This window comes from Collimonas rhizosphaerae (assembly GCF_038896935.1).
GTDB lineage: Bacteria > Pseudomonadota > Gammaproteobacteria > Burkholderiales > Burkholderiaceae_D > Collimonas > Collimonas rhizosphaerae.
In genome coordinates this window covers 1-55,599 of record NZ_JBANDC010000021.1, presented here as the reverse complement: position 1 = coordinate 55,599, position 55,599 = coordinate 1, and the positions used below count along the sequence as shown (strand labels likewise).

Annotated in this window: 55 protein-coding genes (1 of these 55 only partly in view); 19 read left to right on the top strand and 36 right to left on the bottom strand. The window is 60.4% G+C overall.

Annotated elements, in window-relative coordinates; translation table 11 throughout:
* The 8 genes from ileS to speE form a co-directional block, all read right to left on the bottom strand.
* Positions 1 to 1,497, bottom strand: partial view of an isoleucine--tRNA ligase gene (ileS, locus tag V8G57_RS22655; protein WP_342831317.1) — the 5' portion only. Its footprint begins 1,413 nt before the window's first position; only the first 1,497 of its 2,910 coding nucleotides appear in the window; its start codon is at positions 1,495 to 1,497; its stop codon lies beyond the left edge, outside the window.
* A gap of 81 nt (positions 1,498 to 1,578) precedes the next feature.
* The gene (locus V8G57_RS22650; RefSeq protein WP_092401220.1) at positions 1,579 to 2,565 is read right to left on the bottom strand and encodes a bifunctional riboflavin kinase/FAD synthetase; all 987 of its coding nucleotides are present in this window, start codon (positions 2,563 to 2,565) and stop codon (positions 1,579 to 1,581) included.
* Positions 2,566 to 2,787: 222 nt separating this feature from the next.
* Entirely contained in the window at positions 2,788 to 3,258 is a 471-nt protein-coding gene (locus V8G57_RS22645; protein WP_092401217.1) for a YidB family protein, read from the bottom strand.
* A 248-nt stretch (positions 3,259 to 3,506) separates the two neighbouring features.
* The gene (locus tag V8G57_RS22640) at positions 3,507 to 4,232 is read right to left on the bottom strand and encodes a 16S rRNA (uracil(1498)-N(3))-methyltransferase (RefSeq protein WP_092401214.1); all 726 of its coding nucleotides are present in this window, start codon (positions 4,230 to 4,232) and stop codon (positions 3,507 to 3,509) included.
* A gap of 13 nt (positions 4,233 to 4,245) precedes the next feature.
* Positions 4,246 to 4,647 carry a DUF350 domain-containing protein gene (locus V8G57_RS22635; protein ID WP_092401211.1) on the bottom strand — a complete coding sequence of 134 codons (402 nt, stop codon included), beginning with the start codon at positions 4,645 to 4,647 and terminating at the stop codon, positions 4,246 to 4,248.
* A gap of 59 nt (positions 4,648 to 4,706) precedes the next feature.
* Positions 4,707 to 5,852 (bottom strand): glutathionylspermidine synthase family protein, encoded by a 1,146-nt coding sequence (locus V8G57_RS22630; protein ID WP_342831316.1) that lies wholly within the window; start codon positions 5,850 to 5,852, stop codon positions 4,707 to 4,709.
* A 2-nt stretch (positions 5,853 to 5,854) separates the two neighbouring features.
* Entirely contained in the window at positions 5,855 to 6,271 is a 417-nt protein-coding gene (locus V8G57_RS22625; protein WP_139220165.1) for a hypothetical protein, read from the bottom strand.
* Positions 6,272 to 6,472: 201 nt separating this feature from the next.
* Entirely contained in the window at positions 6,473 to 7,732 is a 1,260-nt protein-coding gene (speE, locus tag V8G57_RS22620) for a polyamine aminopropyltransferase (protein WP_342831315.1), read from the bottom strand.
* A 261-nt stretch (positions 7,733 to 7,993) separates the two neighbouring features.
* Between speE and tkt the strand changes: the two genes are divergently transcribed.
* The 4 genes from tkt to V8G57_RS22600 all read left to right on the top strand — a co-directional run bounded on the left by tkt (position 7,994) and on the right by V8G57_RS22600 (position 12,140).
* A complete protein-coding gene (gene tkt, locus V8G57_RS22615; protein ID WP_342831314.1) occupies positions 7,994 to 9,988 on the top strand; it encodes a transketolase in 1,995 nt (664 codons plus the stop codon).
* On the top strand, positions 9,985 to 10,560 hold the full coding sequence (locus V8G57_RS22610) for a GNAT family N-acetyltransferase (RefSeq protein WP_342831313.1): 576 nt from the start codon (positions 9,985 to 9,987) through the stop codon (positions 10,558 to 10,560). Before tkt ends, V8G57_RS22610 begins: the two co-directional genes overlap by 4 nt.
* A gap of 54 nt (positions 10,561 to 10,614) precedes the next feature.
* The gene (gap, locus tag V8G57_RS22605) at positions 10,615 to 11,628 is read left to right on the top strand and encodes a type I glyceraldehyde-3-phosphate dehydrogenase (RefSeq protein WP_014007231.1); all 1,014 of its coding nucleotides are present in this window, start codon (positions 10,615 to 10,617) and stop codon (positions 11,626 to 11,628) included.
* A 164-nt stretch (positions 11,629 to 11,792) separates the two neighbouring features.
* Positions 11,793 to 12,140: a putative signal transducing protein gene (locus V8G57_RS22600; protein WP_342831311.1), complete on the top strand. Its 348-nt coding sequence runs from the start codon at positions 11,793 to 11,795 to the stop codon at positions 12,138 to 12,140.
* A gap of 17 nt (positions 12,141 to 12,157) precedes the next feature.
* Here the strand turns inward: V8G57_RS22600 and glnE are convergent, their stop codons facing one another.
* A complete protein-coding gene (glnE, locus tag V8G57_RS22595) occupies positions 12,158 to 14,914 on the bottom strand; it encodes a bifunctional [glutamate--ammonia ligase]-adenylyl-L-tyrosine phosphorylase/[glutamate--ammonia-ligase] adenylyltransferase (protein ID WP_342831310.1) in 2,757 nt (918 codons plus the stop codon).
* Positions 14,915 to 15,183: 269 nt separating this feature from the next.
* Here glnE and V8G57_RS22590 point away from each other — a divergent pair, with 269 nt between their 5' ends.
* The 4 genes from V8G57_RS22590 (at position 15,184) to V8G57_RS22575 (ending at position 22,304) form a co-directional block, all read left to right on the top strand.
* A complete protein-coding gene (locus V8G57_RS22590; protein WP_342831309.1) occupies positions 15,184 to 19,380 on the top strand; it encodes a YhdP family protein in 4,197 nt (1,398 codons plus the stop codon).
* Positions 19,381 to 19,445: 65 nt separating this feature from the next.
* Complete coding sequence (locus V8G57_RS22585) at positions 19,446 to 20,267, top strand: carbon-nitrogen hydrolase family protein (RefSeq protein ID WP_342831308.1); 822 nt, start codon at positions 19,446 to 19,448, stop codon at positions 20,265 to 20,267.
* Between the two features lie 101 nt (positions 20,268 to 20,368).
* Positions 20,369 to 21,829 (top strand): metalloprotease TldD, encoded by a 1,461-nt coding sequence (gene tldD, locus V8G57_RS22580; RefSeq protein WP_092401085.1) that lies wholly within the window; start codon positions 20,369 to 20,371, stop codon positions 21,827 to 21,829.
* 19 nt (positions 21,830 to 21,848) lie between these two features.
* The gene (locus V8G57_RS22575) at positions 21,849 to 22,304 is read left to right on the top strand and encodes a GNAT family N-acetyltransferase (RefSeq protein WP_342831307.1); all 456 of its coding nucleotides are present in this window, start codon (positions 21,849 to 21,851) and stop codon (positions 22,302 to 22,304) included.
* 113 nt (positions 22,305 to 22,417) lie between these two features.
* Here V8G57_RS22575 and V8G57_RS22570 read toward each other — a convergent pair whose 3' ends face one another.
* Both V8G57_RS22570 and V8G57_RS22565 read right to left on the bottom strand, forming a co-directional pair.
* A complete protein-coding gene (locus V8G57_RS22570; protein WP_342831306.1) occupies positions 22,418 to 22,744 on the bottom strand; it encodes a hypothetical protein in 327 nt (108 codons plus the stop codon).
* The gene (locus tag V8G57_RS22565; RefSeq protein ID WP_092401091.1) at positions 22,725 to 23,327 is read right to left on the bottom strand and encodes a nucleotidyltransferase domain-containing protein; all 603 of its coding nucleotides are present in this window, start codon (positions 23,325 to 23,327) and stop codon (positions 22,725 to 22,727) included. The genes V8G57_RS22570 and V8G57_RS22565 overlap by 20 nt, the downstream gene beginning before the upstream one ends.
* Before the next feature lie 119 nt (positions 23,328 to 23,446).
* On the opposite strand from V8G57_RS22565, the gene V8G57_RS22560 reads away from it, so the two are divergent.
* On the top strand, positions 23,447 to 24,472 hold the full coding sequence (locus V8G57_RS22560) for a cupin-like domain-containing protein (RefSeq protein WP_342831305.1): 1,026 nt from the start codon (positions 23,447 to 23,449) through the stop codon (positions 24,470 to 24,472).
* 39 nt (positions 24,473 to 24,511) lie between these two features.
* The gene (locus V8G57_RS22555; RefSeq protein WP_342831304.1) at positions 24,512 to 24,883 is read left to right on the top strand and encodes a cupin domain-containing protein; all 372 of its coding nucleotides are present in this window, start codon (positions 24,512 to 24,514) and stop codon (positions 24,881 to 24,883) included.
* Between the two features lie 21 nt (positions 24,884 to 24,904).
* Here the strand turns inward: V8G57_RS22555 and ada are convergent, their stop codons facing one another.
* The 5 genes from ada to V8G57_RS22530 form a co-directional block, all read right to left on the bottom strand.
* A complete protein-coding gene (gene ada, locus V8G57_RS22550) occupies positions 24,905 to 25,987 on the bottom strand; it encodes a bifunctional DNA-binding transcriptional regulator/O6-methylguanine-DNA methyltransferase Ada (RefSeq protein WP_342831303.1) in 1,083 nt (360 codons plus the stop codon).
* A gap of 78 nt (positions 25,988 to 26,065) precedes the next feature.
* Complete coding sequence (locus V8G57_RS22545; protein WP_342831302.1) at positions 26,066 to 26,737, bottom strand: DNA-3-methyladenine glycosylase family protein; 672 nt, start codon at positions 26,735 to 26,737, stop codon at positions 26,066 to 26,068.
* Positions 26,738 to 27,391: a DNA oxidative demethylase AlkB gene (gene alkB / locus V8G57_RS22540; protein ID WP_342831301.1), complete on the bottom strand. Its 654-nt coding sequence runs from the start codon at positions 27,389 to 27,391 to the stop codon at positions 26,738 to 26,740. It abuts the gene before it with no gap.
* 10 nt (positions 27,392 to 27,401) lie between these two features.
* The gene (locus tag V8G57_RS22535) at positions 27,402 to 28,145 is read right to left on the bottom strand and encodes a 2OG-Fe(II) oxygenase (RefSeq protein ID WP_342831300.1); all 744 of its coding nucleotides are present in this window, start codon (positions 28,143 to 28,145) and stop codon (positions 27,402 to 27,404) included.
* Positions 28,142 to 28,705: a methylated-DNA--[protein]-cysteine S-methyltransferase gene (locus V8G57_RS22530; protein ID WP_342831299.1), complete on the bottom strand. Its 564-nt coding sequence runs from the start codon at positions 28,703 to 28,705 to the stop codon at positions 28,142 to 28,144. The genes V8G57_RS22535 and V8G57_RS22530 overlap by 4 nt, the downstream gene beginning before the upstream one ends.
* Positions 28,706 to 29,081: 376 nt before the next feature.
* Here V8G57_RS22530 and V8G57_RS22525 point away from each other — a divergent pair, with 376 nt between their 5' ends.
* Positions 29,082 to 30,287: an MFS transporter gene (locus tag V8G57_RS22525; protein ID WP_342831298.1), complete on the top strand. Its 1,206-nt coding sequence runs from the start codon at positions 29,082 to 29,084 to the stop codon at positions 30,285 to 30,287.
* Between the two features lie 286 nt (positions 30,288 to 30,573).
* Positions 30,574 to 31,641, top strand: a complete 1,068-nt coding sequence (gene aroG / locus V8G57_RS22520) for a 3-deoxy-7-phosphoheptulonate synthase AroG (protein ID WP_092401117.1) — start codon at positions 30,574 to 30,576, stop codon at positions 31,639 to 31,641.
* 61 nt (positions 31,642 to 31,702) lie between these two features.
* Here the strand turns inward: aroG and V8G57_RS22515 are convergent, their stop codons facing one another.
* The gene (locus tag V8G57_RS22515) at positions 31,703 to 32,338 is read right to left on the bottom strand and encodes a retropepsin-like aspartic protease family protein (RefSeq protein ID WP_092401120.1); all 636 of its coding nucleotides are present in this window, start codon (positions 32,336 to 32,338) and stop codon (positions 31,703 to 31,705) included.
* A gap of 122 nt (positions 32,339 to 32,460) precedes the next feature.
* A complete protein-coding gene (locus tag V8G57_RS22510) occupies positions 32,461 to 32,946 on the bottom strand; it encodes a YajQ family cyclic di-GMP-binding protein (protein WP_014007212.1) in 486 nt (161 codons plus the stop codon).
* Positions 32,947 to 33,142: 196 nt separating this feature from the next.
* Here V8G57_RS22510 and murB point away from each other — a divergent pair, with 196 nt between their 5' ends.
* Positions 33,143 to 34,174 carry a UDP-N-acetylmuramate dehydrogenase gene (murB, locus tag V8G57_RS22505; protein WP_342831297.1) on the top strand — a complete coding sequence of 344 codons (1,032 nt, stop codon included), beginning with the start codon at positions 33,143 to 33,145 and terminating at the stop codon, positions 34,172 to 34,174.
* 145 nt (positions 34,175 to 34,319) lie between these two features.
* Here murB and ppnP read toward each other — a convergent pair whose 3' ends face one another.
* The gene (gene ppnP / locus V8G57_RS22500; protein WP_092401123.1) at positions 34,320 to 34,634 is read right to left on the bottom strand and encodes a pyrimidine/purine nucleoside phosphorylase; all 315 of its coding nucleotides are present in this window, start codon (positions 34,632 to 34,634) and stop codon (positions 34,320 to 34,322) included.
* 259 nt (positions 34,635 to 34,893) lie between these two features.
* Here ppnP and V8G57_RS22495 point away from each other — a divergent pair, with 259 nt between their 5' ends.
* Positions 34,894 to 35,316, top strand: a complete 423-nt coding sequence (locus V8G57_RS22495; protein WP_186450557.1) for a universal stress protein — start codon at positions 34,894 to 34,896, stop codon at positions 35,314 to 35,316.
* Between the two features lie 121 nt (positions 35,317 to 35,437).
* On the opposite strand, the gene V8G57_RS22490 is transcribed toward V8G57_RS22495, so the two are convergent.
* The 5 genes from V8G57_RS22490 to V8G57_RS22470 form a co-directional block, all read right to left on the bottom strand.
* Positions 35,438 to 36,118: an MgtC/SapB family protein gene (locus tag V8G57_RS22490; RefSeq protein WP_342831296.1), complete on the bottom strand. Its 681-nt coding sequence runs from the start codon at positions 36,116 to 36,118 to the stop codon at positions 35,438 to 35,440.
* Between the two features lie 280 nt (positions 36,119 to 36,398).
* The gene (gene argG / locus V8G57_RS22485) at positions 36,399 to 37,733 is read right to left on the bottom strand and encodes an argininosuccinate synthase (RefSeq protein ID WP_092401132.1); all 1,335 of its coding nucleotides are present in this window, start codon (positions 37,731 to 37,733) and stop codon (positions 36,399 to 36,401) included.
* Positions 37,734 to 37,781: 48 nt separating this feature from the next.
* Positions 37,782 to 38,696 (bottom strand): ornithine carbamoyltransferase, encoded by a 915-nt coding sequence (argF, locus tag V8G57_RS22480; RefSeq protein ID WP_342831295.1) that lies wholly within the window; start codon positions 38,694 to 38,696, stop codon positions 37,782 to 37,784.
* A gap of 187 nt (positions 38,697 to 38,883) precedes the next feature.
* Complete coding sequence (gene rsgA / locus V8G57_RS22475) at positions 38,884 to 39,849, bottom strand: ribosome small subunit-dependent GTPase A (protein ID WP_342831294.1); 966 nt, start codon at positions 39,847 to 39,849, stop codon at positions 38,884 to 38,886.
* Positions 39,842 to 41,125, bottom strand: a complete 1,284-nt coding sequence (locus V8G57_RS22470; RefSeq protein WP_342831293.1) for a M48 family metallopeptidase — start codon at positions 41,123 to 41,125, stop codon at positions 39,842 to 39,844. The genes rsgA and V8G57_RS22470 overlap by 8 nt, the downstream gene beginning before the upstream one ends.
* 88 nt (positions 41,126 to 41,213) lie before the next feature.
* Here V8G57_RS22470 and orn point away from each other — a divergent pair, with 88 nt between their 5' ends.
* A complete protein-coding gene (gene orn / locus V8G57_RS22465; RefSeq protein ID WP_092401144.1) occupies positions 41,214 to 41,822 on the top strand; it encodes an oligoribonuclease in 609 nt (202 codons plus the stop codon).
* Positions 41,823 to 41,877: 55 nt separating this feature from the next.
* Here orn and V8G57_RS22460 read toward each other — a convergent pair whose 3' ends face one another.
* From V8G57_RS22460 to V8G57_RS22450, 3 genes are all read right to left on the bottom strand, one after another.
* A complete protein-coding gene (locus V8G57_RS22460; protein WP_092401147.1) occupies positions 41,878 to 42,576 on the bottom strand; it encodes a UPF0149 family protein in 699 nt (232 codons plus the stop codon).
* A gap of 288 nt (positions 42,577 to 42,864) precedes the next feature.
* Complete coding sequence (locus tag V8G57_RS22455; RefSeq protein ID WP_342831343.1) at positions 42,865 to 43,734, bottom strand: DNA ligase; 870 nt, start codon at positions 43,732 to 43,734, stop codon at positions 42,865 to 42,867.
* 81 nt (positions 43,735 to 43,815) lie between these two features.
* Positions 43,816 to 44,202 carry a VOC family protein gene (locus V8G57_RS22450; protein ID WP_342831292.1) on the bottom strand — a complete coding sequence of 129 codons (387 nt, stop codon included), beginning with the start codon at positions 44,200 to 44,202 and terminating at the stop codon, positions 43,816 to 43,818.
* 86 nt (positions 44,203 to 44,288) lie between these two features.
* Between V8G57_RS22450 and V8G57_RS22445 the strand changes: the two genes are divergently transcribed.
* Positions 44,289 to 45,281, top strand: coding sequence for a serine/threonine protein kinase (locus tag V8G57_RS22445; protein ID WP_342831291.1), 993 nt, complete (start codon positions 44,289 to 44,291; stop codon positions 45,279 to 45,281).
* Positions 45,282 to 45,308: 27 nt separating this feature from the next.
* Here the strand turns inward: V8G57_RS22445 and V8G57_RS22440 are convergent, their stop codons facing one another.
* Both V8G57_RS22440 and V8G57_RS22435 read right to left on the bottom strand, forming a co-directional pair.
* Positions 45,309 to 45,638 (bottom strand): DMT family transporter, encoded by a 330-nt coding sequence (locus tag V8G57_RS22440; protein WP_092401156.1) that lies wholly within the window; start codon positions 45,636 to 45,638, stop codon positions 45,309 to 45,311.
* A gap of 39 nt (positions 45,639 to 45,677) precedes the next feature.
* Entirely contained in the window at positions 45,678 to 46,574 is an 897-nt protein-coding gene (locus V8G57_RS22435; RefSeq protein WP_342831290.1) for a LysR family transcriptional regulator, read from the bottom strand.
* Positions 46,575 to 46,708: 134 nt separating this feature from the next.
* Here V8G57_RS22435 and V8G57_RS22430 point away from each other — a divergent pair, with 134 nt between their 5' ends.
* Genes V8G57_RS22430 through fahA form a run of 3 tightly spaced genes read left to right on the top strand, consistent with a single transcriptional unit; the run spans position 46,709 to position 50,692 of the window.
* Positions 46,709 to 48,064: an MFS transporter gene (locus V8G57_RS22430; protein WP_342831289.1), complete on the top strand. Its 1,356-nt coding sequence runs from the start codon at positions 46,709 to 46,711 to the stop codon at positions 48,062 to 48,064.
* 29 nt (positions 48,065 to 48,093) lie between these two features.
* Positions 48,094 to 49,410 carry a homogentisate 1,2-dioxygenase gene (hmgA, locus tag V8G57_RS22425; RefSeq protein WP_092401165.1) on the top strand — a complete coding sequence of 439 codons (1,317 nt, stop codon included), beginning with the start codon at positions 48,094 to 48,096 and terminating at the stop codon, positions 49,408 to 49,410.
* Positions 49,411 to 49,420: 10 nt separating this feature from the next.
* The gene (gene fahA, locus V8G57_RS22420; protein ID WP_342831288.1) at positions 49,421 to 50,692 is read left to right on the top strand and encodes a fumarylacetoacetase; all 1,272 of its coding nucleotides are present in this window, start codon (positions 49,421 to 49,423) and stop codon (positions 50,690 to 50,692) included.
* Between the two features lie 66 nt (positions 50,693 to 50,758).
* On the opposite strand, the gene V8G57_RS22415 is transcribed toward fahA, so the two are convergent.
* From V8G57_RS22415 to V8G57_RS22385, 7 genes are all read right to left on the bottom strand, one after another.
* On the bottom strand, positions 50,759 to 51,250 hold the full coding sequence (locus tag V8G57_RS22415; RefSeq protein WP_092401171.1) for an Hcp family type VI secretion system effector: 492 nt from the start codon (positions 51,248 to 51,250) through the stop codon (positions 50,759 to 50,761).
* Positions 51,251 to 51,577: 327 nt separating this feature from the next.
* Positions 51,578 to 51,961: a type II toxin-antitoxin system HicB family antitoxin gene (locus V8G57_RS22410; protein WP_092401174.1), complete on the bottom strand. Its 384-nt coding sequence runs from the start codon at positions 51,959 to 51,961 to the stop codon at positions 51,578 to 51,580.
* A 7-nt stretch (positions 51,962 to 51,968) separates the two neighbouring features.
* Complete coding sequence (locus V8G57_RS22405; RefSeq protein WP_425458321.1) at positions 51,969 to 52,217, bottom strand: type II toxin-antitoxin system HicA family toxin; 249 nt, start codon at positions 52,215 to 52,217, stop codon at positions 51,969 to 51,971.
* A 182-nt stretch (positions 52,218 to 52,399) separates the two neighbouring features.
* Entirely contained in the window at positions 52,400 to 53,464 is a 1,065-nt protein-coding gene (locus tag V8G57_RS22400) for a purine-nucleoside phosphorylase (RefSeq protein ID WP_092401177.1), read from the bottom strand.
* 142 nt (positions 53,465 to 53,606) lie between these two features.
* A complete protein-coding gene (lpxO, locus tag V8G57_RS22395; protein WP_092401180.1) occupies positions 53,607 to 54,509 on the bottom strand; it encodes a lipid A hydroxylase LpxO in 903 nt (300 codons plus the stop codon).
* A gap of 33 nt (positions 54,510 to 54,542) precedes the next feature.
* Complete coding sequence (locus V8G57_RS22390; protein WP_342831287.1) at positions 54,543 to 54,791, bottom strand: hypothetical protein; 249 nt, start codon at positions 54,789 to 54,791, stop codon at positions 54,543 to 54,545.
* Between the two features lie 109 nt (positions 54,792 to 54,900).
* Positions 54,901 to 55,599: DUF2334 domain-containing protein (locus V8G57_RS22385; protein WP_342831286.1), on the bottom strand; the 699-nt coding region annotated here is incomplete at its 5' end.

Sequence of the window (55,599 nt, the reverse complement as noted above, 5' to 3'; positions counted from 1 at the left end):
CCAGTCGGGACGGTTGGCGATCATGCCGTGCAGTCGCGCCTTGCCCCAGGCCGGGAAGAAGGCAGTGTCCTCGATCGCTTGCAGGGCGGTTGCGCGCAGGCTCGGGTGGCCGTCCTTCGGCAGGTTGTCCATGCTGGCGAACCATTGCGACGTGGCGCGGTAGATGATCGGCGTCTTATGGCGCCAGCAATGCATGTAACTGTGGTCGAACATGACCAGCTTGAACAGCGCGCCGGCTTCTTCCAGCTTGGCGCAGATCGGCTTGGACGCTTCCCAGATGGTCATGCCGGCAAAGAACGGCAGCCAGGATGCAAACTTGCCATCACCCATGACCGGGCTGATGATGTCGTCATCCTTCATGCCATGCGCCTTGCAGGAGATAAAGTCTTCGATGCCATAGGCCGGCGCCGAGTGCACGATGCCGGTGCCGCTGTCGGTGGTGACGTAGTCGCCCAGGTAGACCGGCGACAGGCGGTTGTAGCCGGGATCGCTGTCGGCCAGCGGATGTTTGAAATTGATGAGCGCCAGCGCTTCGCCTTTGCAGGTGGCGATGATTTTGCCTTCGAGGCCGAACCGCTGCAGCGCGTCTTCGACCAGGTCCTGCGCCAGGATCAGCAGCAGCGCTTCGCCGTTGCGCGCGGTCTGCACCAGCGCGTAGTCGACTTCCGGATGGACGTTGAGCGCCTGGTTGGACGGGATGGTCCATGGCGTGGTGGTCCAGATCACCACGTAGCCTTTATTGGTCGGCAGCGATGGCAGACCGAAGGCCGCAGCCAGCTTTTCGGGCTCGGCGAACGGGAAGCCGACGTCGATCGACGGATCGCGCTTGTCCTGGTATTCCACTTCCGCTTCAGCCAGGGCCGAACCGCAATCGAAGCACCAGTTGACCGGTTTCAGGCCGCGGTACACATAACCTTTTTCCAGGATGGCGCCAAGGGCGCGCAGTTCGTCGGCCTCATTGCCAAAGGCCATGGTCAGATACGGGTTGTCCCATTCGCCCAGCACGCCGAGGCGGATAAAGTCTTTTCTTTGCAGGTCGATCTGTTCATTGGCGTAAGCGCGCGCTTTCGACTGCACTTCGGCCACCGGCAGGTTCTTGCCGTATTTCTTTTCGATCTGGATCTCGATCGGCATGCCGTGGCAATCCCAACCGGGCACGTAAGGCGCATCGAAGCCGGCCATGTTGCGGGCCTTGACGATCATGTCCTTGAGGATCTTGTTGACGGCGTGGCCCAGGTGGATCTCGCCGTTGGCGTAGGGCGGGCCGTCATGCAGGATGAATTTCGGGCGGCCCTTGGAAGCTTTGCGGATCCGTTCGTAGACTTTCTTTTCCTGCCACTGCTTGACCCATTGCGGCTCGCGCTTGGCGAGATCGCCGCGCATGGGGAAAGGCGTCTCGGTCATGTTGACCGGGTATTTGCTTTGCGGCTTATTTTGCGGCTTGCCTTGCTGTTTCGCCGGTTTATTGTTTTCTGGTTTGCTGGTCTGGTCGGACATAATTTTCTTCAGTGGAATTCTGTGGGGCCGGCATATATGTAGGCATAAGCGCAGGCAAGGCGCGAGGAATTGCTGACAGCGTCAAATTCGATCGGTGGCCGAAACCGCCGACAAGTCATGCTGGCCGTGCTGGCGGAAATACGCGCGTGCATTGCTGACATCGCGCGTAATCGCGGCGGTCAGGGTCGGCAAATCGACATATTTCTCTTCGTCGCGCAGTTTTTGCAAAAACTCGACCTGTATCAGCTTGCCGTAGCAATCGCCGGTAAAGTCGAGGATATAACTTTCCAGCAGCACCCGGCCGCTGTCGTCCACGGTGGGGCGGATGCCGATGCTGGCGACCGCCGGCAAAGGCCGGTCGGCCAGGCCATGGACGTTGACCACGAAGATGCCGGACAGCGCCGGCAGTTTATGGTTGACGCGCAGGTTCAGGGTCGGGAAGCCGATGGTGCGGCCGAGCTTCTTGCCATGCACCACATGGCCCGAGATGGAGTACGGATGGCCCAGCAGCGCCCGTGCGTGGCTGAAATCGCCGGCCGCCAGTGCAGCGCGCACCGCCGACGACGATACCCGTGCGCCGTCGTTCATGACAGTCGGCAGGGTCTCGACCTGGAAGCCATATTTCTTGCCGGCCTCGATCAAGGTCGCGATATTGCCGGCGCGGCGGGCGCCGAAGCAGAAATCTTCGCCGACCATCAGCCATTTCACATGCAGGCCCTCGACCAGTACTTTCTCAATGAAATCCTGGGGCGACATGGCGGCAAAGCTGGCGTTGAAATGTTCGACGATCACGCGGTCTATGCCGGCCTGGGACAGCGACTGCAGCTTGTCGCGCAGGTTGGCGACACGGGTCGGCATATTGCCCGGCTGGCCGGCGCGCTGCGCAAAAAATTCGCGTGGATGCGGCTCGAACGTCATGACCGCGGCATCCAGCCCCAGTTCAGTGGCAGCCTTGCGGACGTGCGCGAGCAGCACCTGGTGGCCGCGATGCACGCCGTCAAAGTTGCCGATAGTGAGCGCGCAAGGCGCACGCGATTCGGCGTTGGGAAGTCCGCGAAATACCTTCATTGAAGTGACCGGAATATTTATTGCCAAAACCCTGCATTATAAATGCTTTCGGCCTCTTGCCCCTGCACGGAAGTCGAACCGCAGCGGATTGCACGATTTTTAATTGATAAAACAGCCATTTTATTGAATTTTGGATACTGAATCAGGAATCCGGGATTGCCATGGCCAAAAAAAATCGCCCCGGAGGGCGATTTTTCTCAATCAGAAATAGCCTGGTTTTGCTTAGGCTGGTTTGTTGCCGCCCAGGAGACCGCCCAGCAAACTGCCGAGATCGACGCCGCCAGGAGCAGGGCTGGCTTCGCCGTGCGGCGTCAGCTTGTCCACCAGGCCAGGCAGGATCTCCGACAGGTGGCCGGCTGCTTCTGCTGGCGAAATGCCTGCCGCTTGCGCCAGTTCCTGCAGGTGGCCGCCGCCCAGCGCCTGTTGCACCTGGTCTGGCGAGATAGGCTGGTTTTGGCCGGTGCCTATCCATGACTGCACCACCGAACCCAGGCCGGCGCCTTCCAATGCACTGAGCAGGCCGCCGCCGGAACCGGCGTCCGCTCCGGCAGCCTGGCCCGCACCACCACCTTGCAGCGCTTTGAGCAGCATCGGCAATGCAGCCTGGATCAACAGGGCTTGCGTGTTATTTCCACCTGCTTGCTGTTGGCCGCCGCCACCGATTGCGCCAAGTACCGAATCCAGCAATCCCATAATATTCTCCTGAGTAAATAATGCGTCAATAATGAACGCGTGATACAACGTCAGCCGTCGAGGCAGGTTGCTGCTCTGTAAATACAAAGCAGTTGAGAAGATCGATCTTACAACGGGCTAAGGGCTTTGAGTAGTTGCGCAACTGAAAACGATTGTGTCTTGACTGCGTTTACCATTCTAGCCAGCGCTTATATTTTTGCTTAGAACAAATTGTAGGATCGATAGAGGCAAGCGCCGGGTTGACGAAACTACATCTCGCCCCAGATCGCGTTGATCGCGGCCAGCGCCGCCAGGCCGGCGGTTTCGGTGCGCAGGATCCGCGGTCCCATCGACAACATCAGCGCGCCTTGGCTGCAGGCCAGGTTTTCTTCGGCTTCCGTGAACCCGCCTTCCGGCCCGATCAGCAGCGCCAGCGCCTGCGGCGGCTGGTGGCGCGCCCAGTCCGACAGCGATTGCTCGCCGCGCGGCGACAGCAGGATGCGTTTGTGCAGGTCCTGCTGTTGGACCCAGTCGTTGAAAGGACTGAGGCTGGACAGGGTAGGCAGGCGGTTGCGGCCGCTCTGTTCGGCGGCGGCGACGATCACCGCTTGCCAGTGGTTCTGTTTCTTCTCGGCGCGCTCGCTGTTGAGGCGCACTACGCAGCGCTGCGCCGCCAGCGGCTGGATTGCCGCGACCCCGAGTTCGACGGCTTTTTCGATGATCCAGTCCAGTTTCGACGACTCCGGCAGCGCCTGGGCCAGCGTGATCGCATACGGCAGCTCCGCCTCGCGCGGCGAGAAAGTCTTGATCTCGACACCGACGCGCTTTTTTTCAATGCTGCTGATGGTGGCGGTGTATTCGCCGCCTTCACCGTTGAACAGGGTGACGGGCGCCGCCGGCCCCAGCCGCAGCACCAGCAGGTGGTGGGCGACGGCTTCCGGCAACGCCAGCTGCTGGCCGATTTCGAGCGGGGTAGGAACGTAAAAACGAGGCACGGAAAATCCTTAATCAATAAGTCATGCAGGCGGCATTCAACAAGCCCAGGCCAAGACTTACTGTACCAAGAAAGACGCCGGATGCGATCTTGTTTTCGGGAATATCGGCCAGCAGCGTCGGCAGCAGCAGCTTGACGATCAGGAAAGCCAGCAACTGCACCACCAGGGCCACCACACCCCACACCAGCATGTCGAGCAGGTTGACGCTGTTCGCTATGGCTGACGCCAAGGCCGCGATATAGCCGAGCAAGGCGCCGGCCAGGCTGGCGGCGGCTGCGTGATTGCCGGCGCGGATCAGGCGCAGTTCATGATAGGGCGTGATGAAAATATACACCACGAAAAATATCGCCACCAGCAACAGTGCGAGTCCGAAGTGAGACAGGAAGGCCGGCAGGCCGACGGGGAGAAAGTTCATAAGATCAGTGCTCCTGGTATCAAGGGGAGGGAACGTGCTTCAAATTTGCTGTTTGATCGTCAGTCGACAAAATAATGCGGCACAAAGCGGCTGGTGTCCTTGGTGATCAGCGACACGTCTTCGCGGATGCCGATGCCGGCCGGGGTGTCGCCTACCACCCAGGAACCGACCGAAGTGTAGGCTGGCGTGATGCCGTCGTCGAATTTCGGCTGCGCGGCAAATGCCTGGTAGATATAGCCCTCGGCGCCATATTGGCCCGGCTGGTGGTGGACTTCGCCGCTGGCATAGATCGTGATGTTTTCGCCCTCGCGCGAATACAGCGGCTTCTTCACAAAATCGCCGCTGATGTGCCAGGCGTCGAAGAACGCCGGCAGCAGGTTGGGGTGGCCGGGAAACAGTTCCCACAGCACCGGCAGGATGGCCTTGTTGGACAGCACCATCTTCCAGGCCGGTTCGATCAGGCGCAGCGGCCGCGCCAGCAGGTGTTCGGCAAACGCTTCGCGGCACAGCCATTCCCACGGATAAAGCTTGAACAGGTTGTCTATCTTCAGGTCGAAGTCGTCGACAAATTCCGCGTGCCGGTCGTCCCAGCCGATATGTTCGATGGCTAGCTGCTTGGTGGCGAAACCAGCCTGGATCGCGGTGTCGCGCAGGTAAGCCAGGTTGCCTTCGTCTTCCTCATGGCCGCCGATGCAGGCGAAGTGCAGTAAGCCTTTGCTGTGATGGTCGCGGGCCAGGGTTTGCCACTGGGCGATCAGTTTTTCATGGAGGGAGTTGAACTGGTCCGCTTGCGGGAACACGTCTTGCAGCCAATACCATTGCGCCACGCTGGATTCCACCAGCCCGGTCGGGGTATCGGCGTTGTACTCCAGCATTTTGGGCGGACTGCGGCCGTCCCAGGACAAGTCGAAGCGTCCGTACAGGGAAAATTCTTTTTCGCGCCAGCTTTCTTCGACCAGCGCCCAGAACGGCTGCGGAATGGCGAACTGTTCCAGCCGTTCGTGCGCGATCACATGCTCGACCGCCTGCAGCGCCATCTGGTGCAATTCGCTGGTGGCGTCTTCGACCGCATCGATCTGCGCCGCGGTGAAGCGATAGGCGTAGCGCTCGTCCCAATACAGGTCGTCGATCGAGTGGTAGGTAAAACCGAGCGATTCGAATTGTTCTTGCCAGTTGCTGCGCGGCGTCAGGCTTTCGCGAATCATGTTCAGCCGCCGGCGGACGAAATGTGGGCGCCGCCGAAGCCGCCGCGCGACACGCTGCGGCCGACCGAGTGGTTGCTCTCGCCGCCACTGCCAGTCAAGCCAAAACTGTTGCCGCCGCTGCGTGCGCTGCGTTGCGCGCTTGCGCGTTCGCCTTCGTCGTAACTGGGACCGTAGTAGCGGCCGTAGTAAGTGCCGCCGTGGCTGCCTCCTGAGCTGCCGCCCGATGCCGGCTGGCACAGCTCGGGACGTCCCCAGTCTTTCTTGCAATCGTCCTGGCTGGCGTATTCGTCGCGCGCCTGTCGTGGACTGCAGCCTGCGATCAGCGCCGAGGCCGCCAGCACCAGCGGCACGGCGCGGCTCTTGCGGGCCGGTGGCGCGGCAGTTTCGGGGATTTGCTTCAAAAGACCGGTGGTTGGCAAGACGCTCTCCATATCAGGCAACGATGAATTTGCAGCAACATGCTAGTGAACTGTAACAACCAATTCAGAAGTGCCTGTCACGTACCCGACCCGCATGGCGGCGTTGCACATGCTCGCAATAGCTCGCTATTGCTCCGCTGTGCGCCTTGCCCTGCGTGCCGGGTACGCGCCCTTCACTCCTGAATCGGCTGTTACAGTCCACTAAGCGCCCAGATTCTGCACGAAATTGGGTAAGGCGAATAGTGCCGAATGGACATTTTCGTTGTAGTACTGGAGTTCGCCCAGTGCTCTTTCCCGCAAGCGGCTTGCCGCCGCCCGGCTGTCCAGCTGCAGCGGATCGAGGCTGTCGCTGGCAATCGCCATGCCCCACAGCGCGCCATACAGCGGCACGTGCACGGTATAGGGATGGACTTTGCTGAAGACGCTGCCGAGACGCTGGCGCAGCAACGCGAATCGTTGCGGGTGGTGGAACGGGCTGCCCAGGTGCATCACCAGCGCGCCGCCCGGGTTGAGCAAGGCGCGGCAGGCATGCAGGAATCCGAGGGTGTAGCAATCGGCTGCCAGCGCGCCGCCGTCGGCGCCTTGCGGATCGGTCAGGTCAAGCAGGATCAGGTCGTAACGCAGGTTGGCAGCAGCGGCGGGCGCCGCTTCCTGTACGTAGGCAAAACCGTCCTGGGCGACATGGCGCAGCCGCGCATCGTCCAGCGCTCCTCGATGGACCGATTGCAGGTGCTGGCGTGCCGCCTGGATCACCGCAGGATCTATTTCGCACAAGGTCAGCTGTTCTATCGACGGATGCTTGAGCAGTTCTTCGCTGCTGCCGCCGTCGCCGCCGCCGACGATCAAGGCGCGGCGCGGGTGCGGGTGGCTGAGCGCGGCCGGATGGACCAGGCATTCGTGATAGAAAAATTCGTCGCGCTCGGAAGTCATGTAGGCGCCGTCCAGCCGCATCACTTTGCCGAATTCGGCGGACTCGGCGATTTCTATGCGCTGGAACGGCGATTGCAGTTGCACCAGCGGCGGCGCCAGTTGCGTGCCGTAGGCGGTATGGGGCGTGAGCTGCTCCAGCGCCAGGGTCTGGTTGTCGGCGCCGCTGCCGCGTTGCAGGCGGTGGGTTTGCCGGCGGGCCGGCGCGAAGCCGGCGACCAGGGCGTTCAGCAAGCCGCTGGCCTTGGCGCTGTTGTCTTCCGTGAAATTGCAGACATACACGTCCAGGGTCACCGCCTGGCGCTCGGGCCAGGTATGGATCGCCAGGTGCGATTCGGCCAGCAGCAAGGCGCAGGTAATGCCGGCGGCGCTACCGTCGGCGGCCTGGAACGGATGGAATTTTTCTCCGACCACGGTCAGCCCCGAACGCAGGGTTTGTTCCATGACGAACTCGCGCAGCTGGATCGGGTCTAGCAACAAGCCCGGGGAGCAGCTGCAGTCGTAACAGTCAGCCGTCAGATGTAAACCTTGCATGGTGCGATCAATGGAAAAATATTGGGGACAGGTGATTGGATGTGAGAATTGCAACAAAACAACGCGATCCGGCTTCGGTGCGGTCACGCGCTTCATGCGGTGCGGCAGCATTTTACCGCCCCAGCACGGGAGAGATGCGCCGATTTGAACCGGAATCGACTGCATTTTGGTAAAATACCGGCCTTTGTGGGCTGTTTCCCTGCTTTTCGCCCGCCAACCGCTTTCCAACCGATCTTCAACTGCTGCCTACCTGCTCACACCATGACTTCCACACTCCCGACTACCAAGATGGCCAATGCAATCCGCGCGCTGGCAATGGACGCTGTACAGAAAGCCAACTCCGGCCATCCCGGCATGCCGATGGGCATGGCGGAAATCGCAGTCGCCTTGTGGGCCAAGCACTACCGTCATAATCCGGCCAATCCGCACTGGTTCAACCGTGACCGGTTTGTGTTGTCGAACGGTCATGGTTCGATGCTGCAGTACGCCTTGCTGCACTTGACCGGCTACGACCTGCCGATAGACGAACTGCGCAATTTCCGCCAGATGCATTCGAAGACGCCGGGACATCCTGAAGTCGACGTCACGCCAGGCATAGAAACCACCACCGGTCCGCTCGGCCAGGGCCTGACCAATGCGGTCGGCATGGCGCTGGCGGAAAAACTGCTGTCGGCGGAATTCAACCGCGCCAATTTCCCGGTGGTCGACCATTACACCTACACGTTCGTCGGCGACGGCTGCCTGATGGAAGGCATTTCGCACGAAGCCTGTTCGCTGGCCGGCACGCTGCGCCTGTCGAAACTGATCGCGCTCTACGATGACAACGGCATCTCGATCGACGGCCACGTCGAAGGCTGGTTCAAGGACGACACCCCGATGCGTTTCGAAGCCTACGGCTGGAACGTGATCCGCGCCGTCGACGGCCACAATGTCGAAGCTGTCAGCGCCGCCATCCACCAGGCCAAGCTGTCCGACAAGCCGACCCTGATCTGCTGCAAAACCGTGATCGGCAAGGGTTCGCCGAACCTGGCCGGCACCGACAAGGTGCACGGCGCGGCATTGGGCGACAAGGAAATCGCCGCTGCGCGCGAAGCCCTGGGCTGGACTTACCCGCCGTTTGAAATCCCGGAAGACGTCTACGCCGCCTGGGACGCCAAGCCGCAAGGCAAGCAGTTCGAAGGCGACTGGAACGCGCTGTTCGCCGCTTACGCTGCCGAATATCCGCAGCAGGCCGCTGAATTCACGCGCCGCATGAAGGGCGAGCTGCCAGGCAATTTTGAACAGGTCGCGAGCGACTATGTCGCCAGCTGCGTCGCCAAGAAAGAAACCGTCGCTACCCGCAAAGCCAGCCAGAACGCAATCCAGGCGCTGGCGCCGGTGCTGCCGGAATTCCTCGGCGGTTCGGCCGACCTGACCGGTTCCAACCTGACCAACTGGAAAGAATCGGTGCCGGTCCGTGCCGACCAGCCGGGCAACCACATCAACTACGGCGTGCGCGAATTCGGCATGAGCGCCATGATCAACGGCATCGCCCTGCACGGCGGCTACATCCCGTTCGGCGCTACCTTCCTGACCTTCTCCGACTACAGCCGCAATGCACTGCGCATGGCGGCGCTGATGAAGATCCGTTCGATCTTCGTGTTCACCCACGATTCGATCGGCCTGGGCGAAGACGGCCCGACCCACCAGTCGGTCGAACACGTGTCGAGCCTGCGCCTGATTCCGCAGCTGGACAACTGGCGTCCGTGCGACACGGTTGAATCGGCGGTAGCATGGGAGCAGGCGGTAAAACGCAAGAACGGCCCAAGCACGCTGATTTTCTCGCGCCAGAACCTGCAATACCAGGAGCGCGATGCGGCACAGATCGCCGCCATCAAGCGCGGCGCTTACATCTTGAAAGATGCGCCGGACGCCAAGGCAATCCTGATCGCTACCGGCTCCGAAGTGGAACTGGCGATGCAATCCGCGGCAGCGCTGGCCCAGGAAGGCATTGCAGTGCGCGTGGTGTCCATGCCTTGCGCCGATGTCTTCGACCGCCAGGAAGCGGCCTACAAGGCCAGCGTATTGCAGCGCGGCCTGCCGCGCGTGGCGATCGAAGCGGGCGTGACAGCGTTCTGGCACAAGTATGTCGGCCTGGAAGGCGCGGTGGTCGGCATCGACACCTTCGGCGAATCGGCTCCGGCTCCTGTGCTGTTCAAGCATTTCGGCTTCACTGTTGAAAACGTCGTCGCCAAGACCAAGTTGATACTGGCATGAATGTAAGAGAAGTCAAGAAGGCCAAGGGTCTCGACATCACCAACATCGTTGGCGATGTCGTCATCCGCCGCGCCACGGTCGCCGATGCGCCGGTGATCGCGGCAGTGCGCATCGACAGCTGGCGCGCCACTTACCGCGGCATCATTCCAGATGACTACCTGGACGGCATGAAGGTTGAAGACAGCACCGCCATCTGGAGCCGCATCCTGTCGGCGACGTCGAGTGCGGCCAATGTGTTCGTGGCCGAAGTCGATGGCGAGGTGCTCGGGTTTGCAGCCGGCATGACGCTCAAGGAAGCCAAGCTCGGCTACGACTCCGAGCTGACTGCCATTTATCTGGAACCGTCGGTGCAGCGCGCCGGCATCGGCCGCCGCCTGGTGGCCCACGTGGCGGCAACGCTGGCCAGCGCCGGCGCCAACAACATGCTGGTGTGGGTGCTGGCGGAAAACCGCCAGGCGCGGCAGTTTTACGAAATGCTGGGCGCCGAGCTGCTGGTGGAGCAGCCGTTCAGCTGGGACGGCCTGGATTTGCAGGAAGCCGGCTATGGCTGGCGTACCATTAGGGTCAGTTGAAACGTGTGTGATGTAGTTGCAATAAATTCATTGTTAATACCTTAGGAGAAAAGCATGACTATCCGCGTCGCCATCAATGGCTATGGCCGCATCGGCCGCAACATCCTTCGCGCCCATTACGAAGGCGGCAAAAAGCATGACATCGAGATCGTCGCCATCAACGACCTCGGCGACTCAAAAACCAATGCCCACCTGACCCAGTACGATACCGCCCACGGCAAGTTCCCTGGCACTGTCACGGTCGACGGCGATTTCATCGTGGTCAACGGCGACCGCATCAAGGTGCTGGCGCAGCGCAACCCGGCCGAACTGCCATGGGGCGAGCTGGGCGTTGACGTCGTGCTGGAATGCACCGGCTTCTTCACCACCAAGGAAAAGGCCAGCGCCCACATCAAGGGCGGCGCCAAGAAAGTCATCATCTCGGCGCCTGGCGGCAAGGATGTCGACGCCACCGTCGTGTTCGGCGTCAACCATGGCGTGCTGAAAGCCAGCGACACCGTGATCTCCAACGCTTCCTGCACCACCAACTGCCTGGCGCCGCTGGTCAAGCCGCTGAACGACAAGATCGGTGTGCTGAACGGCCTGATGACTACCGTTCACTCCTACACCAACGACCAGGTGCTGACCGACGTCTATCACGAAGACTTGCGCCGCGCCCGTTCCGCCACCATGAGCATGATCCCGGCCAAGACCGGCGCTGCGGCTGCGGTCGGCCTGGTGCTGCCTGAGCTGAACGGCAAGCTGGACGGTTTCGCGATCCGCGTGCCGACCATCAACGTTTCGCTGGTCGACCTGTCGTTTGTCGCCGCGCGCGACACGACTGTCGATGAAGTCAACGCGATCATGAAAGATGCCTCGGAAAACGGCGCCTTGAAGGGCCTGCTGACTTACAACGTCGAGCCGCTGGTGTCGGTCGATTTCAACCACAACCCGGCGTCGTCGAATTTCGACTCCACGCTGACCAAGGTTTCCGGCCGCCTGGTGAAGGTGTCGAGCTGGTACGACAACGAGTGGGGTTTCTCGAACCGCATGCTGGACACCACGGTTGCACTGGTGAACGCCAAGTAAGACCTTGGTTTTGCTTGGATGATGAAAAAGCCCCGCTCATTAACTGAGCGGGGCTTTTTTGCGTAGGATCGGCGCAGTCTCCTCACCGTGGCTTTATGTCCGGCCGCGTGAGTGCGGTATACTGGTTTATGTTGTGAATATTTTAACTTAATCCGAGAGCCCGTATGACAGTTAGCGTACGCAGCCAGGGCGATTTTGAAACGATTGCCCGTTCAACGATTCCCTCCGATCTGGAAGTCCTGAGGGCTTTGCTTGAGTCTGAGAGGATACCGGCGTTTGTCGTCGATGGCGGCATCAACCAGGTGTATTCCTTGCTGGCGGTCGCCACCGGCGGGGCTCGCTTGCAGGTGGCGTCCGAGCACGTGGAGACGGCCAGGCAGATCCTGACGGCTTTCGAATCCGGGCAGCTGACGTTGGACGACGAAATTGTCGGTGAAGAGCGCGCTGCTCCGCCGGACAAGCGCAGGGGCCGTGCCCTTATCATCATGCTCATGAAATTACTGACTGGGTAGCGTTTAAAACCCTGTTTTCATGAGCCGGCGATCTTGAAAATCTCGGTCCACAATTGTTTTACTACGGAGATTTCCGCGGCTATGCGGCTCGCCGCCACGCGCGCCCGTTCCTCTCCCTGCAAACGGCCCTGGTGCTGCAGCTTGCGGAAAGTCCGGTAAGCGTCGGCTACTGCGTGAGCCAGGCCCCCATCAATCAGTCCGAGTTCCCCGCACAGTTTCAGCAAGGCGATATTGCCGATGTCTGCGGTCAGCTGCGGGTAGGCGGCGGCATGGCGCAGGATCAGGAATTGCACCAGGAATTCGATGTCGATCATGCCGCCGGCGTCGTGCTTGAGGTCGAAACGGTCGCTGCGGTTGGGATGGGCGTCGCGCATTTTCTGGCGCATTTCCAGCACTTCGCTTTGCAGCCTGGCGGCATCGCGCTGCTGGCTTAGCACTTCCACGCGCAGGGTTTCGAAGCGTTCGCCGATCGCGGCGTCGCCGGCGCAGAAGCGGGCTCGGGTCAGGGCCTGGTGCTCCCACAGCCAGGCCGATTCGCGCTGGTATTTCTCGAATTTGCCGAACGACGATACCAGCAGGCCGCTGGCGCCGTCGGGGCGCAGCGCAATGTCGATGTCGAACAGGATGCCGGCCGGCGTATGGCTGGTCATCCAGGTGATGAAGCGCTGCGCCAGCTTGGCGTACAGGGCCGGGCCATCCTGGTCTTCATCCTCATACAGGAACACCACGTCGAGGTCGGAAACATAACCGAGTTCCTTGCCGCCCAGCTTGCCGTAGGCGATCACGGTGAACAGCGGCGTCTCGCGGTGGCGGCCGGGCATCATGTTCCAGATCGCCTGCACGGTGGCGGCGACCAGGATGTCAGCCAGGATCGAAAGGTGGTCGGCTAGCGCCTCGACGCTGAGCACGCCCTCCAGGTCTTGCGCCAGCAGGCGGAACTGCTGGGCGTGGTGCATTTCGCGCAGGATGTCCATCTGGCGTTCGGTGTCGCCGGGAGCGGTGTCGAGCTGGCGCTTGCATTCCTGGGCGAACACCGGCCAGTCCGGTGCGGCATTCAGGCTGCGCGGATCCAGCAGCTCGTCCAGCAGGATCGGGTGCTGGGTCAGGTATTTGGCGGCCCAGTCGCTGGCGCTGATCATGCGGATCACGCGATGCAGGGTGGCGGGATATTCAGTCAGCAGCGCCAGGTAGGCGGCGCGCCGCACGATCGCCTCCAGGAAATCCAGCAGGCGGTTGAGGGTAGGCAGGTGGCGCTCGGGTTCGGGGATGGCGGCGACCACCGGCAGCGCTGCGTTGACCAGCGCCAGCAGGCGCGTGCGGCTGGCGGCCGGCAGGTTTTGCACGCGCGTCGATTGCCAGGTGGTGACCAGCCGTTGCGCCGCCGCCGAGGCGTCGGAGAAGCCGCAATGGGTCAGCACCAGCGCAATCGTTTCGCGGCTGTCGGTTTCGCTCAGCGTGTGCAAGGGATTGTCGCACTCATCCCAGTCTTGCTGGCTGGGGCGGCTGTGCTGCTTGTCCTTGAAGATGTCGTCGAACTGGGCATCGACCAGGGTCCGGTGCTTGTCGAGTTCCTGCATCAATGAGGCCACGTCGGCAAAACCCATGGCCTGGGCGATGATCAGGCAGTCGGCGCCGTTGGTGGGGAAGGTATGGGTTTGCGCATCGTCCAGGTATTGCAGCCGGTGTTCCAGGTTGCGCAGGAAATCGTAGGCTGCCAGCAGCTTGTCCACCACTGCGGCGTCCAGCAGGTTCTTGGCCGCCAGGGTGCGCAGGGTGGCGCGGGTCGAGCGGTCGCGCAAATCGCCATCGCGGCCGCCGCGGATCAGCTGGAACACCTGCGCCAGGAATTCGATTTCGCGGATGCCGCCGCGTCCCAGCTTGACGTTATTGCTGCGCTCAGGATGCAGCGCTTCCAGGCGTTTCACTTCCGAGCGGATTTGCGCATGCATGGAACGCATGGCGTCGATCGAGCCGTAATCCAGGTAACGCCGGAACACGAACGGACGACTGATGTTGGCCAGGGTGGCGATATCTTCCGGCCGCCCGGTCAGCGCGCGCGCCTTGCACCAGGCATAACGCTCCCATTCCCGGCCCTGGGTCACCAGGTAGGTTTCGACCATGTTGAAGCTCGCCACCAGAGGCCCGGAAGCGCCGTTCGGCCGCAGCGCCATGTCGACCCGGAAGGTGAAGCCGTCTTCGGTGATCTCGGACAATGCACCTATCAGTTTCTTGCCGAGGCGGGTGAAGAATTCATGGTTCGACAATGAGCGCTGTTCTGCGCTTGTAGTCTGCGTATCGCCGTCTTCCGCGTACGTGAAGATCAGGTCGATGTCGGAGGAAATATTGAGTTCGCAGCCGCCCAGCTTGCCCATGCCCAGCACCAGCAACTCCTGGGGCTGGCCCGATTCTTCGCCCAGCGGCGTGCCATGCAGCGCCACCAGGCCTGCGGTCAGCGCCGCCAGGTGGGTTTGCACTGCAAATTCGGCGAAAGTGGTGATGGCGCTGACCACTTCGTCCAGGTCGGCCAGCCCGCGCAAATCGCGTTCGATCAGGGTGCATACCAGCAGGTTGCGTAGGCGGCGCATGGCGCGCGGTAACGGCATGCCGGAATCTGTTTCTTTTTGTAACAAGTGCTTAAGCAGCGTCTGGTCGACGGTTAATCTTGTCAACGGCTTGGCCAACTCTGCGACCTGTCCGGCGCGTCCGGCTTCGGCATTCACCCAGCGTGCAAAATAACGCGAGGCGGCGGTGCTGCTTAATAGAGATGGGGTCACGGGGATGAGATCAGGGATTGAAGGGTAAATGGCGCAAAATTCAAAGAAAATAGCAGGGTTTTCGACGGTCTTTTTGTTTTTTTAGCTATGCGCGGGCATGATCCATGCGAACATATGGCTTGGCGGCTTGTCGAACATCAACAGCTTGCCACTCTGGAAACACCCAGATGCAGCCGATTTATTTTACTTCCTATCCCTGCTCAGTTGGGGGACAGAGTAACAGGCCCTAGCCGCTGTCTCACAATGATTAATTTTACCCATTCTGATTGATGTTGGAAGAACAAGCAAAAATCCCGCCGCCGGCCAGCAAGCTTCAAATCTGCTGGCGCGCTGGGATCGCCACCTATAGACACGTTAACCTGGTCACCCACCATCTGCTGGGGGCTTTGCTGACGCTGGTGGTGGTGGCGTATTTTCTGTTTTGCGGACTGTTCCTGGGTTTGCGTTATGTAGTGCTGCCGAACGTCGGCTACTACAAGGCCGAGGTCGAGCATATCGTCAGCAAGACAGTCGGCAATCCGATTTCGATCGGCACGATCCAGGCCTCCTGGCATGGCTTGCAGCCGCGCCTGGTGCTGGACAACGTCGTGGTGCACGACAAGGGCGGCCAGCCGGCGCTGACGCTGCCGCAGGTGGCGGCCACCATTTCCTGGCGTTCGGCGCTGGTGGGGGCGGTGCGGCTGGCTTCGCTGGAGATCAATAAACCCGATTTGCAAATCGAGCGCGATGCCCAGGGCAACCTGTTCGTCGCCGGCATCCTGGTCAACTCCAAGCAGGAAAACGACGGCGCCGGCGCCGAATGGCTGCTGGCCCAGCGCAAGATCGTGATCCGCGGCGGCCAGGTACGCTGGCGCGACGACCTGCGCAAGGCGCCAGAGCTGGTCCTGGCCAATATCGACCTGGTGCTGCAAAACCGCTGGCGCCGCCATCAGCTGTCGGCGCGGGCGACGCCGCCTGCCTCATTTGCGGCGCCGCTGGATCTGCGGGCGGATTTTGTCCATCCGGTATTTACCCACAAGACCGCCGATTTCAAGCGCTGGACCGGCACCCTTTACGCGAACCTGCACGATGCCGACCTGACGGTGTGGAAGCCTTACTTCGATTATCCCTTCGAGATCAGCCAGGGCAAGGGCGCGGTGCAAGCCTGGCTTGACCTGGACCATGCCAAGGTCAGCAACTTTACCGCCGACCTGGAGCTGAACGACCTGGCCATGCAGCTGCGGCCCGACCTGCAGCCGCTCAGCCTGGCGAATATCAGCGGACGCATTTCCGCGCATGAGGAACTGGGGCCGGCGCCGCAAGATGGCGCGCCGACCTTCGGCGCCAACGGCCATGCCGTGACGCTCACCGATTTTTCCCTGAAAACCGCGGACGGCCTGAGCCTGCCGCGCACCACCATCAGCGAATCCTATGCGCCGGCGCGCGGCAAGCAGGCGGAAAAATACAGCTTGCAAGCCAAACAGCTGGATTTGCAGACATTGGCGAGTTTCGCCCAGCGCTTGCCGCTGACAGCCGCGCAGATCAAGATGATTGACGATTTTGCGCCACGCGGCCAGTTGCGCGACTTTGCCGCGCAGTGGCAGGGCGCTTATCCGGCAATCGTGTCGTACAGCGCCAAAGGCCAGTTCGACGGTTTGACCGTCAACGCCCAGGCGCCGCATGCGGCGCAGCCCAAGACCGCCAGCCAGCCGGCGCAAGCCGCGGTGCCTGGCATTCCGGGGATCGAGAACCTGAGCGGCAGTGTCGACGCCAACCAGGACGGCGGCAGCGTCAGCCTGAAATCGGAAAAAACCCAGCTGGAATTGCCCGGCTTCTTCGATACGCCGCTGCTGCCCTTCGACAAGCTCGACATGCAGGCGCGCTGGCATTTCCAGCAAAAGAATGTGCTGCTGCAGATCGACAGCATGGATTTTGTCCAGGACGGCCTGGCGGGATCGCTCTCGGGCACGCATCTGCTGCCGCTGCAAGACCGCCACGGCGTCGCGCTGGGGGTGATCGACATGACCGGCAGCATCAGCGAATTCAACCTCAAGAAAATCGGCACTTACCTGCCGCTGCATACCCCCGAGCATTTGCGCAACTGGCTGGTCGGCGCGCTCAAGGAGGGCAAGGCGAAAGACGTGACGATCAGGCTCAAGGGCGACCTGGCCGATTTCCCGTTTCACACGGACACCGCGAACGCTAAACCGAAAGGCGAATTCAGCGTCGCCGGCAAGATAGAAAACGGCACGCTGGAATACGACCCCTCCCACGTCGGCCAGGATGGCAAGCAGCCGCTGTGGCCGCTGCTGGAAAAGATCGAAGGCACGTTTGCGGTGGACCGTACGCGCTTGCAGATCAAAGCCGCCACCGCGCAAACCTCGGCGGTGACGGTAAGCGACGTGACGGCGACAGTGCCGGACCTGGCGTCGCATGACGAGATGCTGCTGATCGACGGCACCGCCGCCGGCGCCTTGCAGAATTTCGTGCAGTTCACCAACAATAGTCCGGTGCTGCACTGGATCGACGGTTTCACCAGCGAATCGCAAGCCAAGGGCAATGCCAAGCTGCAGTTGAACCTGCAACTGCCGCTGGCGCATGTGATCGACGCCAAGGTCACCGGCGTGCTGCAATTCCAGAACAATGACGTGGTCCTGCAAAAGATCATCCCGCCTATCGCCAACGCCACCGGCCAGCTTGAATTCAATGAAAAGGGCTTCAACCTGAACGGCATCAAAGGCAGCCTGCTGGGCGGGCCGGTGCAAGCCAGCGGCGGCACCCAGGCCGATCGCCAGACTGTGATCAAGATCGAAGGCAGCGCCGGCGCCGACGGCTTGCGCGCCATGTATCCGGCCGCGTCGATGCAAAAGCTGCTGTCGCACGCCAGCGGCAGCAGCCGCTATACCGCCACCGTGGCGATCCGAGAGCATCATCCTGAGCTGGTGGTCGAATCCAGCCTGCAAGGCATCGGCCTGGATTTCCCGGAACCCTTGCGCAAGAGCGCCAGCGAAGCGATGCCGCTCAAGTTCGAGTGGCTGGGCGTAGCTTCCGACGATGCGGCGATGGCGCGCGACGAACTCAAGCTGGCGCTGGGATCGGCCGTCGTTGCGCGTTACCAGCGGCAGAAGCCGCTCGGCAAGAGCGCCGCCGAGAACGGTAAACCGGCCGACTGGAAAATCCTGCGCGGCGGCATCGGCATCAATGCGCCGGCGCCGGACCCGGATAGCGGGCTGGCGATCAACATGAATGCCAAGACCTTGAATGTCGACGCCTGGAACAACCTGGCCGGCGCCTTGAACGAAGATGGCGCCGCCAAGGCCGGCGAGGAAACACCCCTGACCGGCCTGGCGCAGTATGCCGAACCGAACCTGGTGTCGGTCAAGGCCGGCCAGCTGGTCCTGCTGGGCAAGACGCTGGACAATGTGGTGCTGGGCGCTACCCATCAGAAAAACGCCTGGCAGGTCAACATCGATTCCAGGCAGGCTTCGGGCTACGTCACCTGGAATGCCGCGCCATCGGGCCGCGGCCTGGGCAAGGTGACCGCGCGCCTGTCTTCGCTGATCATTCCGCAAGGCGGCGAGACGGATGTCGGCGACGTGCTGGAAGGCAAGGGCGGCTCTACCCAGATTCCAGGGCTGGACATCATCGCCGAGGATTTCCAGCTGCTGGGCAAGAAGCTCGGGCGGCTTGAACTGAGCGCCAACAACGTGCGCGCCAATGTCGGCAACGAATGGCGCATCCATAAGCTGTCGATCAAGAATCCCGATGCGGAATTGAAGGCCGACGGCAAATGGACCACCGTCAACGGCGACAACACCACCAGCCTGACCTACGCCATGGATATCGCCGACGCCGGCAAGCTGCTGGATCGCTTCGGTTTTGCGCATGTGCTGCGGGCCGCCAAGGGACGCATGGATGGCGAAGTCAGCTGGAAGGGGTTGCCGTTCACCATGGATATCCCGTCGCTGTCCGGCCAGATCAACCTGGACATGGCGGCCGGCCAGTTCCTGAAGGTCGATCCCGGCGCCGCCAAGCTGCTCGGCGTGCTCAGCCTGCAATCGCTGCCACGCCGCCTGACCCTGGATTTCCGCGATATTTTTTCTGAAGGTTTCGCTTTCGACAGCGTGGTCGGCACCGCTTCGATCACCCAGGGCAAGGCGCATACCGACAATTTCAAGATGCGCGGCGTGAGCGCCACGGTGCTGATGGATGGCGTCGCCGATATCGCGCGCGAGACCCAGGACCTGCATGTTGCGGTGCTGCCGGAAATCAATGCCGGCACCGCTTCGGTGGTGGCGCTGGCGATCAATCCGGTGATCGGCATCGGCACTTTCCTGGCGCAGCTGTTCCTGCGCGACCCGCTGATGCGGGCCTTCACCTTTGAATATAATATTACCGGCGGCTGGACCGATCCGGTCGTGACCAAGCTGGACCACAAGACCGACACGCCGGCGGCCGGCACCCCCGACCTGTCGTCCGGCCGCTAAGCAGCCAGCCAAGCAGTTATCCAGGCAGCCGCTCCGGCAGCTGCCCCAGCACAGGAGCCAGCACAATGAACCAAGCACTCAGCCCAGCCAGTTTCAATGTCGCCGCAATCCAGATGGTGTCGACGCCGGTGCTGGAAGAAAATTTCAACACCGCGCGGCGCCTGGTCGCTGAGGCGGTTGCACAGGGCGCGCAGCTGGCGCTGCTGCCCGAATACTGGCCCATCATGGGCATGGTGGACACCGACAAGCTGACCTGCGCTGAAATCCTGGGCGAAGGGCCGATCCAGGCTTTCATGGCGCAACTGGCGAAAGAATACGGTATCTGGCTGATCGGCGGCACCTTGCCGATGATTGCCGATGAAGCCGGCAAGGTGCTCAACACCACCCTGGTCTACGATCCCGACGGCCGGCTGGCCAGCCGCTACGACAAGATCCACCTGTTCAGCTTCAGCAAGGGCGAAGAATCCTACGACGAGGCGCGCACCATCGTCTACGGCAAGGACACCGGCAGTTTCCAGGCGCCGTTCGGCAAGGTCGGCTTGTCGGTCTGCTATGACCTGCGTTTCCCCGAGCTGTACCGGGCGCTGGGAGATTGCGCCCTGATCGTGGTGCCGGCGGCGTTTACCTACACCACCGGCAAGGCGCACTGGGAAATCCTGCTGCGCGCCCGTGCCATCGAAAACCAGTGTTACGTGCTGGCGGCGGCGCAGGGCGGCAAACACCCCAACGGCCGGCGCACCTGGGGCCACAGCATGCTGATCGACCCCTGGGGCGAAATTAAATCGGTGCTGGCGGAAGGCGAGGGCCTTGTCAGCGGCAGTATCGACCCCCATTTCCTTAAGGGAGTGCGGGATAGCCTGCCAGCATTGCTGCATCGCAAATTATAGGAATAATTGGCAATACGATATGACTATTTTCGCCGTCGAGGCCAGCCCCGCCTCGGATGCTCTACAATCCGTACCAACACCACAGTAAAACCGGAATACCAATGAAACCATTCGAACCAAACCTCGGTACTTTAGCCATTGCACGCGATATCCTGCTGACCCCGTTCGGGCTGGACGAATCGAGCTTGCTGAAAGCGCTGGGGACCATGTTCACGCACAAGGTCGACTACGCCGATCTTTATTTCCAGTTCACCAAGAGCGAAGGCTGGAGCCTGGAAGAAGGCATCGTCAAGACCGGCAGTTTTTCCATCGACCAGGGAGTAGGCGTGCGCGCCATCTCCGGCGACAAGACTGCGTTTTCCTATTCCGATGAAATTTCCGAACGCGCCTTGCACGATGCGGCGGTAGCTACCCGCACCATCGCGCGCCAGGGCGCCGGCAAGGTCAAGATCGCTGCCGGCATGGCGCAAAGCGGCGGCCGCTCGCTGTACCTGCCGCACGATCCGCTGGTGTCGCTGGACGCCACCGAAAAGGTCAAGCTGCTGGAACGGGTAGAGCGGATGGCGCGCGCCAAGGATCCGCGCGTGGTGCAAGTGATGGCCGGCCTGGCCGCCGAATACGATGTGGTGCTGGTGGCGCGCAGCGACGGCGTGATCGCTGCCGATATCCGGCCGCTGGTGCGCTTGTCGGTGACCGTCATCGTCGAACAGAACGGGCGCCGCGAAACCGGCAGCAGCGGCGGCGGCGGACGCTACAGTTACAGCTATTTCAGCGATGCCTTGCTGGAGGAGTACGCGGCCGATGCAGTCGCCTCGGCGCTGGTCAACCTGGACGCGCGGCCGGCTCCGGCAGGTCCGATGACCGTGGTGCTTGGACCTGGCTGGCCCGGTATCCTGCTGCATGAAGCAATCGGCCATGGACTGGAGGGAGATTTCAACCGCAAAGGCTCCAGCACCTTCTCCGGCCGCATCGGCGAACGGGTGGCGGCCAAGGGCGTTACCGTGGTGGATGACGGCACGATTGCCGACCGCCGCGGTTCGTTGAATATCGACGACGAAGGCAATCCTAGCCAGTGCACCACCCTGATTGAAGACGGTATCCTGAAAGGCTATATCCAGGACACCATGAACGCGCGCCTGATGAAGATGCCGGTGACCGGCAATGCTCGCCGCGAATCGTTCGCCCACCTGCCGATGCCGCGCATGACCAACACTTACATGCTGGCCGGCGACAAGGATCCGGCGGAAATCCTGGCGTCGGTGAAGAACGGTTTGTACGCAGTCAATTTCGGCGGCGGCCAGGTTGATATCACCAACGGCAAGTTCGTGTTTTCGGCGAGCGAAGCCTACATGATCGAAAATGGCAAGGTCACCTATCCGGTCAAGGGCGCCACGCTGATCGGCAACGGCCCGGACGTGCTCAACCGGGTCTCCATGATCGGCAACGACATGAAGCTCGATCCCGGCGTCGGCGTTTGCGGCAAGGAAGGCCAGAGCGTGCCGGTCGGCGTCGGCCAGCCTACGCTGCGCATTGACGGCGTGACCGTCGGCGGCACCGCTTAAGGCGATGGCTGAAGCAACCATGATGGAATGGCACTGGCTGCCGTTCCAGGAGCTGAGCACCGTGCAATTGTATGCAGCCATGCAATTGCGGCAGCGCGTGTTCGTGCTGGAGCAGACCTGCGTATTCCAGGATGCCGACGGCGTCGACCTGTATTCCTGGCATGGCCTGGGTTACCTGCCGAACGGCGAACTGGGCGCCTACGCGCGCATCGTGCCGCCGGGGAAGGCGTTCCACCTGCCGTCGATCGGGCGGGTAGTGACCGCGCCCGAGCTGCGCGGCAAGAGCGCCGGCCACGAACTGATGCGGCAGGCAATGGCGCAAACCGCCAGGCTGTTCCCGGGGCATGAGGTCAAGATCGGCGCGCAAGCGCACTTGCAGCGTTTTTATGGCAGTTTTGGCTTCCAGCCGGTTGGCGAGCTGTACGACGAAGACGGCATTTCACACATCCACATGATTGCGCCGGCCGCGCAGTGATCTGTCACGCGGGTGTCGGCTTGACTGGCGCCAATGCTTCGACTTTCCTTTGCAACAGATCCGTGGCGGCAATCAGTTCGGCAAGTAATTGATCGCCTACCTCAAGATGGCCTTCATACTCGGCGCACATTGCGCCGCTGATGGCATAACGCTAGCACGCGCCAGATTTCCGGTTTTATTCGCAGAGTGTGTTCCAGGCATTGGAAAACAATATAACGATTATCCGAGCGGTAGCCGTGCCAGCGCAGGGCAGCCAGCGCCAGTGCGTGCGACGCGTTATACGCCAGGTCGAAACGACTCTCGACGGCAAGGCTGGTGTTGGCGGAATCGGCCAGCCGGGCTTTCGCCGAGCGCAGCAACCCGTTGAATTCGCCCTGGTTCGCCGGTTCCGATTTCAGATTGCCGGTCTTGAACAGGTTTTCAAGATTCTGGGAGGACATCCGCAGAGCCTAGCAGAAAAATTTTCGGCTGCTCCAATAGGCGCAGCACGAAAGCATTTTTCTCCATTAGCTTACGTTCCAGTTCCTGCATTGAATAAATCGAGGGATTCACCGGCCTCGCAAGCTTCGCTTCGCTGTCGCTTAGCAAGGTGTACAAATCTGCGTAAGCTACATGGTCGCTGACGATGAATATATCGATGTCGCTTTTTGCCGTGTCGCTGCCTTTGGCAATAGAGCCATAAATAAAAGCTGTGCGAATTTTATCGGATAGAGGCAATAGCGCGGCGCGTAAAATGTCCGCCAGGCCGACTGTCTTGAGCATGATGCCGCGCAGTTCCTCGAAAATCGGCGCCTCGCGATTCGCCTGGTAATGTTTCTGGTTGCCGATTCTTTTGGTTGTCACCAATCCTGATGCGGTCAGCTTTTCCAGTTCGCGTTGCACGACGCCGATTCCTGAATCGACAAATCGCACAATCTCGTTTGTATAAAAGCTGCGCTCTGCATTGACGAACAGCAGCCCCAGCACTCGCTGCTGTACCTTGGAAAAAAGCGCATCTGCCAATCCGATTGAATTGATACCCATAAATGGAATGTTAATACCCTATTTGGGTATTGTAAAGCTGCTTTGCATTCTGGCTCGCCAGCTCAAATCGGGTTATCCTCCTCAGGCAAATTGATCGCCGTCTTTAACCGGGAAGCTGAATGAGCCAGAGCTTGCAAGCGATTGCGGAACGACACGATGTTGACGACCGCATCTTCAAGGAAGAGATCGCCACCCAATACCAGCCGGTGGTCCTGCGCGGCTATGTCAAACACTGGCCGGCGGTGCAGCTGGCCAAAACCTCTACCGAAGCGATTTGCGGCTACCTGACGAAGCTGGATAGCGGCAGCGACGTCGACGCCATCATGACGCCGCCGCAAGCCAAGGGCCGCATCTTCTACGATGAAGCCATGAACGGTTTCAACTACCTGCGCAACCGACTTCCGGTCTCCGCCATCGTCGAGCAATTGCTGCGTTACCGGCAGTTTGCCAACCCGCCCGCGGTTGCGGCGCAGAGCGCACTGATCGCCAATTGCCTGCCGGGTTTCCTGGACGATAATTCATTGTCGGTGCTTGGCCCCGAGGTCATCCCCAGGATATGGATAGGCAACGCCGTCACCACGCCCGCGCATTTCGACGATGCCCATAATATCGCCTGCGTGGTCAGCGGCAGGCGCCGGTTTACCTTGTTCCCGCCGGAGCAGATCGGCAATCTTTACATCGGACCCCTGGATTTCGCACCCACCGGCGCGCCGATCAGCATGGTGGCGCTGAACGAGCCGGACTTCGAGAAGTATCCCAAGTTCAGGGAGGCCCTGAAGGCAGCCCAGGCGGCCGAGCTGGAGCCGGGCGATGCGCTCTACATACCGCCGCTGTGGTGGCATCATGTCGAATCGCTGCAGGCATGCAATATCCTGGTCAACTACTGGTGGGGTGGCGCGGTCGGCACTGCCGACTCCATCCATTCCGGCTCCGACAGCCTGATGCTGGCGCTGGTCAACCTGAAAAAACGCGCCCCGGCTTATCGTCAGGCCTGGGCCAGCATCTTCAACCATTATGTGTTCGACTCCGGCCAAGATTTGACCGCGCACATTCCGCCGCATCGGCATGGCGTCCTGGGCGACATGTCGGCGGAGCAGGAACAGCAGGTGCGGAGCTACCTGGCGAACAAACTGAAAGGCCCGTAACGGACGGGCGGTGCTCAACCTTCATCAACTGGAAAAATCATGTCAGACGTCAGCTCGCCGCAGCAAATAGCCGCATCATTGACAGAACACTGGTCGCCGCGCGTAGTCGCCGAGGTTGACGATTCTTACGTCAAGGTCGCCAAGGTAAAAGGCTCCCTGGCCTGGCACAGCCACGATCAGGAAGACGAACTGTTCCTGGTCCTGAAAGGCCGCCTGCGCATCGAAATGGAAGACCGCACGGTTGAACTGGGCGAAGGGGAGATGTTTGTCGTGCCCAAGGGTGTGCGGCATAACCCCGTGGCGGAGGAAGAGTGCCACCTGATGCTGATCGAACGTAAAACGACGCTGCATACCGGCGACGTCGTCAGCGACAAAACGCGCTCGCTGGCCGAGCAGCTGCGTCCGGTCTGATAGCAGGTTTGCGGGCCTGCATCACGCTGGGTTTTGTTCACGCTCCAGCAGCGCATGCTTGCGTTCCACTCCCCAGCGATAGCCGGAGGCGCTGCCGTCGCTGCGGATCACGCGATGGCAGGGAATCGCCACTGCCAGGCTGTTGGCGGCGCAAGCTTGCGCGACGGCGCGTACCGCCTTGGGCGAGCCGATGCGGGCGGCGATCTCGGCGTAGCTGGTGGTGCTGCCGGCCGGGATGTCGCGCAGCGCCTGCCACACGCGTTGCTGGAAAGCGGTGCCGCGCACGTCCAGCGGCAGGTCCAGGCCGATGGCAGGCGCTTCGATGAAACCCACCACTTGCGCCACCAGCTGCTCGAAGTCATGGTCGGCGCCGATCAGGTGCGCGCGCGGGAATTTATCCTGCAAGTCATGCGCCAGCGCGTTGGGATCGTCGCCCAGGAAGATGGCGCAGACGCCGCGTTCGCTTTGCGCCACCAGGATCGCCCCCAGTGAACATTCGCCGATCGCAAAACGGATATCGGTGTTGGCGCCGCCGGCACGGTAGTCGGTCGGCGTCATGCCCAGCACTTTGCCGGAAGCTTCATAAAAACGGCTGTTGGAATTGAAGCCGGCGTCGTAGATCGCCTCGGTGACGGAATGGCTGTGGCTGAGATGGTCGCGCACTTTTTTTGCCCGGTGAGCGTTGGCGTAAGCCTTGGGCGTCAAGCCGGTGACGGCCTTGAACACGCGATGGAAATGGAACAGGCTGAGGCCGGCGTCGGCGGCCAGCATTTCCAGGCTCGGCAGTTCCTCCGCGCGCTCGATGCGGCGGCAGGCGGCTGCTACCAGTTCGGCGTGATGGGCCGCCACCGAGGTCTGGTCGGCGCCGCGTTTGCTGGGCCGGTAGCCGGCTGCTTCGGCTGCTTCCGGCGTATCGAAAAACTCGACGTTTTCGGGGCGCGGCAGGCGTGTCGGGCTGCTCGGGCGGCAATACACGCCGGTGGTCTTGACGGCATACACAAATTGCATGTCTGCAGCCGGATCGCGCGCCAGCACCGCTGCCCAGCGCGGATCGCGTTCGGCAGCCTGCCTGGCGGTGTGTTGGTATTGTGTCAGCGGTCGCATATCGGTTTCCGGTTGGATATCGTAGCTGTACTTTAGCAAGGCGTCGGGGGCGCGGCACTCCGAGTCTTGCTGTCGAATTCAGACCATATCATTAGCCGGCGGATTTTTCGGAAAACGCCACAAATACCAGGCGGCCACGGTGCGGTATGGACTCCAGGCCAGGCCGATGTCGCCGATCTGTTTCCTGGTCGGCGCCTGCGGCAGGTTCTTCAGGCGGCGATAGCCTTCGCGCACGCCGAAGTCGTCGGCCGGCAGGATATCCATGCGCTCCAGCGTATAGATCAGGAACATCTCGACTGTCCAGCGGCCGACGCCGCGCAGGCTCGTCAGCCGTTCGATGAGGGCGGCGTCGCTCATGGCCGCAGCGTCGGCGCGCAGAGGCACGACGCCATCCAGCGCAGCCTGGGCAATGCCGTGGATAGTGGCGATCTTGCCGGCCGAGAAGCCGCAGCCGCGCAAGACATCGACCGGCGTATCCAGCAATTGCCGTGCGCTTGGAAAAGGCGTGCCGGCATATAGCGCCAGCATGCGGCCAAGGATGGCGTCGCCGGCGCGCGCATGCAGCTGCTGGTAGGCAATCGCCCGCACCAGGGCTTGATAGGGATCGCGCGCCGGTTTGGCGGCGTGGCGGCACGGGCCGACATGGGCGATGTGGCGCTCCCAGTCGGAATCCAGCGCCGAGAGGAATTGCTCGGCTTCAGAGTAGGCGTTCCCGGATGTGTCCGCGGCGATCATGGTTGAACCAGGCATTTAGGCAGCCTTGCGAAAAGTGAGGTTGATCCTTTGTCCGCCGAGCAGAGGATGCTCGGCTTCCTTCAGCGGCAGCACGCCGTGGTAGCGCAGCCGGTCGACGCCGCCCCAGACCACGACATCGCCATGGAACAGCGGCACGCGGGCTGCCTTGTCGCTGCGCTCATGGCCGCCGAACAGGAACATCGCGGGGATGCCCAGCGAGACAGAAACGATGGGGGCGTCGTAGTCCTGTTCATCCTTGTCCTGATGCAGCGACAGCCTGGTTCCCGGCTGGTAGCGGTTGATCAGGCAGGCGTCCGGCAGGAAGCCGTCGAATCCGGCCTGCGCTGCGGCGGCTTGCGCCAGCTGCAAGAAAACGTCGGGCATGGCAGGCCAGCGGCGGCCGCTGTCGGGATCGATAGCGCTGTAGCGATAGCCGCGGCGGTCGCTGGTCCAGCCGAGAGCGCCGCAGCACGTCATGGCTACCGACATGCGGAAGCCGCCCGGCGTCACCAGGTGGCGGAACGGCGATGCTTGCTGGATTGCTTCCAGCTGCGGCAGCAATTGCGCTACGTATGGCGTGGCGAAAGCGCGCAATACGACCGCATCTTGCGCCAGTTGCTGCTGGCGGTTATCGGACAATTCCTCGGTGTCGAACAAATCTAAAGTCATGTGATGCTCTTCATAAGGCGTCATGGAAAATCACGCCCAGCGTGTGCCGCGACCCGGAGCGGATGCGGCTGACGCCATGCCGTAAATTTACCCTATATGCGCCGCGCTGGCCCTGGACCGGGCGATTGTGGACGGCAAACACGACAGCGTCGCCCTGGACCAGGGGAATGACTTCGGGACGCGATTGCATGCGCGGCCTTTGCTCGGTCATCACGAATTCGCCGCCGCTGAAATCGCGGCCAGGTTCGGATAGCAGGATCGCCGCCTGCAGGGGAAACACGTGTTCGCCGTACAGGTCTTGATGCAGGCAGTTGTAGTCGCCGGCGCCGTATTGCAGCATGAGCGGCGTCGGACGCAGTTGTCCCGCCGCGTGGCAACGAGCGATGAAATCGGCATGCCGTTGCGGGAAGCGGACGCCGATATCCATGGTTTCGTGCCAGCGGTTGGCGAGCGGCGCCAGCAATGGATAGAGGCCGGTGCGCATGGCGCCGACCAGGTCGGGCAAGGGATAGCTGAAATATTTGTACTCGCCGCGTCCGAAGCCGTGGCGTTCCATCAGCACCCGGCTGCGGAAGATATCGTCGCGCGGATAGAGCGCGATGAGCGCCGCGCATTCTTCTGGCGTCAACAGGCGCGGCAGCAGGGCGCTGCCGTAGTTGTCCAGGTCCTGGTAGACGTTTTCCCAATCGATGCGGTTGAGCCGGTCGGCGATGGCGCCGCCGTCCGGCACGGCGCGGCGCGCGACGGCGTTCATGCCCGCGCCTCGCGCCGCAGCAGCGCCTGCTTGCGTTGCACGCCCCAGCGATAGCCCGAGATGTCGCCGTCTTGCCTGATGACCCTGTGGCAGGGGATGGCCAGCGCCAGCAGGTTAGCGCCGCAAGCGCCAGCCACCGCACGCACGGCATCGGGCTTGCCGAGGCGATTGGCGATGTCCTGGTAGCTGGCGGTGGCGCCCGGGGGAATTTCCAGCAGCGCCTGCCACACTTGCTGCTGGAAACCGGTGCCGCCGATGTCCAGCGGCTGGCTCAGCCGGTATTCCGGCCAGGCTATCGCGGTATTGATTTCCGTGATCAATCCTCGCAGCGCGTAGTAGCTCAGGGCGAGCTTTGCCCTGGGGAAGCTGCGCGCCAGTTCGCTGGCCAGGACTTGTTCGTTATCGCCGAACATGATGGCGCAGATACCGTGCGAGCTCTGGGCCGCCAGGAATTTCCCCAGTGGACCGTCGCCGACGGCGTAGCGGATCTGCTCTTCCACGACAGTATCGGGTTGCCTCAAATAGAGCCCTGTCGAGGCAGTGCCGTGCAATGTGTCCATGATTTACTCCAAAGTGGTTGATGGTTCCCAGTCTAGGCAGGCAACCGAACCGTCGCACTCCGGCTCTTGCGGTCGAATTCAGTAATGTTAAATAGGGTCAGAGTCGAATTGTTGACCGGTCAACAATTCGACTCTGACCCTATTTATTCGGACTGCATGCCCTGGTGCTCGGGGAGTTTTGAATAATTCGACTCTGACCCTATTTGTTTGGATGCGGGCTGCATGCCTTGGTGCTCGGGGAGTTTTGTGCGGAATTTACATCAAATTTCGCATATATTTGATTTTCAGTCACATATGTATTGTGAGCGGGGTGGTTTTTCTTTGTTGCGCCGGCCGTCAAACTGCATGGCGTCAAACTTCAAACAGGAAAAACATCATGCCACTCGCACTTTGGGCGCTGACGCTCAGCGCTTTTGCCATCGGGACGACAGAATTCGTTATCGTTGGCCTGATTCCGACTATTGCCGCCAGCCTTGGCGTTTCCGTTCCGTCGGCCGGCTTGCTGGTCAGCCTTTATGCATTGGGTGTCGCGGTAGGCGCGCCGGTGCTGACAGCCTTGACCGGCCGCGTGCCGCGCAAGCATCTGCTGCTGGGCCTGATGGCCTTGTTCACTGTCGGCAACCTGGTGGCATGGATGGCGCCGGGGTATGAAGCGCTGATGGCGGCGCGTGTGCTGACGGGGCTGGCGCACGGCGTGTTCTTCTCGATCGGATCGACCATTGCCACCAGCCTGGTGCCGAAAGAAAAGGCAGCCAGCGCCATTGCCCTCATGTTTACCGGGCTGACGGTGGCCTTGGTCACCGGCGTGCCGCTCGGTACGTTCATCGGCCAGACTTTCGGCTGGCAGTCGACTTTCCTGGCAGTGTCGCTGCTGGGAGTGATTGCGTTTGTCGGCAGCTGGATCCTCGTGCCTGACAATATCGCCAGCAGCAAGCCGGCATCGTTGCTGACCCAGGCTGCCGTCTTGAAGAAACCGCGGCTGTTGCTGGTATATGCGATCACGGCCCTGGGTTACGGCGGTTCTTTTATCGCTTTTACTTACCTGGCGCCGATCCTGCAGGAAGTCTCCGGCTTCTCGGCTTCTACGGTGAGCCTGGTCATGCTGGTGTACGGCGTTTCAGTGGCATTCGGCAATATCTGGGGCGGCAAGCTGGCTGACAGGAAGGGGCCGATACGCGCATTGCAGATGGTGTTTACCTTACTGGCGCTGGTCCTGTTCGTGCTGACTTTTACCGCGGCCAATCCTTGGCTGGCTGTGCTGACCGTGCTGGCCTGGGGCGCTTTTGCCTTCGGCAACGTGCCGGGCTTGCAGGTGTATGTAGTGCAGCAGGCGGAACGCCATGCGCCGCGTGCGGTGGATGTGGCTTCCGGCCTGAACATTGCAGCATTCAATGTCGGCATTGCGCTGGGCGCCTGGGGCGGCGGCCTGATCGTCAGTCATCTCGGCTTGATGGCGACTCCCTGGATCGGCGCTATCGTGGTGCTGGGCGCGTTGGGCCTGACTTCGCTGGCGGGACGGCTGGATCGGCGGGATGGGATTGCGCCCATCGTTGGCGCGGGGCATGCGGTTGCCATGCATTGATCGGCGAAGCCCAGCCGGCTGCAGTTTTGCGCTGCCGCAGGGTGTGGTAATCCTGGCCTTGCCAAATTTCTGGAAATCCTGCACTATTGGCCTTGATTTTAATAATCCTTTACTGAAAAACATGTCTTTCGCACGCGCTTATTTCTTTTTTTACTTTAGCTATTCCAGCCCCACGGCGGTGAAAAGCGGTAAGCGTTCGTAAGTAAAGAGCAAACCGAAATTTCTAAAAAACCGCCAGCGATGGCGGTTTTTTTATACCCAGTCACTTTTGAGCCAGGAGAAAAACATGCTACGCACCGACGATCTGCGCATACGAGAAATGAAAGAATTAGTTCCGCCATCCCATTTGATCCGCGAATTCGGCTGTTCCGAAAAGGTGGCCGAGACGGCCGCCAATTCGCGCATTGCCTTGCATCGTATCTTGCATGGCCAGGATGACCGCCTGATGGTGGTGATCGGCCCGTGCTCGATCCACGATACCAAGGCGGCGATGGAATATGCCGGCCGCCTGGTCGGCGAGCGCGAGCGCTTCAAGGGCGAGCTGGAAATCGTCATGCGCGTGTATTTCGAGAAGCCGCGCACTACGGTGGGCTGGAAGGGCCTGATCAACGATCCGTACATGGACAACAGCTTCCGCATCAACGACGGCTTGCGCATGGCGCGCGAGCTGCTGCTGAACATCAATGAACTGGGCCTGCCGGCCGGCACGGAATTCCTGGACGTGATCAGCCCGCAGTACATTGCCGACCTGATCAGCTGGGGTGCGATCGGCGCCCGTACCACCGAATCGCAGGTGCACCGCGAACTGGCTTCCGGCTTGTCATGCCCGGTCGGTTTCAAGAACGGCACCGACGGCAACATCAAGATAGCAGTGGACGCCATCAAGGCCGCTTCGCAGCCGCATCATTTCCTGTCGGTGACCAAGGGCGGACATTCGGCGATCGTGTCGACCAACGGCAATGAAGACTGCCATATCATCCTGCGCGGCGGCAAGGCGCCGAACTACGACGCGGCCAGCGTCGAGGCGGCTTGCAAGGATATCGCCAACAGCGGCCTGGCATCGCGCCTGATGATCGACGCTTCGCACGCCAACAGCTCGAAGAAGCCGGAAAACCAGATCCCGGTATGCGCCGACATCGGCAGCCAGGTTGCTGCGGGCGACGACCGCATCGTCGGCGTCATGGTGGAGTCGCACCTGATCGCCGGCCGCCAGGACCTGGTGCCGGGCAAGGAACTGGTGTATGGGCAGTCGGTGACCGACGGCTGCATCAATTGGGAAGAAAGCGTGGCGGTGCTGGAAGGTTTGGCGGCGGCGGTAAAACAACGCCGTTTGCTGAACAGCAATCCGGCTTGAACAAGTAAGCGGAGCAGGGCGGATGGGTTATCCGCCTGCCCGTCTGCAAGACCGGGCGCTGTCAGAAGCGCTTGGTCAGCACCATCATCTCGCCTTCGCGCCGCATCTCGGTGCGGTTCAGGAACGACATGCCGAGCAGCGCGAACGGCAGCCCGGCTTCCTGCACCAGGGCATCGACCTGGTTCATTTCAATATCGCCGATCTTCACGGTGTTCAGCTTGACCATGTATGCCGGGGCCGCGCCGTTGGCGGTGTTGACCATGGTCATGCGACCCTTCTTGTAGTCGACGCCAAGCCGCATTGCATCCGAAGCGGGCAGGGCGATCATGGTGGCGCCGGTATCGACCAGCATGGTCATCGTCGCGCCGTTGATCTGGGCCTGCGCCACGAAGTGCCCCTGCGGATTGACTTTCAAGGTGACGCTGGAAGTAGCGCCCGGCGCGCTGCGGCTGACATATTCGCCGATGCCGATCACCTGGCGTTTGCCTTTGACCTCCAGCGTTGCGGTCGAACCGTTGGCTTCCACCAGCTTGACGTCGTCGGTGACCTTGCTGCCGACCGAGAAGGTCTTCGGCGCGGAGCCGTCGATGACCAGCACCGCCTTGCCCGGAAACAGGCCGACTACGCCGATATCGGAAGCTTGGGCGGTAATGGAGGCAAACAAAAACAGGCTGGAGATCAAGGCAAGCGGGCGCATGAGTATCCGACTTTCGTGGCAAGAGGTTGAGATGGCGCCGTATTGCCGATTTCATGATCAGCGGGCAACAGCAGAAGGATAATAACCTTATATGTTGCCTCGATACAATTTAACTACGGAATTTAATCACGGAAATTATTGAATTCCAGCGGCAGGTCGGCCACTTCCTTGCGCAGCATCGCCATCGCCGCCTGCAAGTCGTCGCGCTTGGCGCCGGTGATGCGTACGGCGTCGCCCTGGATGCTGGCCTGGACTTTCATCTTGCTGTCCTTGACGATGCGCACGATCTTCTTGGCCGCTTCGGATTCGATGCCATTCTTGATCTTGATGACTTGCTTGACCTTGTCGCCGCCGATCTTTTCGATCTTGCCGATGTCGAGGAAGCGGGTGTCGACATTGCGCTTGACCAGTTTTGCGGTCAGTACATCGCGCACCTGGCTCAGCTGGAATTCCGAGTCGGCATAGGCGGTCAGGTCGCGCTCTTTCAATTCGATGCGGGCGTCGCTGCCCTTGAAGTCGAAGCGGGTCGAGATTTCCTTGTTGGCCTGGTCGTTGGCGTTTTTTACTTCAACCAGGTTGGCTTCCGATACGGTATCAAATGATGGCATGGTGATATTCCTTCTATATGTTCAAACAAAGCCGGCCGCGGAACCGGTGGCTGGCGCGGCCGTCAAGCTATGCGCATTTTAGCGGACAAGAAACCCGAGGTGTCGGTCCGGCCGCGCTATTTTCTTGCCGGTCTGCCTGGCTCCGGGCGCCTGGCTGCCCGCTGGCGGTGGTTACTTACTTTATAATCCCGGTGCTATGACTATCTCCCAGCTTCCGCTCCAATTCGATTTTTCGCTGCGCCGGCACAATACCTTCGGTATCGACGCCAAGGCGCATGCCTATCTGCCGGTTACTTCACTGGAAACCCTGCAGGCGCTCAGGTCCGACGCTGTTACATCGGGTTTGCCGCGCCTGGTGCTGGGCGGCGGCAGCAACCTGGTGCTGACCCAGGATTTCCCGGGGCTGGTGTTGCATATGTGTAATCGCGGCCGGGAAATTGCCGGCGAGGATGACGATGCTGTCTATGTCCGCGCCGCCGCCGGCGAGAACTGGCACGAGCTGGTGCTGTGGACATTGGCGCAGGGTTTGGCCGGACTGGAGAACCTGTCGCTGATTCCCGGCAGCGTCGGCGCCGCGCCGATCCAGAACATCGGCGCCTACGGCATCGAGCTGCAAGAGCGCTTCCATGCCTTGACCGCCATCGATATGGAAAGCGGCGAAATCCTGGCGCTGGACCGGGACGCTTGCGCTTTTTCCTATCGCGACAGCGTGTTCAAGCACAGTCTGCGCGACCGGGCCATAGTGACGGACGTTACCTTCGCCTTGCCCAAGCGCTGGCAGCCCGACCTGCGTTACGCCGATGTGGCGCAAGAGCTGGACGCACGCAAACTGGCGCAGCCGAGCGCACGCGATATCAGCGATGCGGTGATCGCAATCCGCACCCGCAAGCTGCCGGATCCTGCGGTAGTCGGCAATGCCGGCAGTTTTTTCAAGAATCCTGTTGTTACGGCGGCGCAACGTACGGCCTTGCTGGCGCAGCATCCGCAATTGGTGAATTATCAACAGCCGGACGGCAGTTACAAGCTGGCTGCAGGCTGGCTGATCGATCAATGCGGCTGGAAGGGGAAAAGCCTCGGCGCAGCCGGCATCTATGAAAAACAGGCGCTGGTGCTGGTCAACCGCGGCGGCGCCAGCGGGCAGGATGTGGTGCGCCTGGCGCAGGCGGTGCAAGCTGATGTGATGGGGAAGTTTGGGGTGGCGCTGGAGCCGGAACCGATTTTTGTATGAGGCGCAAGCGCTTTGTATCTTAATGTGTCATTATTGGGTCACATAACGGAATTAAACTCTGTTATGCCTCATATCCAACACTCCCTAAGGTAATGGATTTAACCCGCAATGCAACCGCATCGCGGGTTTTTTTTGCCCTGGCGTATCAGGCGTAATGGCAGACGTAGTTCACCGTTTCCAGCGTCTCGATATCAAAACTCGAATTGGCCGGGATATCGAAGCTCTGGCCGTCGCTGTATGTGGTCCAGGCTTGCTGGTCTTTCTGGCGCACGCGGCAGCTGCCGCTGGTGATGTCCATGATTTCGGCAGCGCCGGTGCTGAAAGTCAGCGACGACGGCAGGATCACGCCCAGCGTCTTCTTGCTGCCGTCGGCGAAAACCACCGTGTGGGAAACACATTTGCCGTCAAAGTAGACGCTGGCTTGCTTTAGTACGGATACATTGTCGAATTGAGTGCTCATGACTTAAGGATGCTTTCTCATGGTTGGTTTTTATAACCCATTGTTTTAATGGTGCTTATTAGAACTGGCAGCTTGAACAGATCGATGCTGGCTTTATGTGTACGGGATTTTTGATGCAAATCATATTTTACGTTCCGTCTACACAATCAACCCGACTATTTACACAATCTTTACATCCAAACTGCTAATCTTCCTAACAAGATACCCACGATTGCGGATGTGATCATGTCGCCGGGATTTTGGTGGACGAGGTGCAAAAATGCAAAAAATATTGATTCCGGTTGACGGCTCGGACTATGCCTTAAGGGCTGTGAAATATGCGAGCTCGATGGTCAAGGGGGACACAGCCGCACAGATTCATTTGCTGAACGTGCAAGAACATCTTGACGGGAAAATCCAGGCTTACCTGTCTCTCGAAAAAATCAAGGCAATTGAAACGGCAGCGGCCGATGAAGTATTGAATCCCGTCAAGCGGATTCTGGAACAGGCCGAGGTCCCTTACATCGCCAGCACCCGCATCGGTCCGATTGCGAAGAGCATCGTTGACTATGTCCAGGAGCAGAAGTGCGACTGCATTGTCATGGGCACCCATGGCCGGGGAGCTTTGGGCAACCTGATCCTTGGTTCGATCATGAACAAAGTGATTCATCTGGTTCATGTGCCGGTGACGCTGATCAAATAAGCGTGCGCCGGCGTCAGGCCCATGTCCTCGAAGTCAACTGCAGCCAACCCGCTTTTGCGTGATATTCGCTGTATCTGGATGCAGCGATGCGACGACATTCACCGTGATCTGGAACCGCAGCTCAGTTGCGGCAGTGGGTCAAATCAAAATTCTCCACTCCTTCGTAAGAATTCATCATGCGTGCCAGTTCCGAGACCGACGAGCCTTTTTTGCTGTCGATGGCGAAGGCGATGAAATGCCATTTTGCATGCCTGTCGTGCGAGCTGATGGACAACGAATCCTTGGCAATCTCGTAGCCATGCTCCAAAGCCACCTTGCGCAGCGCTTCTTCGTGCGGGACAAAACCTTTTTCGAACTCAACCAGGATGGCTACGCCGGCGCGCGACGGCAGCCAGTATTCAAGCTTGGCTATCCACACCATGCAGATGGCGGACAGCAGCGTGAGCGATATTGCCGCCATGTAAAAACCGACGCCCACCAGGACGCCGATCGCCGAGGCTGCCCAGATCGACGCCGCCGTAGTGAGCCCCCTGATATTCAAGCCTTCTTTCATGATGACGCCGGCGCCGAGAAAACCGATGCCGGTGACGATTCCTTGTACTACCCGGGTTGGATCCGGATTGATCGGCAAGCCGGAGTGGCCGCCATACCAGAGCGCCGGATATCCGGCGAACACTGTCAGGGCGGTCGAAGCCATGCATACCAGGCCGTAAGTACGCATGCCGGCGGCGCGGCCATGATAGGCGCGTTCGTAACCGACCAGCGCCCCCAGGAACAAGGCTCCCAGCAAATTGAGAAACATGAGGACGTTAGCTCCGACCTCTGGGCCGGACCAATAAGCGGCCAATGAATCAAGTGAAAGAATGTTCATGCTTTTATCTGGGTTGATTGTCGGTACCGCGGTAATTGGTCCTAGGATAAACCCGTTGCGCAATTGCGCCTGCATTTGACCCAAGCGACATTTTGCCTGTGGCCATGCCTGCCGGGGTGTTCCTTGGAGGATCTTTGACAAAAAAAGAACCGGCGCAAAGCCGGTTCTGTGTCACGCCTGTGCTGGCGGCTTATTTGCCGCTGCCGTGGATTTACTCTGCGTCTTTGTCGAGCAGCGGCAGCGATACGGCGTTGCTGGATGCCAGCAGGCCGGTGCTTTGATAGATCGCCAGCTTCTGGCGTGTATCGCTGATGTCGAGGTTGCGCATGGTCAGCTGGCCGATACGGTCTTGCGGCGTGAAGGCGCCCGCGCCCTTTTCCATGGTCAGGCGGTCCGGATGGTAGGTCAGGTTGGCCGACTCGGTGTTGAGGATCGAATAATCGTTGCCGCGGCGCAGCTCGATCGTGACCTCGCCGGTGATGGCGCGCGCCACCCAGCGCTGCGCCGTCTCGCGCAGCATGATCGCCTGCGAGTCGAACCAGCGGCCTTGGTACAGCAGGCGGCCCAGGCGGCGGCCGCTTTCGCGGTACTGCTCGATGGTGTCTTCGTTGTGGATGCCGGTGACCAGACGCTCGTAGGCGATGAACAGCAGGGCCAGGCCCGGCGCTTCATAGATGCCGCGGCTCTTGGCTTCGATGATGCGGTTTTCGATCTGGTCGCTCATACCCAGGCCGTGGCGTCCGCCGATGCGGTTGGCTTCCATCATCAGCTCGACCTGGCTGGCAAACGCGACGCCGTTGAGGGCAACCGGACGGCCTTCTTCAAAGCGCACGGTGACTTCCTCGCGCTTGACTTCGACGTCGTCGCGCCAGAAGGCGACGCCCATGATCGGTTCGACGATCTTCATGCCGCTGTTCAGGTACTCGAGGTCTTTGGCTTCATGGGTGGCGCCGAGCATGTTGGAATCGGTCGAGTAGGCTTTTTCCACCGACATCTTGTAATCGAAGCCAGACGCGATCATGAATTCCGACATTTCCTTGCGGCCGCCCAGTTCCTGGATGAACTGGTCATCCAGCCAGGGCTTGTAGATCCGCAGGTTGGGATTGACCAGCAGGCCGTAGCGGTAGAAGCGCTCGATGTCGTTGCCCTTGAAGGTGCTGCCGTCGCCCCAGATGTCGACCTTGTCTTCGCGCATGGCGGCCACCAGCATGGTGCCGGTGACAGCGCGTCCAAGCGGAGTGGTGTTGAAGTAGGTGACGCCTGCGGTGGAGATGTGGAAGGCGCCGCTCTGCAGTGCAGCGATGCCTTCGGCCACCAGCTGTTCGCGGCAATCGACCAGGCGCGCCAGTTCAGCGCCGTAGGCCTTGGCTTTCTTGGGGATGGCGTCGTAGTCCGGCTCGTCGGGCTGGCCCAGGTTGGCGGTATAGGCGTAGGGAATGGCGCCTTTCTGGCGCATCCAGTGCAGCGCGGCGCTGGTATCGAGGCCGCCTGAAAAGGCGATGCCGACTTTTTCGTTGACTGGAACGGATTGCAGGATATTGGACATGATATTTCTACGTGGGTTGTTGTGACTGGGGTTGTACTGTTTGTACCGTTAATCGACTTTTCCGAGCACCAGATATTCCAGCAGCGCCTTTTGCACATGCAAACGGTTTTCCGCTTCGTCCCAGACCACCGATTGCGGGCCGTCGATCACTTCGGCCGAAACCTCTTCGCCGCGGTGCGCCGGCAGGCAGTGCATGAACAAGGCGTCCGGCTGGGCGCGCTGCATCTTGGCCTGGTCCACGATCCAGCCGTCGAAGGCTTTCAGGCGCGCTGCGTTTTCATCTTCGTAACCCATGCTGGTCCAGACATCGGTGGTCACCAGGTCGGCCCCTTCGCAAGCATCGGATGGATTGGCGAAGAAGGTGTAGCGCTGGTTGTCGGCGGCTACCTGGCCGGGATCGATATCGTAGCCCTTGGGGGTCGAGACGTTGACGTGGAAACCGAATACCTGCGCTGCTTGCAGCCAGGAATACAGCATGTTGTTGGCGTCGCCGACCCAGGCCACCTTCTTGCCGGCGATGGAACCGCGGTGCTCGATGTAGGTGAAGACATCGGCCAGCACTTGGCAGGGATGCTGCTCATTGGTCAAGCCGTTGATCACCGGCACCCGCGAGTGGGTGGCGAAACGCTCGATGATGTCCTGGCCGAAAGTACGGATCATGATCACGTCGCACATGCGCGACATTACCTGCGCCGCATCTTCCACCGGTTCGCCGCGGCCGAGCTGGCTGTCGCGCGTATTGAGGTAGATGGCGGCGCCGCCCAGCTGGTGCATGCCGGCTTCGAACGAGAGGCGGGTGCGGGTCGAGTTTTTCTCGAACACCATCACCAGCGTGCGGTCGAGCAGCGTGTAGTGCGGTTCGTAATTCTTGAATTTGCGTTTGATGAGACGGCTACGTTCAATCACGTACTCGTATTCGTCCAGCGAAAAATCAGAAAACTGCAGGTAGTGTTTGATTGCCATAAATGAAAACGGCGGCCGCTGTGGCGACTGCCGCCGATAGTTGGAATTCCATTTTTAAAACAACTGCTCAACTGCCGCGCTGCCGTTTTCCCTGCTACCTGAGATTGGCTTAGAAATGAAATAAGTGCTTCAATTATAAGGGATTTCAGTAGAAAAGATACCTGTCAAAATATGGTGTTTTTGGCAATTAATACAGCTTTTGCGACGATTCATGCAGCAATTGCACGTACAGCTGATGGCGCATGGTCGCGATCTTGTTTTCCTTGACGGCTTCCAGCACGGCGCAGCTCGGTTCAGTCAGGTGGTGGCAATTGTAAAACTTGCATTTGCCGAGGTAGGGCGAGAATTCGACGAAGGCGCGTTCCAGCATGCCTTCGCTCAGCTGGTACAGGCCGAATTCCTGGAAGCCGGGCGAGTCGATGATGTTGGCGGGATGGCCGTCCAGGCTGGCGTCGGCCGCATCCATTTCGTACAGGCGGGTGAAAGTGGTGGTGTGCTTGCCGGTATCGAGGGCGGCGGAAATTTCGCGCACGGCGATGTCGGCGTCCGGCACGATCAGATTGATCAGCGACGACTTGCCCATGCCGGACTGACCGATCAGGATGGTCGACTGGCCTGCCAGCAGGGGCGCCAGCGTGGCGCAGGTCTGTTCCGGGAAGGCGCGCGCCGACACTTCATGCACCGGATAGCCGAGGACGGCATACAGCTGCAGGCGCTGCCGGGTTTTTTCGAGCGCATCGACGATATCGGTCTTGTTCAGCACGATGTGGGCGGTGACGCCGGCCGCTTCGGCTGCCACCAGCGCGCGTGAAATCAGGTCGTCGGCAAAACCAGGCTCGGTCGCCACCACGATGAACAGCTGGGTGACGTTGGCGGCCAGCAGCTTGGATTTGTACTGGTCGGAACGGTACAGCAGGCTGCGGCGCTCATCGATGGCTTCGATCACGCCCTGGTTGGGCGAGGTCAGTTTCAACTGCACGCGGTCGCCGACGGCGACATCGCTTTTCTTGCCGCGCGTGACGCATTGCAATTTCAGCGACTTCCCTTCTACAGTCCCTTGCACCAGGTAGTGCCGGCCGTGGGCGGCGATCACCAGGCCGCTGCCGGCCTGGCTGCCATGTTGCTTGCCGTTCTGCTTGTTGTGCTCAGCCATGGGCGGCCGATAACTTGTTGGCTAGCTTGTTGATGCGCACCGAGGCCGGCGGGTGCGAGTCGTAAAACGCCGAGTGCAGCGGATCCGGCGTCAGGGTCGAGGCGTTGTCTTCATACAGCTTGACCAGCGCGGTCACCAGGTCGTTGGCGTCGGTGTGCCGGGCGGCGAAGGCATCGGCCTCGAATTCATGCTTGCGCGAACTGATCGACGACAGCGGCGACAGCAGGAAGGTAAAGATCGGCAGCGCCAGCATGAACAGGATCAGCGCCATCGCGTCGTTATTGCTGAGGTCGGGCAGCAGCAGCGGATTGACGCCGAGGCCGGTATAGAACCAGAGCTGCTGTTTCAGGTAGCCGAGTAAAGCCAGGAAGGCCAGCGAAAGCGCAAACATGACGACGATGCGCTTGACGATGTGCTTCAGCTTGAAGTGACCCAGCTCGTGCGCCAGCACTGCTTCGATCTCATGCGGCGCCAGGCGCGCCAGCAGGGTGTCGAAAAAAACGATGCGCTTGCCGGCGCCGAAGCCCGAGAAGTAGGCATTGCCATGGGCGCTGCGCTTGGAGCCGTCCATCACGAACAAGCCCTTGGAAGCGAAGCCGACCCGTTTCATCAGGCCCTCGATACGGTCGCGCAGGCTGTCGTCGCTGAGCGGCGTGAACTTGTTGAACAGCGGCGCGATCACGGTCGGGTAGAGCACCAGCATCAGCAGCTGGAAAGCGCTGAACACCAGCCAGGCGTAGAACCACCAGAGACCGCCCGATTTCGCCATCAGCTGCAATACCACCCAGATCAGCGGCAGGCCGATGGCGGCGCCGATCAGGGTGTTTTTCAGCATGTCGGTGAAGAACAGCTTGACCGTCATCTTGTTAAAACCGAAACGGGCTTCGAGCACGAATTGCTTGTAATAATCGAGGGGCAGGTCGATCAGGCCGGAAATCAGGGCAAACGCCACCAGCAGGCTCAACTGGTAGACCATGCCCGGGCCGGCCCAGCTGAACATGACGCCGGAAAGCCATTGCAAACCGCCGAGCAGGGTGAAGCCGATCAGCACGGCGGCGCTCACCAGCATCGAAAACAGGCCGAATTTGGTCTTGGCGACGGTGTAGTCGGCGGCGCGCTGGTGGGCCGCCAGGGGGATCTTTTCGGCGAATTCGGCCGGCACCGCGCTGCGATGGGCCAAAACATGGCGGATCTGGCGCGAACTCAGCCAAAAGCGCACCACCAGGGTGATCGCCAGGAAAACCACAAACAAAACCGAAAATGCAAATGAAGACATGTAGTCCCTATGTGAGAAAATAGCCGCTTATGGCTTGCGCAAACAAATGCCGGGCCTGTCTTAGCTAAATATAACGAAGAGAACAATTATGTCACAAGCCGCCGACGTATCCACTACCATCGCCGCCACTACCGCAGCCCCGGCAGCGCCGGTGCGGCCCAATGAATTCAACCTGATCTGGGTCGACATGGAAATGACCGGCCTCAACCCGGACAGCGACCGCATCATTGAAGTGGCGGTGGTGGTGACAGACCCGCAACTGAATATCCTGGCCGAAGGCCCGGTGTTTGCGATCCACCAGCCGGACGAGATCATGGACGGCATGGATGCCTGGAACAAGGGCACCCACGGCCGTTCGGGCCTGATCGAGAAAGTCAAAAACTCGACCGTGACCGAAAGCGAGGCTGAACTGGCCCTGATCGAGTTCCTGAAGAAATACGTGCCGAACGGCAAGTCGCCCATGTGTGGCAACACCATCTGCCAGGACCGCCGCTTCATGGCGCGCGGCATGCCCAAGCTGGAAGCGTTTTTCCATTACCGCAACCTGGACGTGTCGACCTTGAAGGAACTGTGCCGCCGCTGGAAGCCGGAACTGGCCAGCGGTTTCAAGAAGCATCAAAAGCATACCGCGCTGGCGGACATCATCGAATCTATCGAAGAACTGCGCTATTACCGCGAGCATTTCATCAAGGAATAACACTGCGGCGGGTGGCTATCCTGCCCGCCCGCTGTCTTGCCTGATGCGTCTTCGCTCAATCTTCCTTTGAATCGATACCGCAGCATTTCTTGAATTTCTTGCCGCTGCCGCAAGGGCACTCGTCATTGCGGCCGACCTTCGGCGCCTCGCGCTGTATCGTCTTGACCGCGGACTTGCGGTGCGGCAGCCAGTAACGGTAGATTTCCGGAATCGCGGCTTCCACTTCCACCGCCAGCTTGTGGCGCTGCACCGGATCGTCGCGCAGCGCCATTTCTTCCTCTTCCAGCTCTTCCGCGCCCAGCAGGTAGATTGGCCGCACCACCTGCGCCAGGTTGGAATGCCAGATCGGCTCCCAGGCTTTGGCGCGCAGGTTGATGCCTTCCCAGAAACCCCAGGTCCAGGCTTCGCCGTCAAGCAGCGACTTGCCTTCGTATTCCTGTTCGCAAAACAGCGGTTCGTATTCTTTTGGCGCCACTTCCAGCGTGACCGCGATTTCATTCATGTAGCGCGCGATCAGGCCGACGATTTTTTCATATTCCTTGTCGGACTTGAATTTCGGCGCGTCTTTCAGCGACGGTCCCCACACGTGCGGCAGCCACTCGCCCAGCAGCACCTGCTCCGGGCCGATCACCAGCGCCGTCAGGTAGCCGTGCAGGGTATCCATGGTCATGCTGTCTTCAGCGCAGCGATCGGACAACAGGAAGTCGTCCAGTTCGTCAAATTCTTTGTCTGAGAGGGGTTCGTCGAGATTCATGGAAATGGCCGCTTAAATTTACGATGGAAATGGGATACGGATTTTACGATTGAAATGGCCGCGGGCTGGAAAATATTCGAGCTGCTTGCCTGCGTACAATCATTTATCCTGTAACAAGTCTATCCAGATCAGGCCATCTTATATGAAAAACAGAGCATTAACCCCGGCCGATCTAGCATCCTGCCGCCAGCTGAGGCGAGGATCCATCCTCGACTCGCCGTCTTCATTCGTGCCCACGCATGAGGAAGAACGCATGGCCCTGTAGCTCGATGCGGCATGGCGCCGCAATTACGGTTCATAAACGCGCATGAAACTGGCGAAGCGCGGGATGCCGCTGTCATTCAAGCCGCGGAAGCGGTAAGTCACGACGCTGCCCAAGGGCGGCGGCCGGCGCCGCTGCAGGTCGCTTAAGCCGCTGCCGAGCTTGAAGCGCCGGCCGTCCGGCGTTTCCACCAGCAGGGCGCCAAGCATGCCCTGGTATTTTCCGTTGCCCGGCAGATGGCCGATGACCGCGGCTTCGGCATCTTCATGGGTTTTGACCTTGAGCAGGTCGTCGCTGCGTTGTGTGCGGTAAAGCGAAGCGCCCAGGTGCAGCATCAAGCCTTCGCCGCCTTGCTTGACGGTCTGTTGCAGCAAGCGCTGCAGGGTCGCGTGGTCGCCCAGCTTGAATTGTTCCACCGGCTGCACCCAAGGCACGGCAAGTTTGGCGAGCATGTCTTGCAAGGCTGGCAGGCGCTGTTCGAAGGTGCCGGGGTGGGCCGGCAGGTCGAACACCATGAAGCGCATGCGGCGCCAGGCGGCATCGTCCGGCGTTTCGCGGCGTACGGTGGAAACCGCGCGGCTGAACTGCTGGCGGCCGGCCCACAGTTCGCCGTCCAGCGCGGTTTTCGGCCAGTTGGCGGTGAACCAGTGTGGGGCGTTGATCCGCTGGCCGCCGCGCGTCAGCAATTTTTCGCCATCCCAGTAGCCGCGCACGCCGTCGAGTTTTTCGCTGATCCAATAATCGGCCAGGGTTATGCCGGGATGGTAAATATTGGCCAGCATCAGCGGCGGCGCTGCAGGGGGTGTCGCCGCTGTTGCGATGGATGGCCGACCGAGAAAGAAGCAAAGCAGCGCGGTGCTCAGCAATCTGGCGATAATTGACGATAACGCATGCATGGGACGTGGACTGTCAGGCAAGGAAGCGATATCGTAAAACGACGTTGCCTGTAGAAGCGCCCCGCAAGCGCGATTTGCGATTTAGCTTATATGCACGAAATTCAGTTCCACCCCGTTCCCGGCCGGGTCGCGCAAGAAAATCTGTTTTTGCTGCGCAGACGGCACAAACGCCACCTGGTAGGGCAGCGCATGCGCCTGCAGGCAAGCTTCCATTTCTTCCGGATCGACGCAACTGAAGGCAACATGGTCGAAGGTGGTGGCGATATCGGTATGCCTGATATCGCCGGCGCGCGCTTCGCTCAGGTGCAGCACGGCTTGGTCGCCGGCGTACAGCCAGAATCCGAAACTGTCGAAGGGCGGCCGCGCACCCGCTTCCAGGCCGATCACCTCGCAATAGAATTCCTTCAGCTGCAATAGCAGCGCACGCGGCGCGCGCAGGTTGTAATGGTTGAGGGCGATGGCTGGCACAAGCTGCTCCCGGCAATGGTGAACGATGCAAGAGTATTAGTGTAATCGATGCGATGAGCGCGCCGCTGGCGCTTACAATAGCCGACATGACAATCCCAAGCCCCGCCTCATTCTCTACCCTGACTCCCGACACCGTGCTGGACGCGCTCGACAGCATCGGCCTGCACGGCGACGGCCGCCTGCTGGCGCTCAACAGCTATGAAAACCGCGTGTACCAGATCGGCATGGAACAAGAGCCGCCGCTGGTGGCCAAGTTCTACCGGCCGCAACGCTGGAGCGACGCAGCCATCCTGGAAGAGCATGGTTTCGTGCAAGAGCTGGTGGAGCGGGAAATCCCTGTGGTCGCCGCCTGGGCCGACGTGGACGGCCGCACCCTGCATCAGTTCGACGGTTTCCGCTTTGCAGTGTTTCCACGCCACGGCGGCCGCGCGCCGGAGCTGGAGGACAGCGCCACGCTGGAATGGCTGGGACGTTTCCTCGGCCGCATCCACGCAGTCGGCGCACTCAGCAGCTACCAGCACCGGCCGACGCTGGATATCGTCAGTTTTGGCGAAGAACCCAGCGCTTTCCTGCTGGCCAACGGGTTTGTGCCGGAGGATCTGCTGGAAGCCTATCGCAGCACCGTGAGCCAGGCCTTGGAAGGCGTGCGCCGCTGTTTCGAGCGCGCCGGCAGCGTCGGCGCCTTGCGCCTGCATGGCGATTGCCACGGCAGCAATGTGCTGTGGACCGACGCCGGGCCGCATTTCGTCGATTTCGACGACAGCCGCATGGGGCCGGCAGTGCAGGATCTGTGGATGCTGCTGTCGGGAGAACGGCGCGACATGGTGCAGCAGATGGGCAGCTTGCTGGCCGGCTACGAGGATTTCTGCGATTTCGATACGCGCGAGCTGTACCTGATCGAAGCGCTGCGCACCTTGCGGCTGATCCATTACGCGGCGTGGATAGCGCGGCGCTGGGACGACCCGGCTTTCGCCGTGGCTTTCCCCTGGTTCAATACCCAGCGTTACTGGCAGGATCGGGTGCTGGAGCTGCGCGAGCAGATCGCGCTGATGGACGAAGCGCCGCTGTGGCAGGCATGAAGCCGGCCTGACGCGGCTTGGTGCGGGTTAGTGCGACACCGACTTCGAGAAGATGTTCAGCACCAGCACGCCCGCGACAATCAGGCCGATGCCAGCCAGGGCCGCGGCATCCAGGCTCTGTTTCAGGAACAGCCAGCCGACCAGCGCAATCAGCGCAATGCCGATGCCTGACCACATCGCATACACGATCGCCACCGGCAAGGTGCGCAAGGTCAGCGACAGGAAATAGAACGCCGTCAGGTAACCGGCCACCACCACGATCGACGGCACCAGCCGCGTGAACTCGGCGCTCGCTTTCAGGGCGCTGGTGGCAATCACTTCGGCGACGATGGCAATCAATAGATAGACCCAATGCATGACTTCTCTCCTGGCTAAAAAACAAAACGGTACGAAACTCTAATCGATAGCGGCAAACAGCTCTGTAACAAAATCGACAAAAACCCTGACCTTGGCCGACAATTGATGGCTCTGGTGATACACCACCGACACCGGCGGCCCCGGCGTCGACCAATCCGCCAATACCGGCGCCAGCAGGCCGTCGCGGATCTGCGGATTGAGCGACAGCGTCAGCAGCTGGACGATGCCGGCGCCGCTGGCCGCCGCGTGGATCAGGGTTTCCGCGTGGTTGATCGCGATATTGCCGGGTGGCGCCCAGCTCAGTTCCTGCTTGCCCTTGCTGAAAGTCCAGGGCACGTTCTGGCCGCTGTTCGGATGAATGAACGCCAGGCAGCGGAAATCCTGCAGTTCCTGCGGCGTTTGCGGCGTGCCGTGCTGCGCCAGGAATGCGGGCGAGGCGCAGCACAGGTTGCGGGTCTGGTAGATGCGGCGCGCCACCATGCTGGAATCCTTCAGCTCGCCGATGCGTATCCAGACATCGCCGCGGCCTTCCACCATGTCCACCATGCGGTCGCCCACATTGAGCCGGATCGACAGCTCTGGATATATGGCGCTGAAACGCGCCAGCGCCGGCGCCAGGTAGATGCGCGCAATCACGGTCGGCACGTCGACGCGCAAGATGCCTTGCGGCGTCACGCGCCGGCCTTGTAGCCCGTCTTCCAGCTCGCTCATGTCGCCCAGCAGGCGCTGGGCGCGCTGGTAGCAGCTATGGCCGTCGTCGGTCAGCGAGATCTTGCGGGTGGTGCGGTTCAGCAGGCGCACGCCGAAATGCCGCTCGAGGGCGGCGATATGATTGGTGATGGTGGCGTTCGACATCTCCAGCTGTTCAGCCGCGCGGCTGAAGCTGTTCAGTTCCACCACCTGGCAAAACACCCTTAACGATTCCAGCCTGTCCATGATGATGATTTTATATTATTTAAATTAATTAAAAAATGATTTTAATTATTGCCTATTTTTCTGAATATTAAAAAGGATGATAATGCCAAAAACCAGATCGTATTGATACGACGCCAACTTCCCAGGAGACACGCATGGCCGTCGCGACAAACAGCAGCCCGATAGACATTCCCGCCTTGATCGACCGCAGCCGCATCGGCGGCTTCCAGGTCGTCATGCTCAGCCTGTGCGCCATCTGCCTGATCATCGACGGTTTCGACGTCCAGGCCATGGGTTACGTGGCGCCCGCCATCATCCAGGAATGGGGCATCGCCAAGGCCAACCTGGGGCCGGTGTTCGGCGCCGGCCTGTTCGGCATGCTGCTCGGTTCGCTTGCCTTCAGCATCCTGGCCGACCGCATCGGCCGCCGTCCGGTGCTGATTTGCGCCACTTTGTTCTTCGCTGCCTGCATGCTGCTCACGCCGCTGGCCGCCACGGTAGGGCAGCTGATCGTCTTGCGTTTCATTACCGGCCTCGGGCTGGGCGCGATCATGCCGAACGCGATGGCGCTGGCCGGCGAATACAGTCCGCTGCGCAAGCGCGTCACCCTGATGATGCTGGTGTCCTGCGGCTTCACCCTGGGCGCGGTGCTGGGAGGTTTGCTGTCGGCGGCGCTGATCCCGCGTTTCGGCTGGCAGTCGGTATTCCATGTCGGCGGCCTAGTGCCGCTGGTGATCGGCGTGCTCATGATTTTCCTGCTGCCGGAGTCGATGCAGTTCCTGGTGTTGCGTGGAAAAAAGCTGGAGCAGGTCGGCAAGTGGCTGCGCCGCATCGATTCCGATGTCGTTATCAGCGAGGATACGCGCTACGTGGTTAACGAAAAGGCCGGCAAGGGTGCGCCCATGCTGCAGCTGTTCCAGGAAGGCAGGGCCAGGGTCACGATCCTGCTGTGGATCATCAATTTCATGAACCTGGTCAACCTGTATTTCCTCTCCAACTGGCTGCCGACCATCGCCAAGGACGCCGGCCTGTCCACCGCCACCGCGGTGATGGCCGGCACCACCCTGCAGATAGGCGGCACGCTCGGCACCCTGGTCATGGGCCAGCTGATTGACCGTTCCGGCTTCCGCCGCGTGCTGATCCCGGTATTCCTGGTGGCTGGCCTGGCGGTGTTCCTGATCGGCCGTCCCGAGATTTCGCTGCTGTTCCTGTTCGCCAGCATCTTCGTCGCCGGCTTCTGCATTGTCGGCGGCCAGCCGGCGGTCAATGCGCTGGCCGGCACTTACTACCCGACCACCTTGCGCTCCACCGGCATCGGCTGGAGCCTGGGCGTCGGCCGCATCGGTTCTATCGTCGGGCCGGTGCTGGGCGGCGAGCTGATCCGCCTGAACTGGCCCAACAGCACCATTTTCATCGTGCTGGCGGTGCCGGCGCTGGTGTCAGCCGCGATGCTGGTGCTGATGCAAGAGACTTCTCATCGCAGCAAAGCGCAAGCCGTCGTTGCGCATTAAGATCAGAACTTGAACCAAGGATGAAACCCATGGAAAACACGCTCCGCAGTCAGCTCCATTACCAGTCCGGATTTTGCAACGACTTCGCCAGTGAAGCCTTGCCCGGCGCCTTGCCCGCAGCCCAGAACTCGCCGCAGAAAGCGCCTTACGGCCTGTATGCAGAGCAGCTGTCCGGCACCGCGTTCACTGCGCCGCGCGCACACAACAGGCGCTCCTGGCTGTACCGCATCCGCCCGGGTGCGATGCACCACGCCTTTGAAAAAATCCAGCAGCCTCTGCTGGCCAGCGGCCCTTTTGCCCAGTCCGATACGCCGCCCGACCAGCTGCGCTGGAATCCGCTGCCGATGCCGGCCGACGGCCAGGCCGTCGATTTTATCGACGGCATCGTCACCTTCGCCGGCAACGGCGATGCCGCCGCCCAGGCCGGGGTGGCGATCCATCTGTATGCGGCAAACCGCTCCATGCACGACCGTTTCTTTTACGATGCCGACGGCGAACTGCTGATCGTGCCGCAGCAAGGACGCTTGCTGGCCCGCACCGAACTCGGCGTGCTGGAAGTCAAGCCGGGCGAAATCGTGGTGATTCCGCGCGGCATGCGCTTCCGCATCGAACTGCCGGACGGCAGCGCGCGCGGCTATATCTGCGAAAACTACGGCGCCGCTTTCCAGCTGCCGGAACTGGGGCCGATAGGCTCCAACGGCCTGGCCAATGCGCGCGATTTCCAGGCGCCGGTAGCCGCCTATGAAGACCGCGAAGGCGAATTCCAGCTGCTGGCCAAATTCGGCGGCCGGCTGTGGGCTGCGCGCATCGGCCATTCGCCGCTGGACGTGGTGGCCTGGCATGGCAATTACGTGCCGTACAAGTACGACCTGGGCCTGTTCAACACCATCAACACGGTCAGCTACGATCATCCCGACCCGTCGATCTTCACGGTGCTGACATCGCCCTCAGATACGCACGGCACCGCCAATGTCGATTTCGTGATTTTCCCGCCGCGCTGGATGGTGGCCGAGCACACGTTCCGTCCGCCATGGTTCCACCGCAACGTCATGAGCGAATACATGGGCCTGATCCACGGCGCCTATGACGCCAAGGCCGACGGCTTCACGCCCGGCGGCGGCAGCCTGCACAACTGCATGAGCGGCCACGGCCCGGACGCCGCCACTTTCGACAAGGCATCCAGCGCGGCGTTGGCGCCGCACCGCATCGACAATACAATGGCCTTCATGTTTGAAAGCCGCTACGTGATCCACCCCACACCCTATGCACTGGCGACGCCGCTGCTGCAGAAAGACTACCTGCAATGCTGGCACGGCCTGCAAAAGCATTTCACCGGTCAACCTTGAGAGAAAAGACATGATGCAAACCAACGATCCCGCACTGAAATCATTTATCCCGGTTGCGCCTGAATCGCATTTCCCAATCCAGAACCTGCCGTTCGGAATTTTCAGCAACGCCGCCAATCCGGCGCCGAGAGTAGGCGTGGCAATCGGCGACCAGATCGTCGACCTGGCTGCGCTGGCCGAAGCGGGTTTGCTGAACGCCGGCCCGGAAGTGTTCCGCCAGGCCGCCCTGAATCCATTCATCGCGCTGGGCCGCGCAAGCTGGCGCAGCACCCGCGCCGCGGTCAGCGATCTGCTGCGCGAAGACAACCTGCAGCTGCGCGACAACCAGGCCTTGCGCGCCAAGGCGTTGATTGCCCAAGAGCAGGCAACGATGCACCTGCCGCTGGAAATTCCCGGCTACACCGATTTCTATTCGTCCAAGGAACATGCGACCAATGTCGGCTCCATGTTCCGCGATCCGGCCAATGCGCTGCTGCCCAACTGGCTGCACATCCCGATCGGCTACAACGGCCGCGCCAGCTCGGTAGTGGTCAGCGGCACGCCGCTGCAGCGGCCGATGGGCCAGCTGAAATTGCCCGATGCCGACGCGCCCATCTTCGGCGCCTGCCGCAAGCTCGATTTCGAACTGGAAACCGGCTTCATCATCGGCCAGCCGAACGCGCTCGGGGAGCCCATCGACATCGCCGATGCAGAACAGCATATCTTCGGCATGGTCTTGCTCAACGACTGGAGCGCGCGCGACCTGCAGCAATGGGAATATGTGCCGCTCGGCCCGTTCAACAGCAAGTCGTTCGCGACGTCGATTTCGCCTTGGGTGGTCACGATGGATGCGCTGGAACCATTCCGCGTCGCCAGCCCGGCACAGCAGCCGGAGCCGCTGCCGTACCTGCAGCAGAGCGGCAAGAACGGCTACGACATCACGCTGGAAGTTTCGCTCAAGCCGGGCGCAACCGCGGCAGCGCAAACCATCTGCCGCACCAATTTCAAAGCGATGTACTGGACCATGGTGCAGCAGCTGGCGCACCACACGGTTTCCGGCTGCAACACCCGCATCGGCGACCTGATGGGTTCAGGCACCATCAGCGGCAGCACGCCGGAATCATTCGGCAGCCTGCTGGAACTGACCTGGAACGGCAAGAACCCGCTGGCATTGGCAGACGGCAGCCAGCGCAGTTTTATCCAGGATGGCGATGAGGTAGGGATGACCGGCTGGTGCCAGGGCGATGGCTATCGCGTCGGTTTCGGCGCGGTCAGCGGCAAGATATTGCCGGCGCGCGGCTGACAGGAATGCAGGGATTAAAAAAAGAGCCGTGGTTACCACGGCTCTTTTTTCTTGCGCAGCGTCGTATCAGGCAACCTTGTTGGTCGACAGATCCCAGCCGCCCGAAGTATTGCCGCCCGAACCGCCGGCGATTTTTTGCTGGGTGTATTTCCATTTGACCTTGGAATACTTGAGGCTGACGGTTTCAGTCAGCACGCTGCCTTCCGTGACGGATGGCGCGACGTCGGAAATCAGCAGGTTTTCCAGCTCGATCTCGAAATAGCGGATGCGCTCGCCCTTGCCGTCGGCACGCAGGAATTCGAACTTGGCCTTCGGGATGGTCTTGCCCGACGAGCAGTTTTGCAGCAGCAGCGGCGAAGCCAGGTCAGCCAGCTTGGTGATCACGATATCCTTGTGCTCGCAACGCTCGGCCGTATGGCCGCCACCGGTGGATGCGGTGGCCGACTTCGGCTGCAGCACTTCCCACTGCACCGATTTGCACTCGATCCAGTCTTTATGGATGTCGTCGGTGGATTCCCCTTTGATGCCGTCAATTTGCAGATATACGTCGATTGCCATGGTTTTGCCCCTTAGTTTAAAAAGTGAAGCCCGGTTGACGCTGCTGGCCCCGCTAGAGAGCGGAGTGAAACTGGAAGTCCATCAAGTGGAATGTGTGGCGTAAATGCGGGACTGTCGGATAGACCCCAGTGGTCCGCGGCACATCGGGAATCGATGGAAAGTAATTCCGCAAGGCAATTTTAAACCATATTTTTGACGATATCTTAGGTCTTCGATACTAAATAACATTGCCGTTTTATCCATATCCCGGTTTCGAGCCTTGGCTATGCAGTCCGAATTGGTTGATATCAAGAGGACGCCGCCGGGGAAGGTAACTACCTGCAGAACTTATTGCGCCATTGCCTTCAGCGCGGCCTGGGCCAGGAATCCCGATCGGGTCAGTTGATGCGACTTGGCGAAAGCATCGATGTCACGCAAGAGATTTTCCGGCAGCGAGATGTTGAGCCGTACGGGCTTGGTGTTGATTTTCGAACGGTCGATATCGACCAGCATCCAGAAGCCGCCGGCGTAGTCCGCCGCATCCTTCCATTCCTCGATGGATGACGCCTCGGGGATATGCGCTTCACCCTCGTACATGGTTGCCGCAGCTTCCTGCGCCATTGCCGGAAGATCATTCAATTCGTCGGCGGCGGTAAATACACCGGGCAGATCGGGAAAGCGGGCGCCATAAGCGCTATCGCCGTCCTTCCATACATAAAGTGGATATAACATTTTGTCCTCATTTCAGTCCAGCGTGTTTCAGGATGCTCTCGGCTGTTCCTAGCGGAAGATCTTTCTTCGGATGCGGAACAATTACCGACTTGCCAGTAATCGGGTGGCGGTATTTGTGATGGCTCCCGTGTGTGGAAACATATTTCCAGCCGGCCGCTTTCAACTGCTTGATGATGTTTGTGCTGTTCCTATTATTATACACAAAACTACACAATTCAATAATGATTTTGTGTATTCTTGTGTATCCACGATGCATGATAAGTAGTTGGAATTCAGAGGACTTCGAATACTTGAATGTCATGAAAAGCCGACTTTCGCGATAGAGGCAAAAGTCTGAAAACAGCTTCGGAATTGCGTGCGGGCACGAGAGCATGGATAAAAATGTCCGGGCGTAAAAAAAGCCGCCAAAAAGGCGGCTTGGAATCTGCGCAGAAACGCTTACCGGTGCGGCACCCCATCCCGCCACTCACCCCAATGCGTCACGATATCCTGCACCAGCGGATTCCCTGCCCGGTACAGGTTCTCGGTGGCCGGCACGAAACCGCCCTGGTCAGCATAGTTGAGCAGGTTGTCGGCGCTGGTCTGTCCCTGGTAAGGCCGGTCGAAATCCGACCCCGTGCGCAATGCCGCCACGCGGTTCAAGTCCACCCGCTTGATGCTCGATGCGCGCTTCAATGCTTCAAAGGTTGCATTGTCTTCCTGCGCTGTCATGCAATACACGCCCTTGTTGTCGGTGAGGATCTTGGTCCATTCGCGCGCGCGTTCGCCCAGCAGCGTGCCTGACCACCAGGTGTTGCCGGAAGCGATGTCGCACTGGACTACCGTCGGCGGCTGGTTGGCCGGCGCGTAACCGAACTTGGAGCGTGCTACCTGCGCCTGCGCGCTGTCGGCCAGCGCTACATTGCGCGACAACGCAAACGCGGCGTCGGCCAATTTCGGATTCAGCTGGAATACTTCGTTGCGGTAGTCGAGCGGCGGTTTTTCGCTCGGGCTCTTGGTGTTGATGCCGAGATAGCCGGTTTTCCAGCCGGCCGGGATTTCGCGCGCATCGAGTTCCCACTGGATGCCGAAATCGACCAGGTACTTGGCCCAGGCTGCCGAACCGACAGTACCGCGCGCCGGATCGACGCCGGCGATGCCGGAGATCAGGAAATAGGTATGGCGCAAGTCGAAGCGCTGCGAAAACGTCAGGGCCATGATCGACGCCGAGGCATTGGCGTAGCCCATGCCGGTGGTGATCACGCAGACATCCTGCTTGTTGCAGTTAACGTTCGGATAGTCTGGCGACAGGCCTGGCACCGCGACGGTTTTCCACGGGCCGAGGCGGTCCAGCCAGGCTTGGCCCTCGGGACCGAACATGGTGATGATCATCACCTTGACGGGGCGGTTTTGCGCATTCGATTCGGCCAGTCCGTCGCTGCCCCTGTCTTGTGCGATCGACGGGCCGGTGGCGCAGGCGGCAAGCGATAGAACTGCGGTGGCGATAAGCGAACGAGTCATCATGGGTTTTCCTTGTGCAAAGTAGGACCTGTAGTCTACCTGTGAAAGCCAGATATTGTTACCGCAATGCAACATCAGCGGCTATGTGCCGGGCGTAAAAAAGCCGCCCGGAGGCGGCTTGGTCAAATGCTGTCGGGCCAGCGGTTCAAAGATAAATGACGGCCAGCACCACGCCGATGATCAGGCCGAACTTGATGCACATGTACAGCGGCTTGCTGAATTTCTTCAGCGCGCGCCGGTATTGGCCGGCGGCCCAGACGAAGCGGAACAGCTTGTTGATGCCGCCGGTCTCGTCGCCGGTTTCATTGGGCGATGCGGCGGCGCTCATCATGTGGCGGCCGAGCCAGCGGTTGATTGCCTGCGCCCAGCGGTAGCGCATCGGCCGTTCGATGTCGCAGAAGATGATGATGCGGTTGCTGTCGCAGCCGTTCTGCGCCCAGTGGATGAATGTTTCATCGAACACCACGCCCTGGCCGTCGCGCCAGCTGTAGCGCTGCTGGTTGACTTCGATGAAGCAGCGGTCGTCGTTGGGCGTGACCAGGCCCAGGTGGTAGCGCAGCGAACCGGCGAACGGGTCGCGGTGCGGATTGAGGGTGCCGCCGGGAGCAAGTTCGGCAAACATCGCGGCCTTGACGCTCGGCGTGCTGCGCAGCAGGGCCACGGTCTTGGGGCAGAACTGTTCGGCCGAAGGATGGCTGGCGTCGTACCATTTCAGGTAGAAGCGTTTCCAGCCGGCCTTGAAGAAGGAATTGAAACCGGCGTCATCGTTCTTTTCCGCGGCGCGGATCTTTTCCAGGCCGATCAGGCCCTTGGCTTCATCGCGTATGGTTTCCCAGTTGTCTTCCAGGATCTTCAGGTCGGCGAAGGTGCTGGTCGGCAGGTAGGGCGTGTTGGTCGGCACCTTGGAAAACATGTACATGAAGATGTTGAGCGGGGCCATGATCGACGAATGGTCGAACAGCTGCCGGAAAAACGGCAGGCGCGCCTTGCCGCGGAAATGCACGTACAACACCGATAAAAGGAAAATACTGACTACTGCCCATTTCATAAAAATGTGCTCCGTTACAAATAAGCCGCCATTTTATCTCTTTTGCGCCTGTTGTCCGTTATCCAAGCCGTTTGTTACCCTGGCTTGTTGCGCAGGAGAATGTTTGAGGAAGCCGCGGCCATCATTGCGGCAGTCAATATGTTCCAATGTCGTAAAGATCAACAGGGGCAACCGGTGCTTTAAAAAGAAGAATGAAGATCGTATCTTCAATCTCAGGACGCACTGCTCCTCCTGTCCATAGAAGCTGTGAAGGACGCCGGCATCAAGCTCTTCAATCAGCATGTCCAGGGCCTGCTCGCGCAGCTATCCAAGATTCCCTATTTTTTGTTGAGAAAGCTGAAATGTTCCGCCCGCCAAAGGAACCGGCTCCTTTGGCAGGCGGATGCATGGCTTACGGATGTGCGAGTGTACTGGCATCAGTCCAGGTGTAGCCCAATGTCGTAATGCACTGAATTATGTTTTTGAAGTCGCTGAATCCCGTCGTAACCAATGGCGCGAGTGACGACTCCAGCCAGAACGGATGAAAGAAGAAAGATGCGAATCCATCTCGTACCACCGTGGCATATTGGGCATTAAGACAAATATCCTGCCAAGTATAGGTAACGTTTGAAAACGGATCGATGGCGCTGATATTGTATTCAACATTCCCCAGATTTTCCGGCACGTTCCACTGGCCGTAGTAGTCTTGCCTGATGACGTAGGGGAAGAACTGTCCAACTGAAAAATCCTTACCCGTGGTTGCCGTAAAATTAGGGGTGTCGGAGGTGTAATAGACGGCGCGCTGATAGGTTGTATTAAATGCTAGCGGTATAGCTTTCGTGCTTAGCGGCGACGCCTGATAGTGCGGAGTCTCCCAGGCAAATGGCTTGGCGTAACCGTTATTCTTGAATTCTGCCAGCCCGGCCAGGAGACGTCCCAATGCCCATGGCGAGAATAGCGGGATAATGCCGGCGACCAGATCTTCGGTCACCGGGGTATTTGCCACGGCATTCCAGAATTCAAAATCATCGGCGCTGACCCCTGTATTCTTATTCCGCATCGAATCGTATTGATGGGTATATCCATGCATCACAAGCTTCCCGCCTCGCGC

What these genes read in the sequence shown, in the direction of transcription:
- V8G57_RS22565 (WP_092401091.1), bottom strand. Translation starts at nt 23,327, where the DNA reads ATGGGTATCAATTCAATCGGATTGGCAGATGCGCTTTTTTCCAAGGTA.
- ppnP (WP_092401123.1), bottom strand. Translation starts at nt 34,634, where the DNA reads ATGAGCACTCAATTCGACAATGTATCCGTACTAAAGCAAGCCAGCGTC.
- V8G57_RS22525 (WP_342831298.1), top strand. Translation starts at nt 29,082, where the DNA reads ATGCCACTCGCACTTTGGGCGCTGACGCTCAGCGCTTTTGCCATCGGG.
- orn (WP_092401144.1), top strand. Translation starts at nt 41,214, where the DNA reads ATGTCACAAGCCGCCGACGTATCCACTACCATCGCCGCCACTACCGCA.
- V8G57_RS22490 (WP_342831296.1), bottom strand. Translation starts at nt 36,118, where the DNA reads ATGTTTCTCAATTTGCTGGGAGCCTTGTTCCTGGGGGCGCTGGTCGGT.
- V8G57_RS22445 (WP_342831291.1), top strand. Translation starts at nt 44,289, where the DNA reads ATGACAATCCCAAGCCCCGCCTCATTCTCTACCCTGACTCCCGACACC.
- V8G57_RS22515 (WP_092401120.1), bottom strand. Translation starts at nt 32,338, where the DNA reads ATGCGCCCGCTTGCCTTGATCTCCAGCCTGTTTTTGTTTGCCTCCATT.
- V8G57_RS22650 (WP_092401220.1), bottom strand. Translation starts at nt 2,565, where the DNA reads ATGAAGGTATTTCGCGGACTTCCCAACGCCGAATCGCGTGCGCCTTGC.
- V8G57_RS22510 (WP_014007212.1), bottom strand. Translation starts at nt 32,946, where the DNA reads ATGCCATCATTTGATACCGTATCGGAAGCCAACCTGGTTGAAGTAAAA.
- V8G57_RS22610 (WP_342831313.1), top strand. Translation starts at nt 9,985, where the DNA reads ATGAATGTAAGAGAAGTCAAGAAGGCCAAGGGTCTCGACATCACCAAC.
- V8G57_RS22440 (WP_092401156.1), bottom strand. Translation starts at nt 45,638, where the DNA reads ATGCATTGGGTCTATCTATTGATTGCCATCGTCGCCGAAGTGATTGCC.
- V8G57_RS22495 (WP_186450557.1), top strand. Translation starts at nt 34,894, where the DNA reads ATGCAAAAAATATTGATTCCGGTTGACGGCTCGGACTATGCCTTAAGG.
- V8G57_RS22590 (WP_342831309.1), top strand. Translation starts at nt 15,184, where the DNA reads ATGTTGGAAGAACAAGCAAAAATCCCGCCGCCGGCCAGCAAGCTTCAA.
- V8G57_RS22430 (WP_342831289.1), top strand. Translation starts at nt 46,709, where the DNA reads ATGGCCGTCGCGACAAACAGCAGCCCGATAGACATTCCCGCCTTGATC.
- V8G57_RS22600 (WP_342831311.1), top strand. Translation starts at nt 11,793, where the DNA reads ATGACAGTTAGCGTACGCAGCCAGGGCGATTTTGAAACGATTGCCCGT.
- V8G57_RS22470 (WP_342831293.1), bottom strand. Translation starts at nt 41,125, where the DNA reads ATGTCTTCATTTGCATTTTCGGTTTTGTTTGTGGTTTTCCTGGCGATC.
- rsgA (WP_342831294.1), bottom strand. Translation starts at nt 39,849, where the DNA reads ATGGCTGAGCACAACAAGCAGAACGGCAAGCAACATGGCAGCCAGGCC.
- fahA (WP_342831288.1), top strand. Translation starts at nt 49,421, where the DNA reads ATGATGCAAACCAACGATCCCGCACTGAAATCATTTATCCCGGTTGCG.
- aroG (WP_092401117.1), top strand. Translation starts at nt 30,574, where the DNA reads ATGCTACGCACCGACGATCTGCGCATACGAGAAATGAAAGAATTAGTT.
- tldD (WP_092401085.1), top strand. Translation starts at nt 20,369, where the DNA reads ATGAAACCATTCGAACCAAACCTCGGTACTTTAGCCATTGCACGCGAT.
- argG (WP_092401132.1), bottom strand. Translation starts at nt 37,733, where the DNA reads ATGTCCAATATCCTGCAATCCGTTCCAGTCAACGAAAAAGTCGGCATC.
- V8G57_RS22460 (WP_092401147.1), bottom strand. Translation starts at nt 42,576, where the DNA reads ATGAATCTCGACGAACCCCTCTCAGACAAAGAATTTGACGAACTGGAC.
- V8G57_RS22645 (WP_092401217.1), bottom strand. Translation starts at nt 3,258, where the DNA reads ATGGGATTGCTGGATTCGGTACTTGGCGCAATCGGTGGCGGCGGCCAA.
- V8G57_RS22405 (WP_425458321.1), bottom strand. Translation starts at nt 52,217, where the DNA reads ATGCATCGTGGATACACAAGAATACACAAAATCATTATTGAATTGTGT.
- V8G57_RS22560 (WP_342831305.1), top strand. Translation starts at nt 23,447, where the DNA reads ATGAGCCAGAGCTTGCAAGCGATTGCGGAACGACACGATGTTGACGAC.
- V8G57_RS22630 (WP_342831316.1), bottom strand. Translation starts at nt 5,852, where the DNA reads ATGATTCGCGAAAGCCTGACGCCGCGCAGCAACTGGCAAGAACAATTC.
- V8G57_RS22530 (WP_342831299.1), bottom strand. Translation starts at nt 28,705, where the DNA reads ATGGACACATTGCACGGCACTGCCTCGACAGGGCTCTATTTGAGGCAA.
- V8G57_RS22585 (WP_342831308.1), top strand. Translation starts at nt 19,446, where the DNA reads ATGAACCAAGCACTCAGCCCAGCCAGTTTCAATGTCGCCGCAATCCAG.
- tkt (WP_342831314.1), top strand. Translation starts at nt 7,994, where the DNA reads ATGACTTCCACACTCCCGACTACCAAGATGGCCAATGCAATCCGCGCG.
- V8G57_RS22435 (WP_342831290.1), bottom strand. Translation starts at nt 46,574, where the DNA reads ATGGACAGGCTGGAATCGTTAAGGGTGTTTTGCCAGGTGGTGGAACTG.
- lpxO (WP_092401180.1), bottom strand. Translation starts at nt 54,509, where the DNA reads ATGAAATGGGCAGTAGTCAGTATTTTCCTTTTATCGGTGTTGTACGTG.
- V8G57_RS22455 (WP_342831343.1), bottom strand. Translation starts at nt 43,734, where the DNA reads ATGCATGCGTTATCGTCAATTATCGCCAGATTGCTGAGCACCGCGCTG.
- V8G57_RS22535 (WP_342831300.1), bottom strand. Translation starts at nt 28,145, where the DNA reads ATGAACGCCGTCGCGCGCCGCGCCGTGCCGGACGGCGGCGCCATCGCC.
- V8G57_RS22555 (WP_342831304.1), top strand. Translation starts at nt 24,512, where the DNA reads ATGTCAGACGTCAGCTCGCCGCAGCAAATAGCCGCATCATTGACAGAA.
- argF (WP_342831295.1), bottom strand. Translation starts at nt 38,696, where the DNA reads ATGGCAATCAAACACTACCTGCAGTTTTCTGATTTTTCGCTGGACGAA.
- ada (WP_342831303.1), bottom strand. Translation starts at nt 25,987, where the DNA reads ATGCGACCGCTGACACAATACCAACACACCGCCAGGCAGGCTGCCGAA.
- V8G57_RS22545 (WP_342831302.1), bottom strand. Translation starts at nt 26,737, where the DNA reads ATGCCTGGTTCAACCATGATCGCCGCGGACACATCCGGGAACGCCTAC.
- V8G57_RS22410 (WP_092401174.1), bottom strand. Translation starts at nt 51,961, where the DNA reads ATGTTATATCCACTTTATGTATGGAAGGACGGCGATAGCGCTTATGGC.
- hmgA (WP_092401165.1), top strand. Translation starts at nt 48,094, where the DNA reads ATGGAAAACACGCTCCGCAGTCAGCTCCATTACCAGTCCGGATTTTGC.
- V8G57_RS22390 (WP_342831287.1), bottom strand. Translation starts at nt 54,791, where the DNA reads ATGCTGATTGAAGAGCTTGATGCCGGCGTCCTTCACAGCTTCTATGGA.
- speE (WP_342831315.1), bottom strand. Translation starts at nt 7,732, where the DNA reads ATGCAAGGTTTACATCTGACGGCTGACTGTTACGACTGCAGCTGCTCC.
- alkB (WP_342831301.1), bottom strand. Translation starts at nt 27,391, where the DNA reads ATGACTTTAGATTTGTTCGACACCGAGGAATTGTCCGATAACCGCCAG.
- V8G57_RS22415 (WP_092401171.1), bottom strand. Translation starts at nt 51,250, where the DNA reads ATGGCAATCGACGTATATCTGCAAATTGACGGCATCAAAGGGGAATCC.
- V8G57_RS22400 (WP_092401177.1), bottom strand. Translation starts at nt 53,464, where the DNA reads ATGATGACTCGTTCGCTTATCGCCACCGCAGTTCTATCGCTTGCCGCC.
- V8G57_RS22570 (WP_342831306.1), bottom strand. Translation starts at nt 22,744, where the DNA reads ATGTCCTCCCAGAATCTTGAAAACCTGTTCAAGACCGGCAATCTGAAA.
- murB (WP_342831297.1), top strand. Translation starts at nt 33,143, where the DNA reads ATGACTATCTCCCAGCTTCCGCTCCAATTCGATTTTTCGCTGCGCCGG.
- gap (WP_014007231.1), top strand. Translation starts at nt 10,615, where the DNA reads ATGACTATCCGCGTCGCCATCAATGGCTATGGCCGCATCGGCCGCAAC.
- V8G57_RS22575 (WP_342831307.1), top strand. Translation starts at nt 21,849, where the DNA reads ATGATGGAATGGCACTGGCTGCCGTTCCAGGAGCTGAGCACCGTGCAA.
- V8G57_RS22635 (WP_092401211.1), bottom strand. Translation starts at nt 4,647, where the DNA reads ATGAACTTTCTCCCCGTCGGCCTGCCGGCCTTCCTGTCTCACTTCGGA.